Annotated in this window: 52 protein-coding genes, 1 tRNA gene and 2 pseudogenes (1 of these 55 only partly in view); 34 read left to right on the top strand and 21 right to left on the bottom strand. The window is 61.2% G+C overall.

Annotated elements, in window-relative coordinates:
* The 4 genes in view from FGD77_RS21780 to FGD77_RS21765 are tightly spaced (at most 55 nt apart) and all read left to right on the top strand, a layout consistent with a single transcriptional unit that may run on beyond the window.
* Window positions 1-324: the 3' portion of an alpha/beta hydrolase gene (locus FGD77_RS21780; RefSeq protein ID WP_255014002.1), read on the top strand. The gene continues 318 nt to the left of window position 1, outside the view; only the last 324 of its 642 coding nucleotides appear in the window; its start codon lies off the left edge, out of view; it ends in the stop codon at window positions 322-324.
* Entirely contained in the window at window positions 227-706 is a 480-nt protein-coding gene (locus tag FGD77_RS21775) for a hypothetical protein (RefSeq protein WP_255014416.1), read from the top strand. Before FGD77_RS21780 ends, FGD77_RS21775 begins: the two co-directional genes overlap by 98 nt.
* 43 nt (window positions 707-749) lie before the next feature.
* Window positions 750-1,133 carry a hypothetical protein gene (locus FGD77_RS21770; RefSeq protein WP_255014000.1) on the top strand — a complete coding sequence of 128 codons (384 nt, stop codon included), beginning with the start codon at window positions 750-752 and terminating at the stop codon, window positions 1,131-1,133.
* A 55-nt stretch (window positions 1,134-1,188) separates the two neighbouring features.
* The gene (locus tag FGD77_RS21765) at window positions 1,189-1,677 is read left to right on the top strand and encodes a cytochrome c (RefSeq protein WP_255013998.1); all 489 of its coding nucleotides are present in this window, start codon (window positions 1,189-1,191) and stop codon (window positions 1,675-1,677) included.
* 253 nt (window positions 1,678-1,930) lie between these two features.
* On the opposite strand, the gene FGD77_RS21760 is transcribed toward FGD77_RS21765, so the two are convergent.
* The 5 genes from FGD77_RS21760 to FGD77_RS21740 all read right to left on the bottom strand — a co-directional run bounded on the left by FGD77_RS21760 (window position 1,931) and on the right by FGD77_RS21740 (window position 9,048).
* Window positions 1,931-2,356 (bottom strand): hypothetical protein, encoded by a 426-nt coding sequence (locus FGD77_RS21760; protein ID WP_255013995.1) that lies wholly within the window; start codon window positions 2,354-2,356, stop codon window positions 1,931-1,933.
* Window positions 2,353-5,487 carry an efflux RND transporter permease subunit gene (locus FGD77_RS21755; protein ID WP_255013993.1) on the bottom strand — a complete coding sequence of 1,045 codons (3,135 nt, stop codon included), beginning with the start codon at window positions 5,485-5,487 and terminating at the stop codon, window positions 2,353-2,355. The genes FGD77_RS21760 and FGD77_RS21755 overlap by 4 nt, the downstream gene beginning before the upstream one ends.
* Window positions 5,484-6,641: an efflux RND transporter periplasmic adaptor subunit gene (locus FGD77_RS21750; protein ID WP_255013991.1), complete on the bottom strand. Its 1,158-nt coding sequence runs from the start codon at window positions 6,639-6,641 to the stop codon at window positions 5,484-5,486. Before FGD77_RS21750 ends, FGD77_RS21755 begins: the two co-directional genes overlap by 4 nt.
* 425 nt (window positions 6,642-7,066) lie before the next feature.
* A complete protein-coding gene (locus FGD77_RS21745; RefSeq protein WP_255013989.1) occupies window positions 7,067-8,362 on the bottom strand; it encodes an ATP-binding protein in 1,296 nt (431 codons plus the stop codon).
* A 26-nt stretch (window positions 8,363-8,388) separates the two neighbouring features.
* Window positions 8,389-9,048, bottom strand: a complete 660-nt coding sequence (locus tag FGD77_RS21740; protein WP_255013987.1) for a response regulator transcription factor — start codon at window positions 9,046-9,048, stop codon at window positions 8,389-8,391.
* Between the two features lie 145 nt (window positions 9,049-9,193).
* Here FGD77_RS21740 and FGD77_RS21735 point away from each other — a divergent pair, with 145 nt between their 5' ends.
* The 3 genes and pseudogenes from FGD77_RS21735 to FGD77_RS21725 all read left to right on the top strand — a co-directional run.
* Window positions 9,194-9,583 (top strand): PepSY domain-containing protein, encoded by a 390-nt coding sequence (locus tag FGD77_RS21735; protein WP_255013985.1) that lies wholly within the window; start codon window positions 9,194-9,196, stop codon window positions 9,581-9,583.
* A 171-nt stretch (window positions 9,584-9,754) separates the two neighbouring features.
* Window positions 9,755-10,219 carry a DUF2271 domain-containing protein gene (locus FGD77_RS21730; protein ID WP_255013983.1) on the top strand — a complete coding sequence of 155 codons (465 nt, stop codon included), beginning with the start codon at window positions 9,755-9,757 and terminating at the stop codon, window positions 10,217-10,219.
* 22 nt (window positions 10,220-10,241) lie between these two features.
* Window positions 10,242-11,171 (top strand): annotated as a pseudogene (locus FGD77_RS21725) (PepSY-associated TM helix domain-containing protein); the annotation flags it as partial.
* A 230-nt stretch (window positions 11,172-11,401) separates the two neighbouring features.
* Here the strand turns inward: FGD77_RS21725 and FGD77_RS21720 are convergent.
* Entirely contained in the window at window positions 11,402-11,779 is a 378-nt protein-coding gene (locus tag FGD77_RS21720) for a glycosyltransferase (protein WP_255014403.1), read from the bottom strand.
* 304 nt (window positions 11,780-12,083) lie between these two features.
* Here FGD77_RS21720 and FGD77_RS21715 point away from each other — a divergent pair, with 304 nt between their 5' ends.
* Together FGD77_RS21715 and FGD77_RS21710 are read left to right on the top strand one after the other, a co-directional pair.
* A complete protein-coding gene (locus FGD77_RS21715; protein ID WP_255013981.1) occupies window positions 12,084-12,389 on the top strand; it encodes a cupin domain-containing protein in 306 nt (101 codons plus the stop codon).
* Between the two features lie 444 nt (window positions 12,390-12,833).
* A complete protein-coding gene (locus FGD77_RS21710; RefSeq protein ID WP_255013977.1) occupies window positions 12,834-13,604 on the top strand; it encodes a glycoside hydrolase family 25 protein in 771 nt (256 codons plus the stop codon).
* 91 nt (window positions 13,605-13,695) lie between these two features.
* Here the strand turns inward: FGD77_RS21710 and FGD77_RS21705 are convergent, their stop codons facing one another.
* Together FGD77_RS21705 and FGD77_RS21700 are read right to left on the bottom strand one after the other, a co-directional pair.
* A complete protein-coding gene (locus FGD77_RS21705) occupies window positions 13,696-14,412 on the bottom strand; it encodes a hypothetical protein (RefSeq protein WP_255013975.1) in 717 nt (238 codons plus the stop codon).
* A gap of 210 nt (window positions 14,413-14,622) precedes the next feature.
* Window positions 14,623-15,051: a helix-turn-helix domain-containing protein gene (locus FGD77_RS21700; RefSeq protein WP_255013973.1), complete on the bottom strand. Its 429-nt coding sequence runs from the start codon at window positions 15,049-15,051 to the stop codon at window positions 14,623-14,625.
* Between the two features lie 333 nt (window positions 15,052-15,384).
* On the opposite strand from FGD77_RS21700, the pseudogene FGD77_RS21695 reads away from it, so the two are divergent.
* The 3 genes and pseudogenes from FGD77_RS21695 to FGD77_RS21685 all read left to right on the top strand — a co-directional run.
* Window positions 15,385-15,798: pseudogene (locus FGD77_RS21695) on the top strand (ZIP family metal transporter); the annotation flags it as partial.
* 82 nt (window positions 15,799-15,880) lie between these two features.
* Window positions 15,881-16,570 carry a UTRA domain-containing protein gene (locus tag FGD77_RS21690; protein ID WP_255013971.1) on the top strand — a complete coding sequence of 230 codons (690 nt, stop codon included), beginning with the start codon at window positions 15,881-15,883 and terminating at the stop codon, window positions 16,568-16,570.
* 337 nt (window positions 16,571-16,907) lie between these two features.
* Entirely contained in the window at window positions 16,908-19,094 is a 2,187-nt protein-coding gene (locus FGD77_RS21685; protein WP_255014401.1) for a cation-translocating P-type ATPase, read from the top strand.
* A gap of 190 nt (window positions 19,095-19,284) precedes the next feature.
* Here FGD77_RS21685 and FGD77_RS21680 read toward each other — a convergent pair whose 3' ends face one another.
* Both FGD77_RS21680 and FGD77_RS21675 read right to left on the bottom strand, forming a co-directional pair.
* On the bottom strand, window positions 19,285-19,497 hold the full coding sequence (locus FGD77_RS21680; protein ID WP_255013968.1) for a hypothetical protein: 213 nt from the start codon (window positions 19,495-19,497) through the stop codon (window positions 19,285-19,287).
* A 429-nt stretch (window positions 19,498-19,926) separates the two neighbouring features.
* Window positions 19,927-20,385, bottom strand: coding sequence for an Lrp/AsnC family transcriptional regulator (locus FGD77_RS21675; protein WP_255013966.1), 459 nt, complete (start codon window positions 20,383-20,385; stop codon window positions 19,927-19,929).
* 114 nt (window positions 20,386-20,499) lie between these two features.
* Between FGD77_RS21675 and FGD77_RS21670 the strand changes: the two genes are divergently transcribed.
* The 4 genes from FGD77_RS21670 to FGD77_RS21655 all read left to right on the top strand — a co-directional run bounded on the left by FGD77_RS21670 (window position 20,500) and on the right by FGD77_RS21655 (window position 26,079).
* Window positions 20,500-21,705, top strand: a complete 1,206-nt coding sequence (locus FGD77_RS21670) for a methionine gamma-lyase (protein WP_255013964.1) — start codon at window positions 20,500-20,502, stop codon at window positions 21,703-21,705.
* Between the two features lie 10 nt (window positions 21,706-21,715).
* On the top strand, window positions 21,716-24,091 hold the full coding sequence (locus FGD77_RS21665; protein WP_255013962.1) for a 1-deoxy-D-xylulose-5-phosphate synthase N-terminal domain-containing protein: 2,376 nt from the start codon (window positions 21,716-21,718) through the stop codon (window positions 24,089-24,091).
* Between the two features lie 180 nt (window positions 24,092-24,271).
* Entirely contained in the window at window positions 24,272-24,622 is a 351-nt protein-coding gene (locus tag FGD77_RS21660) for a hypothetical protein (protein ID WP_255013960.1), read from the top strand.
* A 104-nt stretch (window positions 24,623-24,726) separates the two neighbouring features.
* The gene (locus FGD77_RS21655) at window positions 24,727-26,079 is read left to right on the top strand and encodes a PepSY domain-containing protein (protein WP_255013958.1); all 1,353 of its coding nucleotides are present in this window, start codon (window positions 24,727-24,729) and stop codon (window positions 26,077-26,079) included.
* A 51-nt stretch (window positions 26,080-26,130) separates the two neighbouring features.
* Here FGD77_RS21655 and FGD77_RS21650 read toward each other — a convergent pair whose 3' ends face one another.
* The 4 genes from FGD77_RS21650 to FGD77_RS21635 form a co-directional block, all read right to left on the bottom strand.
* Entirely contained in the window at window positions 26,131-27,390 is a 1,260-nt protein-coding gene (locus tag FGD77_RS21650) for an aminotransferase class V-fold PLP-dependent enzyme (RefSeq protein ID WP_255013956.1), read from the bottom strand.
* Window positions 27,391-27,680: 290 nt separating this feature from the next.
* Window positions 27,681-29,687: a phosphotransferase gene (locus tag FGD77_RS21645; protein ID WP_255013954.1), complete on the bottom strand. Its 2,007-nt coding sequence runs from the start codon at window positions 29,685-29,687 to the stop codon at window positions 27,681-27,683.
* Entirely contained in the window at window positions 29,684-30,433 is a 750-nt protein-coding gene (locus FGD77_RS21640) for a hypothetical protein (RefSeq protein WP_255013952.1), read from the bottom strand. Before FGD77_RS21640 ends, FGD77_RS21645 begins: the two co-directional genes overlap by 4 nt.
* 7 nt (window positions 30,434-30,440) lie before the next feature.
* Entirely contained in the window at window positions 30,441-31,025 is a 585-nt protein-coding gene (locus FGD77_RS21635; RefSeq protein WP_255013951.1) for a hypothetical protein, read from the bottom strand.
* Window positions 31,026-31,566: 541 nt separating this feature from the next.
* Here FGD77_RS21635 and FGD77_RS21630 point away from each other — a divergent pair.
* From FGD77_RS21630 to FGD77_RS21615, 4 genes are all read left to right on the top strand, one after another.
* Entirely contained in the window at window positions 31,567-33,240 is a 1,674-nt protein-coding gene (locus FGD77_RS21630) for a Na/Pi cotransporter family protein (protein ID WP_255013949.1), read from the top strand.
* Window positions 33,241-33,414: 174 nt separating this feature from the next.
* Entirely contained in the window at window positions 33,415-34,434 is a 1,020-nt protein-coding gene (locus tag FGD77_RS21625; protein ID WP_255013948.1) for a putative 2-aminoethylphosphonate ABC transporter substrate-binding protein, read from the top strand.
* Window positions 34,435-34,526: 92 nt separating this feature from the next.
* Window positions 34,527-35,645, top strand: coding sequence for a putative 2-aminoethylphosphonate ABC transporter ATP-binding protein (locus FGD77_RS21620; RefSeq protein ID WP_255013945.1), 1,119 nt, complete (start codon window positions 34,527-34,529; stop codon window positions 35,643-35,645).
* A 3-nt stretch (window positions 35,646-35,648) separates the two neighbouring features.
* Window positions 35,649-37,676: a putative 2-aminoethylphosphonate ABC transporter permease subunit gene (locus FGD77_RS21615; protein WP_255013941.1), complete on the top strand. Its 2,028-nt coding sequence runs from the start codon at window positions 35,649-35,651 to the stop codon at window positions 37,674-37,676.
* 69 nt (window positions 37,677-37,745) lie between these two features.
* On the opposite strand, the gene FGD77_RS21610 is transcribed toward FGD77_RS21615, so the two are convergent.
* Window positions 37,746-38,615: a LysR substrate-binding domain-containing protein gene (locus FGD77_RS21610; protein WP_255013937.1), complete on the bottom strand. Its 870-nt coding sequence runs from the start codon at window positions 38,613-38,615 to the stop codon at window positions 37,746-37,748.
* Between the two features lie 119 nt (window positions 38,616-38,734).
* On the opposite strand from FGD77_RS21610, the gene FGD77_RS21605 reads away from it, so the two are divergent.
* From FGD77_RS21605 to FGD77_RS21590, 4 genes are read left to right on the top strand one after another with little or no spacing between them, the layout of a single operon-like run.
* Window positions 38,735-39,913 carry a 2-aminoethylphosphonate--pyruvate transaminase gene (locus tag FGD77_RS21605; RefSeq protein WP_255013933.1) on the top strand — a complete coding sequence of 393 codons (1,179 nt, stop codon included), beginning with the start codon at window positions 38,735-38,737 and terminating at the stop codon, window positions 39,911-39,913.
* Between the two features lie 18 nt (window positions 39,914-39,931).
* The gene (gene phnA, locus FGD77_RS21600; protein WP_255013929.1) at window positions 39,932-41,176 is read left to right on the top strand and encodes a phosphonoacetate hydrolase; all 1,245 of its coding nucleotides are present in this window, start codon (window positions 39,932-39,934) and stop codon (window positions 41,174-41,176) included.
* Window positions 41,177-41,192: 16 nt separating this feature from the next.
* A complete protein-coding gene (gene phnY, locus FGD77_RS21595) occupies window positions 41,193-42,641 on the top strand; it encodes a phosphonoacetaldehyde dehydrogenase (RefSeq protein WP_255013926.1) in 1,449 nt (482 codons plus the stop codon).
* Window positions 42,638-43,996, top strand: coding sequence for an aspartate aminotransferase family protein (locus tag FGD77_RS21590; protein WP_255013921.1), 1,359 nt, complete (start codon window positions 42,638-42,640; stop codon window positions 43,994-43,996). The genes phnY and FGD77_RS21590 overlap by 4 nt, the downstream gene beginning before the upstream one ends.
* On the opposite strand, the gene FGD77_RS21585 is transcribed toward FGD77_RS21590, so the two are convergent.
* On the bottom strand, window positions 43,987-44,994 hold the full coding sequence (locus FGD77_RS21585) for a 2-hydroxyacid dehydrogenase (RefSeq protein ID WP_255013917.1): 1,008 nt from the start codon (window positions 44,992-44,994) through the stop codon (window positions 43,987-43,989). The two genes, FGD77_RS21590 and FGD77_RS21585, sit on opposite strands and share 10 nt — an antisense overlap.
* 12 nt (window positions 44,995-45,006) lie before the next feature.
* Window positions 45,007-46,224 carry an FAD-binding oxidoreductase gene (locus FGD77_RS21580; RefSeq protein ID WP_255013912.1) on the bottom strand — a complete coding sequence of 406 codons (1,218 nt, stop codon included), beginning with the start codon at window positions 46,222-46,224 and terminating at the stop codon, window positions 45,007-45,009.
* Between the two features lie 235 nt (window positions 46,225-46,459).
* Between FGD77_RS21580 and FGD77_RS21575 the strand changes: the two genes are divergently transcribed.
* From FGD77_RS21575 to FGD77_RS21530, 10 genes are read left to right on the top strand one after another with little or no spacing between them, the layout of a single operon-like run.
* Entirely contained in the window at window positions 46,460-46,627 is a 168-nt protein-coding gene (locus tag FGD77_RS21575; protein ID WP_255013908.1) for a hypothetical protein, read from the top strand.
* A complete protein-coding gene (gene hemP, locus FGD77_RS21570) occupies window positions 46,624-46,791 on the top strand; it encodes a hemin uptake protein HemP (RefSeq protein WP_255013905.1) in 168 nt (55 codons plus the stop codon). The genes FGD77_RS21575 and hemP overlap by 4 nt, the downstream gene beginning before the upstream one ends.
* Entirely contained in the window at window positions 46,788-47,267 is a 480-nt protein-coding gene (locus FGD77_RS21565) for a hypothetical protein (protein WP_255013903.1), read from the top strand. Before hemP ends, FGD77_RS21565 begins: the two co-directional genes overlap by 4 nt.
* A gap of 15 nt (window positions 47,268-47,282) precedes the next feature.
* Entirely contained in the window at window positions 47,283-48,545 is a 1,263-nt protein-coding gene (locus FGD77_RS21560; RefSeq protein WP_255013901.1) for an imelysin family protein, read from the top strand.
* Window positions 48,546-48,589: 44 nt separating this feature from the next.
* Window positions 48,590-49,609 carry a hypothetical protein gene (locus tag FGD77_RS21555; RefSeq protein ID WP_255013899.1) on the top strand — a complete coding sequence of 340 codons (1,020 nt, stop codon included), beginning with the start codon at window positions 48,590-48,592 and terminating at the stop codon, window positions 49,607-49,609.
* 27 nt (window positions 49,610-49,636) lie between these two features.
* Window positions 49,637-49,903: a bacterioferritin-associated ferredoxin gene (locus tag FGD77_RS21550; RefSeq protein ID WP_255013897.1), complete on the top strand. Its 267-nt coding sequence runs from the start codon at window positions 49,637-49,639 to the stop codon at window positions 49,901-49,903.
* Complete coding sequence (bfr, locus tag FGD77_RS21545) at window positions 49,878-50,363, top strand: bacterioferritin (protein ID WP_255013895.1); 486 nt, start codon at window positions 49,878-49,880, stop codon at window positions 50,361-50,363. Before FGD77_RS21550 ends, bfr begins: the two co-directional genes overlap by 26 nt.
* A 10-nt stretch (window positions 50,364-50,373) precedes the next feature.
* Window positions 50,374-51,861, top strand: coding sequence for a di-heme oxidoredictase family protein (locus FGD77_RS21540; protein ID WP_255013893.1), 1,488 nt, complete (start codon window positions 50,374-50,376; stop codon window positions 51,859-51,861).
* A 3-nt stretch (window positions 51,862-51,864) separates the two neighbouring features.
* Window positions 51,865-52,878, top strand: coding sequence for an imelysin family protein (locus FGD77_RS21535; RefSeq protein WP_255013890.1), 1,014 nt, complete (start codon window positions 51,865-51,867; stop codon window positions 52,876-52,878).
* A gap of 4 nt (window positions 52,879-52,882) precedes the next feature.
* Entirely contained in the window at window positions 52,883-53,950 is a 1,068-nt protein-coding gene (locus FGD77_RS21530) for a DUF1513 domain-containing protein (protein WP_255013886.1), read from the top strand.
* A 316-nt stretch (window positions 53,951-54,266) separates the two neighbouring features.
* Here FGD77_RS21530 and FGD77_RS21525 read toward each other — a convergent pair.
* From FGD77_RS21525 to FGD77_RS21510, 4 genes are all read right to left on the bottom strand, one after another.
* Window positions 54,267-54,343: transfer RNA gene (locus FGD77_RS21525), tRNA-Pro, on the bottom strand.
* 86 nt (window positions 54,344-54,429) lie between these two features.
* Window positions 54,430-55,536, bottom strand: coding sequence for a 3-isopropylmalate dehydrogenase (gene leuB, locus FGD77_RS21520; RefSeq protein WP_255013884.1), 1,107 nt, complete (start codon window positions 55,534-55,536; stop codon window positions 54,430-54,432).
* 110 nt (window positions 55,537-55,646) lie between these two features.
* Window positions 55,647-56,111 (bottom strand): GNAT family N-acetyltransferase, encoded by a 465-nt coding sequence (locus FGD77_RS21515; protein ID WP_255013882.1) that lies wholly within the window; start codon window positions 56,109-56,111, stop codon window positions 55,647-55,649.
* 57 nt (window positions 56,112-56,168) lie between these two features.
* On the bottom strand, window positions 56,169-56,834 hold the full coding sequence (locus FGD77_RS21510) for an OmpA family protein (RefSeq protein ID WP_255013880.1): 666 nt from the start codon (window positions 56,832-56,834) through the stop codon (window positions 56,169-56,171).
* Window positions 56,835-56,940 lie beyond the last annotated feature (106 nt).

Genomic DNA, 56,940 nt, shown 5'->3' with positions numbered 1-56,940 from the left:
GAGCCGGGCGATTTGGGGCTGTTCATCAACGAAAGCCAGCTTTCTTTCCTCGACAGCGTCATGTGGCGGCAGGGATATCTGGATACGTCTCAGATGGCAGGCGCATTCCAGATGCTAAGCTCGAACGATCTGGTCTGGTCGCGGGTGATCCACGACTACCTGATGGGCGAGCGCAAGCCGATGTTCGACCTTATGGCATGGAATGCGGACGCCACAAGGATGCCATATGCGGATGCATTCGGAATACCTGCGCAAGCTTTATCTGAACAACGATCTGGCCGAGGGACGGTTCAACGTCGAAGGACGCCCGATTCATGTCTCTGATATACGGGTGCCGATTTTTGCGGTGGGGACGGTTAAGGATCACGTCGCGCCGTGGCAATCGGTTTTCAAGATTGACGTGTTGAGCGACACCGATGTGACCTTCGTGCTGACCAGCGGTGGTCACAATGCCGGGATCGTATCCGAGCCGGATCATCCGCGCCGGACTTTCCGGATCCGCACCAAGGGCGCGACGAAGCGTCAGGTAGATCCCGAAACCTGGATGCGTGAGACCCCTGAAAGAGACGGATCGTGGTGGGAGGCATGGGCGGAATGGCTGGGCGAACGTGCGGGCAAATCGGTTGCTCCGCCGGACATGGATGATCCTAAGTCCCGCCATCCGGCCCTTGATGACGCGCCCGGAACCTACGTGTTTCAAAAATAGACTGTCGGTATACGTCCGACGTTTGTGAAAAGGACTATTACACATGTATAACAGACGACGGAGCCTCTTGATCGCGGCGGGTGTAGCGGTTCTGTTCGGCCTGCTGACGATATTTTCAGGGGGCCGTGCGCTATTCGGTAGCGCCGAGGCGCGGGCAGCGGTCGGGCATGCTGTTCCCTTCGTGCTGTGGTTCAATTTCCTCGCGGGCTTTGCCTATGTCGCGGCAGGCTTCGGTCTGTTTGTGCGGCAATCCTGGGCGGTACGCTTGTCGATTGGAATCCTCTTCGCAACAATACTGGTCATGGTCGCCTTCGGTGTTCATCTAGTGTTCGGCGGTGCCTTTGAGATGCGCACGGTCGGCGCGATGAGCCTGCGCACAATTGTCTGGGGTGCCATCGTCGGCGTAGCACTTCGCGAGTCAACCTGATCGGAATCCGTTTGCGAACACTGACTGAAATGACGAATAACAAAGGAAATTTGATATGACAGGACTTACCAAAAAGACGTGGTCAACCCGGGCGGCGTCTTCCGCTCTTGCGGCAGTTTTTGCGATAACCAGCGGATGGGCAGCGGCGCAAGATGTCAACCCAGTCTCGCCGGATCTGACGCCCAAGCTGAGGGAATTGCTGCGCAAGGAAATGCTGTCGATCGAGGATGCCAGCCACCAGATCATTTCGTATCTGATCGCGGGTGACGATGCGCGTGTCGCAGAGCTGGCGCAAAAGATCCATGACAGTTTTATTCTACAGCAATCCATGACCCCTGAGGACAAACAGGACCTGATGGCCGCAGTGCCCGAGGACTTTGTCAGCCGAGACCGCGCCTTCCACGAGATCTCTGCCACACTGGCCGAGGCCGCGCGCGATGGTGACCGGGCGCGGCAACATGTGGAGTTTAGTCGGATGATCGAAGCCTGCACGGCTTGTCACGCGCTCTATGCGACGGACCGGTATCCAAAGCTTGTCGAGTAGGTAGGAGATACGCGGCCGCGGGCATGTGCCGCTGATCCGTTAGTGGCGCGCTGATGATTGGGGGGACGAGGAAACCGCGCCGACATCGGCGGGGGCAAACTATCTGATAATCCGGGCCGAGAGGATCGCCCGAAATCTGGAGACGGCAATATTCGAAGGCACGGCGGGGACCTCTGCTTTGGTCGGGTATCAGCGCCAGGGGTGAAAGGCCGCGATTTCGCCTCTGCGGCACGTGATGGATATTGTTTGGCCGTCACTTCATTACCGTCAGCCGCAATCCGTTCGAGGCGCGATAGGTCCCGTCTAGTTGGCTGACGAAGGTCATGCATTCGTTTGCCTTGCGGGGTCCGCTGGATAGTTTCACGCAAAGCTGGTTGTCGCTCAGCCTCCAGTTTCCTGCTCCGGCTCCGATCGGCGACTGCATGGTCACGGTGCCATCCCTGACGTAATGCAATGAAACCGACAGAATTCCCTTTTTGCCCTGAAAGCTGTGCCCGATGATCTGGCTCTCGATCTCTTCTGCCGAAAGCAATTGCTGTGAGTTGGCTTTTATGCAGAGCGCCATCATGATGGCCAGAGCTAGGGTTGCGACTTTCAAACATCGCAACATGCCGTTGCTGTGCATGCCACCCGGCATTGTTTCTGAACTAATAAAGCCGTTTTTGGTTCTATGGGTCATTTTGAAGTCGATCCCTTTTTCCGAGCTTGCATATCCGGTTCTCCACCTTTGACCTTCGCCAATCCCAGATCACCGAGAATTGCGTAGAATGACGGCAACACGATGAGCACGAGGACGGTCGAGGAAAACAGCCCGAATACCACCGAAATCACCAGCGGTTTCAGGGTTTGAGCCTGAGTGCTACCTTCCAGTAAAAGCGGGATGAGCCCCATCATCGTGGTCGAGACCGACATCAGGATAGGGCGAAACCGTTCGCGACTGGCCTGACCGGCAGCGCGCGCCAGTTCCATACCATCGGCGGCATGCCTTTTGATGACCTGAACCAGCAAGATCGCGTTGTTAACCACAATGCCAGCCAGCGACGCGGCACCGATCAAGGAGGGCATCGAGATGTTATAGCCCATGATAAAATGGCCCAGTATCACACCGATGAAAGCGAGCGGGATCGACAGCATCACGATCACCGGTTCCACGTAACTGCGGAACTGGAAAGACAGCACGACATAGATACCCACCAGCCCGATCATGAAACCACGCAGGATCGAGGCGACGGTTTCGGCCGAATTTGCGCTTTGGCCGCCGATTTCAAAACGCAGGCCCGGCACACTGGCCGCCAGTTGCGGCAGGAACCTCGTGTTCAATTCGGCGACAATCGCATCGGCATTCCCGATACGTGTATCGACATCGGCCTGAACGGTCACGGTGCGCTTGCCGTTCACATGCGCGATGCTGGACCAGCCGCGTGCCTCGTTCAGATGTGCTACGGTTGAAAGCGGCACGCTCTTGCCATCGGGCAGGGCGATGGTGAAATCACGCAGGTCGTCGCGGGAATCGCGATCCTCAGAGGATTGCTCCAACTCGATCTCATGGCTTATGTCGCCACTCTGGACCGTTGTAATGACCCGCCCCAAGAAAGCGGCCCCAAGCTGATCTGCAACGTAGCGCGCTGTCAATCCCAGCGATGTTGCCCCCTCGGCAAGGCGCAGGCGAAGCTCGGGTTTTCCGGGGCGCAGATCGTGGATGGCATTGAAGACACCGGCATAGCTTTCGGCCTCGGTTTGGAGCGCATCGGCGGCCTTGGCCAGCATGTCAAGATCCGGACCAGACAGGCGGATTTCGATGGCAATCCCCTGCGGCCCAATGCTTGGTTCGGTCAACAAGATCGCAAGCGCACCCGGCACCGCGCCGATCTCTTTGCGCCAAAGTGTCACGATTTCATCCAGCGTTACAGTGCGGATTTCGGCCCCCAGCAGATCTGCAGTGATCGTGGCAACATGGGGCCCGGATTCGCCCGCCGTGGCATTCTGGTTGAAGCGCAACTGCACAGCTTTCACCAGCGCAGCACCGTCCGGTTGATCCGGCGTCAAAGCGGTGTCGATCCGGGTGAGGGCTGCGATCACGTCGTCCGCGACCTCGCTCGTGCGGGTCAGGGGCGTGCCTTGCGGCATCAGAATACGCGCCTCCAGAACATCGCCATCAATCGCCGGGATTGCCTCGCGTTTGAGATAGCCACCGCCCATTAATCCCACGGTGATAAGCAGCGCAGCGATTGTCATGCCTGTCACCAGATAACGCCGCCGGATCGCCATATCCGCCATGGCACCGATCCGCTGTTCACGGAACTGCTCGAACCGGCGGTCGAAACCGGCGCGAAACCGTGAAGGCGGCTTGTCCGCGCCTTTCAATCCGTGACTCAGATGGTGCGGCAGCACCCAGAATGCCTCGACCACGCTGGCCGCAAGTGCCGCGATCAACACCAGCGGCACGACTTCCAGCACTGCACCCAACTCACCGGCCAGAAAAGCCAGCGGGCCGAAGACCGCGATGGTCGTTGCAAACGACGCCATCACGCCGGGCATGACAGCCAGCGTGCCTTGCACCACGGCATCAAGGCGCGATCCGCCACGGGCGGCGGTTTCGGCAATCGAGTCGGCGATGACGATGGAATCGTCCATCACGATCCCGATCGCCATCAGCAGGGCCACAAGTGTCATCATGTTCAGCGACAGACCTTGCAACGCCATCGCCGCGAATGCGCCCAAAAAGGCCACCGGCAGGCCCATTGCCGCCCAGATCGCGAAACCGGGCCGGAAGAACAGGCTCATGACCGCGACGACTAGAACTAACCCGATTGCCCCGTTCTGCACGAGCATCACCAAACGGTCGCGCACGATGCTGGTCATGTCCTTCACGATTTCCAGCCGCACCGTATCCGGCAGCGCGGCGCGTTCGGTTGAAACCAGCTCCTCGACGTGATCGAAGACTTCCAGCGCGTCAGCATCAAGCGCCTTGTCAACTTGCAGGAAAACGGCACGTTGGCCGTCAAGGAACGCACGTTCCTCCTCGGGTGTGTAACCCTCAGTGCTGGTTGCAATCTGCCCCAGCGACAATTCGGCCCCGTTCGGCTTTGACAGAACCACCAGTTCTGCCAACCCTGCCGCGCTGCGGCGCTCGTCGGTGAAACGCAGGCTGATCTCGCGATCCTCAGTTTCCAGACTGCCCAGAGGGCGGTCAACGCTCTGCGCGTCGATTTGCGCGGCAAGGCCTGAGACCGTCAGCCCGTGCTGCTCCATCACCGCACGGGGAACCGTGATGCGGAATTGCCGCGTTCCAAATCCCGACATCGTAACTTTTGCCACACCGGGCAGGGCCGACAGGCTGTCCTGTAACTCCGCTGCATAGCGCTCCAGATGTGCGGGCGGCAGATCGCCTGCAATTGCTACCGACGTGACAGGATCGGTGCGGTGCAATTCGCGTACGATGGCCGGATCGGCACTACCCGGAAAGTCGTCGACTGCGGTGACCTCGGTGCGCAGGTCATTGATGAAACGGGCGCTGTCGCCTGCGGCACCCATCGTTGCCACGGCGCGGGCAACGCTGTTCTGCGCGGTGCATTCGAGTTCATCCAGCCCTTCGACGCTTTCGACCGCATCCCAGACGCGCCGACATATCGCGTCCTCGACCTCTTCGGCTGTGGCGCCGCGATATTTCACGCTGATTTCCGCCTCTACTGGGCGGAAGTCTGGAAAAGTCTCGCGCTTGAGCATTGGAGCCGCCATCGCGCCAGCGGCGAGGATCAGGACAAGCAAAAGGTTGGCCGCAGTGGGGTGTCCGGCGAACCAGCGGATCATTTGTTGGCCTCCACCGGACGCACGATCATGCCGGGGATCGCAGGCACCAGATCGTCAAGAATGACCTCTTCACCGGGCGCGATACCCTTCGCGATGATGGCCTGCCCACTTTGGCGCCATGAAACCGAGACTTCGCGCAGGACCAGACGCCCGTCTGCATCGCGCAGATAGACAATGTTTCCTTCGTGAACAGCGCTCTGCGGTATCGTCACGCTTGCAGAAATCACCGGACCGTCGAGCGTAACCTCGACATACATGTTCGGCACCAACGGCAGGCGCATCGGCGGATTGGCCCCAGCATACGGATCGTCCACAGTGACAACCGCAGGCACCGAACGGGCTTGCGGGTCCAGTGCGCTTTCCACGCGGACAAGACGCCCTGGCCATGTTTGGGATGTGTCCGAGACAAGCCGCACTTCGGCGGATATTCCTTGGAAACTTATGGGCAAGACCGCAGATTCTGCTGGCTCGTCAGGGCTGGCACCCCCCAGCAGACGCCGGAACGATACCACCGGAATTTGCGCAATGATCTCGGCTTGGCCAATATCGTCCGCCGTCACCAATGACTGACCCGCAACGACGAACTGATGCCGCTCAACATGAACCGTCCCAACGCGCAGATCGAACGGAACAACAATATCGGTTTTTGCCAGATCACGAGTAGCACGGGCCAGAACGCTCTTCGTGCGCGACATTTGCGCGTCGAGCCGGTTGCGACGGCTGGGGATCAGTCCCAGGGCGTTTTGCAACTCGGTCACGACACGGCGAACCTGCAATGTGGCACGTTCCTGCCCGTCGACTGTTGACTGCGAAGCGACACCGCGCGCGACCAGATCCCGAATGCGCGTCAGTTCGGTTTCGGTCAGGTCCAACCGTGATTGCTCCAGCGCCAGCAATCGCCGGGTGTTGGCTTCGTCGGTGTCAAGCTGAGCGATATCAGCCTCTAGTGCGGCCAAGTCGGCCTCAGCCTGTGCAACTGCCAGATCATAAACTGTCGCGTCGATTTTCAGGGCCACGGTGCCTGCGCCAAGTACATTGCCGGTGTCGAGTTCGGGATGACGCCAAATGATGGTCCCTGAGATTTCTGAGATTGCTTCCCAGCTGCGTGCAGCGCGGACATTGCCATATCCCCGAACGATCGTCCGAACAGGCATCACTTCTGCTATGATTGTGCGTGCAACAACGCTGCGCTCATGTTCATCTACTCGGGCAGGCGGCTCGGCCGTCGAAATGAGCCAGACGGCGACGGCAACACCGACTGCGACAGGCGGGAGTAAACGAAATCCGCGGTGAATTCTCAACGGTCACCTCTTTGTTTTTGCCCGTCCAAGTGCCGAAACTAGCCAGCCTGGACGATGCCAGTATGGTCCACAATCATGTGCGTCGAAGGGCTGCCGCACTGATTTTGAAAAACAGACGCGGTATCGTTTCGACGTTCCGGGCGTGATTTTCATAGCGTATTCATTTGGAGATCTCAAAAGGTAGTGATCAATTACTATCAGAAAGATTTTTGATTGCAATAACTGCGTACAGAACATCTCGGGATTCTATCTGCGGCAGGGGAAATTCTAATGCGTGTTTAGCCCGGCAGGTGAAACACCGCCTCGAACCCTTCGGGCCAGCCCTGCGCCGGGGAATATAAGTTTAGCTTTGCTTGCGCCCCAACGGCAATCGCCTGAACGATGGAAAGACCCAGTCCACTGCCGCTTGCGCTTGTCTGCCCACGCTCAAACCGCGCTGTTAGCTGCTTCAGGATTTCGGGGGCAATCGGCGGGCCATCATTGATCACGCGCAGCGTCCCATCATTGTTCAGTTGCAGTTCAACGGGAGTTTGAGCAATGCTGTGACGCAGGGCATTTTCGATCAGGTTTCGAACAACGATTGCGAAAGCGTCTGGGTCAAGGTCTGACAAGACAGGTTCATCCGTGACTTTTCTTACAATACGCGCTGGTCCCGTCGCCTTGTCGAATTCAGACAGCACCATGCTGAGAACAGGGCGCAGATCCGACTTGGTTTCACAGCGTAACCGCCCGCCTTCGGCGCGTGCCAGTTGCAAGAGTTTTTCGGAAAGCCGGGTCAGGCGTTTGAGCGCGACCTCAATCGCCGTCGCCCGCTGCGCGGCATTGGTATCGCCCGTTTCAGCCATCAGCCGTTGGGTCTGTGCGAGCGCGGCTGCGACCGGAGTGCGCAATTCATGCGCAGCGTTGGAAGTAAAACTGCGCTCGGCGGCAAGCGCATGCCCAAGCCGGTCCAGCACGTCATTGACCGCTTCTGCCACCGGCTTGATTTCATCCGGAAGGCTTTCCTCGTCGACCGCCGAAAGATCGCGGGTGCCACGGCTGGTCAATGCCCCGCTGAAGCGACGGACGGGCCGCAGGCTGCGCCGGACGATCCAGAACACGCCAAACAGGCCAAATGGAATGATGACAATCAGCGGCAGGGCAAGCCCGGCCAGGACCTCCCGCGCCACCTCGGCCCGGTGGTTGAGTGGTTCGGCGATCGCGATGGTGATCGTGCCTTGCAGCGCTGCGTCATAGTAAAGTCGGTGCGTGGCGGTTTGCCGGAACCCCATTCCCTCGAACGCCGGAAAATTCGCGTCTTCTGCTGCGTGCGAGCGCAGCAGGACGCGCCCCTGATCGTCGCGTACAACATAAGTAAAGAACTCTTCATGCTCGCGAAGGGTGGCGATGCGCTGGTCGACCCCCTCTTCCTCGCGGCTGATGATATCCAGAACCACCAAAGGCAGGATGCGCTGTGCGGTTTCCTCCAACGTGGAATCGAACACCTCGTCCATTTCGCTTCGTAGCAAGGTCGCCGTCACCCATGCTGTGGTCAGCCAGAGCACCGTAAGTCCCAACCCAAGCGCTAGCGCCAACCGACCCTGCAAGGAACTAGGCATTCTCATGGGGCACCCAGCCGATAGCCCAGGCCGCGTACCGTTTCGATCCGCGCGCGCCCCAATTTCTTGCGCAGATGGCTAACATGAACCTCAATCGTGTTGCTTTCGATTTCGGTGCTAAAAGAATAGAGCCGCTCTTCCAGTTGCGCCTTTGATAAAAGCTGTCCGGGACGCTGCACGAAAGCCTCGAACAGTACCCATTCGCGGGCTGTCAACGCCACCGGCTTCCCACCACGACAGACAGACCGCGCAGCAAGGTCGATCTCCAGATCGCCCAGAGTGACCAACGGGTTCGGGTTGCCGGAATAGCGCCTCGCAACCGCGCCAACCCGTGCCGATAGCTCGGACAGATCGAAGGGTTTGATCATGTAATCGTCGGCCCCTGCGTTCAGTCCCTCAATCCGGTCGCTGATCTGGTCGAGTGCGGTCAGGATGATCACTGGCGTCACATCGCCCCGTTTGCGAAGCGCGCGCAAAAACGGCTGACCGCGCCCGTCAGGCAGCATCAGATCAAGAAGGATCAGGTCATAGGCGGCGACATCCAGATACTCGCTTGCTGCATCCAGCCGCGTGGCCCAGTCGATGGAATGCCCGTCAGCGGCAATCTGGTCGCGCACCGCAGCACCCAACACCGTATCATCCTCGATCAGCAGCACACGCATATCCGTCTTTTCCTGTTCCGTTTGTGAGCCCTCTATCACCGACAAAACTGACGTGCACCTGAAGCACAAAGCTGGCCCACTTCAGGTACGCGTCAGGTCAGTGCGCGACAAAGGGTCATCAACTCAGGTTTCAGGAGATGGAACAATGAAGAAATATCTGATCGCCACAACTCTACTTCTGGGCCTTGGTGCGACAGGTGTCGCCCTTGCCGATGACGATGATTGTCGCGTGCCGATGGCGGATTGGCAACCGCGCGAGGCGGTGCAGCAAATGGCCGAAGCCCAAGGATGGGCCGTGCGCCGGATCAAAACCGATGACGGTTGCTATGAAATCAAAGGCCGCGATGCGAGCGGTCGCGAAATCGAGGTGAAGGTTGATCCTGCGACATTGGCAATCGTCGAGTTTGAATATGAAGATGACGACGACGACGACGATGATTACGGTCAACGCAACAACGCCGCTCCGACCGGAACTGTCGAGCCACCTGCAAACGGGTTGTTCACGCCCGGCACAGCGCCCGTTGTTCAGCAATAGCTTTTGCAAAACGCAATGCTGACCAACCCCGCCGCCACCCCAAGCGCGGCGGGGTTTTTCTTTTTAGGGCCAACCTGACGCCAAGCTGAAGCATTAACGTGCGTTGCGTCAGGAAAGCATCAGCTTGATCCAACACAAGAAACCGAACGCAACCCGCAATGGAGACTCCCAATGAAAACCCTTCTGTCTGCCTTGGCGCTGACGACCGCTCTTACAGGTCCGGCGCTTGCCCGCCCCGTCACCCTGACTGCCAACATGAATCAGTATGGCGGCGATGGCGCTTACCTTGCGCTTTATGTCACTGATGCAAATGGCACCTATATGGGCAGCCTTTGGATGGCGGGTGGCAAGTCGAAATACTACGAACATCTGAGCGACTGGTATCGTGCGACAGGCGGTAACACAGCAGAGATCAACGGTATCACCGGTGCCAGCGTTGGAGCAGGGCGAGAGCTGAAAATCACACTCGATCTTGCGGATACGCTGTTTGACGCAGGCTATGAGTTGCATATCGACGCCTCGGTAGAAGACATGCGCGACAGCCCGTCCGAAGTGGTCGTGCCGCTGACCACAACGGGCGCGGGCAAGCCGACAAGCGGTCGCCGCTACATCCGCGATTTCACCTTCGACATGTAATCCGTACCAAAGGAGCCTTGCCATGCTGCGCGCCCTGCACAAATTTCCCGGCCTGATCGCGGCTCTGCTGATCGTCGCCATGACGCTCAGCGGGGCGGTGCTGAGCGTTCTTCCCGCACTGGAGGCTGTGCAGGCCCCCGCACAACCTGACCGGAGCCTGACCGTCGCCACATTGGCGGATCGCATTGCCATCGCTTACCCTGGCGTTGAACAGATCCGCCGCGCACCATCCGGGCGGATAACCGCATTTTATTTTGACGCTGGACAACCCGGTGCACTGATTATCGACCCCGCGACAGGTGTTGGTGTCGCGGATTACGAACCATCTGCCTTTCAACGCTGGATGACCAACTTGCACCGTTCGCTGTTTCTGGACGACGCAGGGCGGTTGGCCGCCGCGGCGGGGGCGGCTTCGCTTCTGGTGCTGTCGATCTCGGGTCTGATGCTGACAGCACGGCGGACAGGGGGGTGGCGGCGTTTCTTCTCACGTCTGCGTGGTCCACTGATGGAACGGCTGCATGTCGAAGTTGCACGGGTGACAGTCGTCGGGCTTCTTCTATCTTCAGCCACCGCGCTGTTTATGACCGCCAGCACTTTTGATCTGCTCCCACAGGGCAGCACCCCTGCGTTTCCCTCCGAAGTCAGTGGCCAGACCGGCGCCGCCCCCGGCACGATGGCTTTGCTGCGCGATACGCCGGTAGACTCCTTGCGCGAATTGACCTTTCCCTATCCCGACGACCCCACCGATGTGTTCATGCTGAAAACAAACACGGGCGAGGGATATCTCGATCAGGGAACAGGGGAGATGTTGATCTGGGCCGATGCAGGCACATGGCAACGCTTCAACGAGACGATATACATGTTGCACACGGGACAAGGCATGGCCTGGTTGGGGGTCATCCTCGGGCTGATGGCACTTGGTGCGCCGTTCATGGCTGTGACTGGCGTCATCCTCTGGGTGCAAGCCCGCCGCGCGAGGCCCCGGATCACAGGCAATGTCGCGGCAGGACAGTCCGACACGATCCTGCTGGTTGGCAGCGAAGGGGGTAGCACATGGGGCTTTGCTGCGACACTGCATGATGCATTGACGCGGGCGGGACATAAGGTTTACGCCGCTCCGATGTCGCAATTTGCACCGCACCGATATAGCTGCGCCGAGCGGGTAATCGTGCTAGCTGCCACTTATGGCGAGGGCACTGCGCCTGCCTCGGCCAAAGGATTCCTTGACCGGCTGGCAGCTTTGCCAAACGCCCCCGACATGCCTCTAGCCGTGCTGGGGTTGCCGACGCGCGCGGCCTGCGCGCGCTGCGCGTTGTCGTGGCCGTCCCAGCAATACGGCATCACCAGCGACGGCACCCCGTGATAGAGCGCTTCGCAGAAACTGTTGTTGCCGCCGTGATGGATGACCAGCGCAGCCTGCCCGATCACCGAAGGCTGGGGGAACCAGCTGCCCAGATACACATTGTCCGGTACGCGGTCATACGCCTCGATCATGGCGCCGACATTGACCAGGAATCGCGCTTCGATTGTTTCGAACACGGCGATCATCCGTTTGATCATCTGCGTATCAACCGCCCCGAGAGATCCGAAGCTGACATAGACCATGGGACCTTCGCTCACCGGAAGGCGTGGCAGCTCGAACTGGCTTTCGGTGCGCACGCATCCTTCGAGAAAGACAAATCTGTCCTGCGGCAGCGGCACCTCGCGGCGGTAGCGTATGGCACGAGGGGCCAGCATCAGGTTCAGCATCGGTGACGGCTCAAGAAAGATCGGAGGCGGCAGAGCGGGCAGGCCGCGTTTCTTCCGAAAGTTGTTGTAGCGGCGATGAACGCTGCTGGTCGCGCCTTCATATGCTTCGTTAAAGGTGGCAATTTCGTCCGTGCTCTCCGGGGCAAGTCCTGAAAGGTATGAAAGCCGCAGCTGGCGTCATTTTGAAAACACGGGAAAAGGCGCAATAGCGGGCATCTGGCAGGCCGGCCCGCACAAGGAGCGGTGCAAATGCGACTATGACGAATTGTGCCATATCCTGGATGGCGATGTGCGCCTGACGGATAGCTCTGGTCAGGCGCGCGAGTTCGGCGCGGGGGACAGCTTTGTCGTGGCGGCAGGTTTTGACGGCATCTGGGAGAACCTTACGACTGTGCGAAAGGTGTTCTTCATCCTGTCCTGACAGCGACGTGCATGGTCATACTGGCTGCATGGGTCACTCGAATATTGTTCCCTAAATCCGAGATAGCCGGTACTCTGCGTCAGGGAGTTCACTATGGCAAAGGGGGCGCCTGTGCGTCAAAGTTTCGGGAGTGGACCGCCGGGCGAATCTGACTGTGCGCTGATGCCCATCTCCCTGTGCTGATAGCTGCCGTCAAAAATGACGACCCACGATCCGGCACATAATACGAACATTCGCGATCCGCTCTTGCTAGTTTTCGATGCAAACGCTCACTTTTTCCGGGACTGCCGCTATCGACCAGCAATAATGCTGCACACAGGACGACTGGCAGCAGTGCGAATGCTGCGACGCGGCGCCAGTCAGAGGCGTAGGCGGCAGATATCCTAGTGGCGCCCCGGCGCGTTTCCCTGCATATTAGATATGTCCCCCGCAGGAGCCGCGCCGATGACCCGCCCTTTTCTGTTTCTCACCTTCTTGATGCTTGCCGCCTGCGCGTCAGCACCCCCGCTCGACAACGGTGGCGGCACAAGTGGATTTGGCGAACGGGCGCCTGTCGAGTGGCAGCATGGCCACGCGCCGCACCGGTACGATATTCACGGCATCGATGTTGCGCGGTTTCAGGACAGCGTCAATTGGCAGGCGGCGCGTGACGCAGGCGTACAGTTCGCCTTTATCAAAGCGACCGAGGGCGGCGACATGCTTGATCCGCGATTTGGCGATCATTGGCGTGGCGCGCGCAGTGTGTCCATTCCTCGCGGCGCATATCACTTCTTTTATTTCTGTACCTCTGCCGCAGATCAGGCTCGCTGGTTTGTCCGCAATGTCCCGCGTGAAGCAGGAGCTCTGCCACCGATACTGGACATGGAGTGGAACCCATTCTCGCCCACCTGTCGCAAGCGGCCCCCTAGTGAAATCGTTCGACGCGAGGCGAAGGTTTTTCTCGACATGCTGGAACGCCATTACGGGCAGCGCCCGATTATCTATACGACGCCCGAATTCTATCGCGAGAACCAAATGCGACAGATGCAAAGCGAAGAGTTCTGGCTCCGCTCGACCGCGAAACACCCGCGCGAGGTCTATCCGAGCCAGCACTGGAGCTTTTGGCAATATACCGGCACCGGCACCGTGCCGGGTATCAATGGTAACGTGGATCTGAACGCATTTTCGGGCGGGCGGCCGGAATGGAAACGCTGGCTGGCAGTCAGACGCCAGTAACCCAGGGTCTGGACGCAATTGACCCAACATCTGATTTCGAAGTTATGGACCATTGACAGGAAGTTGCGGTTCAGTTTTTCCTACCTGATTGTCAGCCTGCGCATGTCCTGAGGTCCGGCAAAAGAACCGTTCCACAAGGTTTCGCTGGACGTATGACGCCGAGAAAATTGCTGATGCAGACCAATTTGGACCTCAGCAGCTTGGCTGTTATTTTCGGACAGGCGATGTGACACCAACCTTCACATGGCCGGATGGATTCCATGTGGCGTTCTAGATCATCCGGGTGTCTGCCGACCTGCCCACGTATGCGGAGCAAGCCTCGCGATCCGTGGGCAGGGCGATCCACTCCACCAGGCAATCGCGCAGCACGAAGCGGGTGCCGATGATGAGCTTCGGCAGGTGCAGGTCGTGAGTAACGATCAAGTCCCGAGGTTGACCGCTTTCCTGCCGCGAATATGAACTGGTCGACGCGCTCGACGTTGATTGCCTTGCCAAATTGAAGCGCGCTACCGCGCACCTCTTGGGCGTGAAGTCGGACAATCAGACGTTTTCCTGCGGCCAGATTGTTGGAGTACCACGCGGCGTTGGCAAGGCGGCGGGCGCCGATACGCTCCAGCGCGTCGGCGATTTCCTTGCGGAAGATCTTGTTGGCTTCAGGCGTGGCGGCACCGGCAATCTTGTCGCCGATAATTGTTACTTCGATCTGCATTCCTTCTTGGCGCAGGGTTTCGACCCAAGCAATAAGATGGTTAATTCCCCACTGCGCCGCGATCTTGTCGGCATAACCTAGAGCCCGATGATATCGCATATTCAGCTAATCCGCGCCTCAGGCTGAAGGGGCGAGAGTTTCCAGTGGTTTTCTTAGGTGCCTTTTCCCAGATGCCAGTTGCTAAGTTCTGGCACAGCTCGCCCTCCGCGGTTCGGCTTTCCCGCTCATGCCCCAAGCCTGTTCTTGTTGAACCAACCAACCCGATTGAGCTATCCGACCTGCGGTGCCTGAGGTTCTCGCAGTGAAATCTCAGGCGCCGATCCTCTCATGGTCCGTCAGGCATTCGGAATGGTCCCGGAGCACTTCGAGCACCCGGCAATCTGATGATCTGCCGCCGCTGCACTCTTGAACCATTCGCTTCAATTCAGTGCGCAGGGCGTCAAGCCGGGCGATCCGCTGCTCCACCTGCTTGAGTTGTCGCCGGGCAATCGAGTCTGCCTCGTGGCATGGGCGGTTCGGATGGTCCCCAAGATCCAGAAGTTCTCTTATGGCGTCGAGCGGAAAGCCCAGCTGACGCCCGTGGCGAATGAAAGATAGGCGGTCCAGTTCGGTATCTCCATAACGTCGCTGGCCGCCCTCTGTCCTGCCTGGCTCTGGCATGAGGCCGATTTGCTCATAGTAACGAATTGTCTGTACCTTTGTGCCAGTTTTCTTCCCCAAATTGCCGATCGTCAGCATAGAAATCTCCATAATACCTATAGTCTATGTAGATTTTGGTGGGCTGCGCTGCAAGGGCTGCGTGCTACTGACAGAACCGTTACACACTGGTTTTCTTGAATAAATGTCTTCAACCTCTAGTGGATGGAGGAGCGGTCTGAGCTTGGAATTACAAGCAGGTATTTCAAATTGCATCTGACGATCTTACAGGGGCTTCGCTGAGCGTCGGCGGGAATTGCCACACTCGTTTTTATACGGGGGCTGCGCGAGAAGAATTCTCGCAGCGCCCGCACCAAACAGAGCGAACCAACCTTCCGCGCGGCGTTCGGGCTTGCGGATCACACCGGGATGGGCGCGGTTGCGCTTATGAGCGAGCGCCTGCCACACGAACACTTTACGTCAGGGCGCGAGGGGCCGGAGGCTGCATCGCTAAGGCGCGTTTGGTTCTTCATCATCGCGATCACCATCCACAACTTCCCCGAAGGTCTTGCCGTGGCTGTCTCGTTACTTGGCGAGGGCTATCCGAAATTCCGCGCCTGGGGTATAGCCGCGCTGACCGGTCTGGTTGAGCCGATCGGGGGCCTCATTGGGGCCGGCGTTATCTTCCTGTCGCAGCTGCTCCTTCCTTGGGGACTCGCATTCGCGGCTGGTGCGATGCTCTACGTGATCAGTCACGAAATCATCTCCGAGACCCATCGTAGCGGGCATCAGAATCGGGTGACGCTTGGCCTCGCCATCGGTCTTGTCTTGATGCTTTTTCCCAGCTAGCGACAGATGCGTCTGGCAGTCTTGGTTCGGCATTAAATACAGGCTATAAGTGAATAAATGCAGTCTTAATGAAGGCGTGATCATGAAAGCCACCTACAAGGATGTAAAATCCGACATCCTGTCCAGGATCACCAAGGGCGATTGGGGCCCCGGCAGCCTTGTTCCCAATGAGATCGAGTTGGCCGGGATCTATGGCTGCGCCCGGGCGACGGTGAACCGCGCGATGCGCGAACTGGCCGATGATGGCATTATCGAACGCCGCCGCAAGGCCGGTACACGCGTGCGGGCCAGTCCGATCCGGCAGGCGCGGTTCGACATCCCGCTGGTGCGCAGCGAGATTGAGGACAAGGGCGCCGAATACCGCTATTCCCTTGCCAAATGCACGGTGCAGGAGGCGCCAGACTGGCTGCGTGCGCGGCTCAAGCTCCCGGCAGGGAGCAAGGGGCTGCATCTGATCTGCATGCATTACGCGGATGGCGACCCGTATCAGCACGAAGACAGGTGGATCAATCTGACCGCGCTTCCACAGGCGCAAGACGCTGATTTTTCGCAAACAGGTCCGAACGAATGGCTGGTTTCGACCATTCCGTTCTCGGATGCCGAGATCAGCTTTTCAGCGGGTTTGGCAGACCCGCCAATGGCTGGCTATCTGGCCAGCAAAGTCGGCGACCCGGTTTTCACGATCGAGCGGTCCACATGGTGGGAAGGGCGGGCGATCACCTATGTAAAACTGACTTATCGGCCCGGCCACCGCATGACGACGCGCTACTGAGCGATGCGGCGAAACACCCAGCCCGGCGGGAGGTGCTGCCTGTCGCGCTGCTGAACTGGGCGCCCGGGGCGATCTTGTTTCCAACACACGATTGCGCAGAATGCGTCGATTCCCTCTTGCAGCTCTAGTGACTGTAGGGATTATCCAAGGCGGGCATTCAACAACCCAAGGCCCGATCATGTCATCCGAATCGTCCCAAGACCCCAGGTACACCCACGCAGCCCCGCGCGCGCAGGAGCGACATGCAGGCGGTTGCTGTGCAGGCGCAGCGCCTCCCGCGCCCGGCCCCACCAACGGGCGCAGTTTTCAGGTCAGCGGTCTGGACTGCGCCGAGGAGATTTCCATTCTGAACAAGGTCATCGGGCCAGCGGTGGGCGGCGCCGAGCATTTGGCCTTCGACGTCATCAACGGGCGTATGACGGTTCTCGACAGCGCGGCGAGCGTCGCGGACAATCAAATCCTCAAGCTGGTCGCGAGCACAGGCATGAGCGCGAAACCATGGGATGCGGACAATGCGGCCGCGGATCAGGCAGCCCATCTCACCCGTCAGAAGCGGTTCACCGCCCTCAGCGGCGGGTTCTGGGCGGCAGGCTTTCTGTGGCATATCGTCGAGACGGGCATGGGCGGTGCGCTTGACCTCTTTGCGGGACATGGCGAAGCGCCAATGCCCCTGCTCGAGGTCAGTCTCTTTGCGCTTGCGATACTGTGTGGCGTCTGGCTGGTCGCCCCCAAGGCGTGGTCTTCGGCGCGCAGGCTCTCGCCGGACATGAATCTCTTGATGGTTGTCGCCGTTGCCGGGGCGATCGGCTTGGGCGAGTTTTTCGAGGCTGCCACCGTCGCCTTCTTCTTCTCGCTTTCGCTCTATCTCGAAAGCTGGAGCGTTGGGCGGGCGCGCAATGCCGTTTCGGCGCTTCTGGATCTCGCACCGCCAACTGCGCGTGTGATCCGGCCTGATGGCAGCGAAGCGACCGTGCCCGCTGAACAGGTTGCCGTTGGCGACCGCTTCGTGGCGCGCGGCGGGGATCGAATCGCGCTGGACGGCGAGGTGACGGACGGTGTCGGCGCCGTCGATCAGGCGCCGATCACCGGCGAAAGCGCACTGGTCCCCAAGGAACCGGGCGACGAGGTCTATGCCGGGACGATCAATGGCGAGGGCACGCTGACGGTGCGCGCCACCAAGGCGGCTGCGGACACGGTTCTGGCCAAGATCATCCGAATGGTCGGCGACGCACATTCCCGCCGTGCCGAGGTCGAGCAGTGGGTCGCGAAGTTCGCACGCATCTACACGCCCGCTGTCATGGCACTGGCCATCGTCATCGCGCTGGTGCCGTCCCTCATCACCGGCGCCTGGGGGTTCTGGTTCTACAATGCGCTCGTGCTTCTGGTCATCGCCTGCCCCTGCGCGCTGGTGATCTCGACGCCCGTTTCCATCGTGGCCGCGCTCGCTTCGTCCGCGCGCGCGGGCGTGCTCATCAAGGGCGGAGCCTATGTCGAAGCTCCGGGGCGGACGACGGCGCTGGCGATGGACAAGACCGGCACCATCACGATGGGAGAACCCGAGGTGGCGGCGGTCCATCCCCTTTGCGGCGCGTCAGAGGTGGATTTGCTGACGCTTGCGGCGTCACTTGAAGCGCGGTCGTCGCATCCGCTGGCGCGCGCCATTCTGGCGAGGGCCGAGCGGGATGGCGCGCCCGTCGCGCCCGCTCAGGATACACGGACAGTGCCCGGTCGCGGACTGGAGGGTCAATCAGGGACGCGCGCGATCTGGCTGGGGTCCGAACGGTTCGCCGAGGAGAAGGGGTTCAGCGGCGTCATCCCCGCCGACCTGCGCGACCGGATCCAAGGCGCTGGCAGCACGCTGGTCGCCATCGGTGACGAGGAGGGTCTGCACGGCGTGCTGGAGCTGCGCGACCGCATCCGACCGGACGCCCGGTCCATAGTCGCGCAACTCCATGCGCAGGGCGTCAAGACCATCGTCATGCTGACCGGCGACAACGAACGCACCGCCAGGGCCGTGGCGGCGGAGGTTGGGATCGACATCGTCCGGGCCGGGCTTCTGCCGGAGGACAAGGTGGCCGCCATCGAGGAACTGGTGGCGACACATGACGTGGTTGCGATGATCGGCGACGGCGTCAACGACGCCCCGGCGATGGCACGCGCCCATTACGGCATCGCAATGGGCGCGGTCGGCTCGGACGCGGCCATCGAAACTGCGGACATCGCCCTGATGACCGATGACATCGCAAAGGTGCCTTGGCTGATCGGACACTCACGGCGCACCATGGCGATCATTCGCCAGAACATCGGTATCTCGCTCGCGACGAAAGTGTTGTTTGTCGGCCTGACCGCCCTCGGCATGGCGTCGATGTGGGGGGCCATAGCGGCGGACGTTGGGGTGTCGCTCGTCGTCGTTGCCAATGCGCTGAGGCTTCTGAACGCGGCCGATCGCAATCCGCAACCGCCCGGAGACACCGAGGACGTCGGCAGGCGCATGGCAACGGGTGCCTTGGCGCACGAAGAGTAAGACACGAGGAGTAACAGGGGTGGCCGGGACACTGGCCGCCTTCCCCACGCGCGCTACCTACGCTGACCGTCCTTGTCAGGTTCGGATCCGATAGCGGCACCCGCAGAACGATTGCAGGCGATGCAAGCCGAGTCCCATCGACCATGTCGCCAGACGCAGTGGCACAAGCATCACATCCCAAAATCTTGCATTAGGCGTCGGCGCCAAAGCGGCAGCCAGCGTCATCTAGCATGCCAAAGCTGACGCTGGCATTGCGATGAAATACGGGATCGACGCCCGGTATAGCGCCCGGTGCGCCTGCAAGCGTGCCAGCATTGGCGATGGCAAGCGCCTTCGTCACCTGATCAAGCACGAAGGCCGCCACCGAGGCGCAGCCTCCAATGGTGGCGGAAGTGTTCCACATTTACACTCCTCTCAGCCCAGCCAGACATCGAGGAAATCTAAGCAGCCAAATAGATCCCCTGTTCGTGTCGACATATACCTGAGTCATTATGGTCTGGGTGTAAGGGGCTTTGCGTGGATGAAAGTGGTATAGAAGAACGCAATCCTGACCATTCTTCTGAAACGGCTGATGGTTGGGTTCCTGACCCTGTTCGTCGTGACGATCATTATTTCCGGTACAATCGAGTTGCTGCACGGAGATAGTGCAGCCGGGGTATTGGGCCGGACCACCGCCAAAGATAGCTTAGGTGCCAGTCGGGAGAAATACGATCTGAACGCCCGCTTCATGAGCGCATCTTTTCATGGCGGGGCAGTGTGGGGCTCTTTCACCGTTCGCGGGACTGCGATAAATGTCCGCTCTGGTGTCACTTCCAACCGGCCGACTCTGGCGTCAGCCAAGCATTGGAAAGACGCTTGTTTTCTTGACCACCCCGTAGACAAAGCTGCTGTCGATTGATCCGATACTACCGATTGGGTGCAGGCGTTTGCGAACGAAATCCTCATAATCCGCCAGATCCGCGACGACGACTCGCAAGAGATAATCCGACGGGCCGGTCATGACAAAACACTCCAGCACCTGGTCCACACGGCTGATCTGCTGCTCAAATTGCTGGACAGTTTTCTCGGTATGGCCGGTCAGGCTAATCCTCACGATTACCAAGACAGGCAAGCCGTAGGCTTCGGCATCGATGTCGGCGCTGTATCCTTTCAGCGCGCCGCTCTGCTCAAGCAGCTTCACCCTGCGAAGGCATGGGGACGGTGATAGATTTACCTCAGCGGCGAGGTCCTGATTGGTCATGCGGCCATTTCGTTGCAAGGCCCTGATGATTTGGCGATCTTTTTGATCCATAATGGCGATCCATTGGCATACTATGCCAATACTATAGAGTGTTGCGGCATAAACGGCAATATTTCCCTGCCGAAACTGGTCTATCCTTCTGGTCAAACACCTATGGAGCCACAGATGCGCAATTTTCCCGTCAGCTTTTCGACTTTGGCAATCCACCATGGCTATGACCCGATGCAAAACGAGGGCGCTTTGACGCCGCCATTGCATTTGACGTCGACTTTTGCGTTTGAAACCGCCGAAGCGGGAGGCGAAATGTTCGCGGGTGAACAGCCGGGGTACATCTATTCGCGTATTTCCAACCCGACCTGCGACTTGCTTGAGCGCCGCATCGCCGTTTTGGAAGGGGCCGAAGCAGGGCTTGCGCTGGCATCGGGCATGGCGGCAATCACGGCGACGATGTGGACCATTCTGGGGCCGGGTGATGAGGTCATCCTGGACAAAACGCTTTATGGCTGCACCTTTTCGTTCATGCAGCACGGGTTGGCGAAATTCGGGGTCAGGATCACCCATGTTGACCTGACCAATCCGGAAAACCTGAGCGCCGCGATGTCGCAGAAGACCAAAATCGTCTATTTTGAAACGCCTGCAAACCCCAACATGCGGTTGGTCGATATTCAGGCAATTTCCGATATCGCCCATGAACATGGCGCCTATGTCGTCGTTGATAATACATATGCCACGCCATACCTGACCCAGCCAATCAAACATGGTGCTGACATTGTGCTGCATTCGGCGACGAAATATCTGGGCGGGCATGGCGATGTCGTCGCCGGTCTATTGGTTGGACCGGCGGACCTTGTGAGCGAAATTCGTCTTCAGGGCATGAAGGATATGACGGGCGCCGTCATGGCGCCGTTCAATGCGATGCTTGTGCTGCGCGGGATCAAGACGCTCGAGCTTAGGATGGACCGCCATTGCAGTAGTGCGGCCACGGTGGCCAAAATGCTGGAACAGTCGCCTGGCGTGCGACAGGTCTGGTACCCGGGCCTGCAAAGTTTTGAGCAACATGATCTGGCCAAGCGGCAGATGACCCAGTTTGGCGGCATGATTGCCTTTGAGCTGACCGGCGGGATGCAAGCGGGCATCGACATGATGAACAGATTGCAGCTGATCACGCGCGCGGTGTCATTGGGCGACGCCGAAACATTGGTACAACACCCCGCCAGCATGACCCATTCGACCTATACCAAGGAAGAGCGCGCCGCGCATGGCATCAGCGAGGGATTGGTGCGATTGTCGATTGGCCTAGAAGGAATTGATGATGTGATTGCCGATTTGGCGCAAGCTCTGCCTCGGCCTCCTGCCCGCAACGCCGCCTGAGGGAAAGCGCATGACACCGTATCTTAAAACCATTGAACAACGTTTGCTGTGGCTGTCCCATTGGATGATCCACAACGCCAATCACATTCGCCCAAAGGCGGACGGGATCAAGGTCGGGGGGCATCAGGCCTCTTCGGCGTCGATGGTGTCGATTATGACGGCACTCTATTTCCAGACATTGCGGCCCGAAGACCGTGTCGCGGTAAAGCCCCACGCATCCCCGATATTTCATGCGATCCAGTATTTGATGGGCCATCAGACACGCGAAAAGATGGAGAATTTTCGCGGCTATGGCGGCGTTCAAAGCTATCCGTCCCGCACCAAGGACGTTGATGACGTTGATTTTTCTACCGGGTCGGTTGGGCTGGGCGTTGCGGTAACATCATTCGCCTCGATCGTGCAGGACTATGTCCACGCCAAGGCTTGGGGCGGTGAGCGAAAAATGGGGCGTATGATCGCCTTGGTCGGCGACGCAGAACTGGATGAGGGGAACATCTACGAGGCCCTGCAAGAGGGCTGGAAAAATGATCTGCGCAATTGCTGGTGGATCATCGACTACAACCGCCAATCTTTGGACGGCGTCGTACGCGAAGGGTTGTTCAAGCGCGTTGAGCAGATTTTTGATGCGTTCGGTTGGGACGTTGTGCGCGTCAAATATGGCCACCTGCAGCGCGCAGCCTTTGAAGAAGCGGGCGGGGAAAAATTGCGCCAGTGGATCGATGATTGCCCCAATCAGCTGTATTCCGCGCTGACCTTCATGGGCGGTGCGGTTTGGCGCGAACGTCTGATGGAGGCTCTGGGCGATCAAGGTGACGTCACCGCCCTGATCGAGCGGCGCAGCGACGTGGATCTTGCGGAACTGATGGAGAATTTGGGTGGCAATTGCGTGCAGACGATGGCCGACACCTTTGCCGCGATCGACCATGACCGCCCGGTCTGCTTCCTTGCCTACACAATCAAGGGCTGGGGAACGCCGATCGCGGGCCACAAGGACAACCACGGCGGTTTGATGAACAAGACCCAGATGGCGCAATGGCAGGAACATATGGGCGTTGCGCCGGGTCAGGAATGGGACAGGTTTGCAACCATTGCCGATCCAGCTGTCTTTGAAACACAGCTGGCAAAGACACCGTTTTTTGCCGATGGTCGCCGCCGCTATCATGACGATGTGATTGATGTTCCCGCGATTACCCTGGCGTCTGATCGCGAAATCTCTACCCAGATGGCGTTCGGGAAAATACTCGATGATTTGTCCAAGGGTGACAGCCAACTGGCCGAACGGATCGTCACGACCTCGCCCGATGTCACCGGCACGACCAACCTTGGCCCATGGGTGAATCGTCGCAAGCTGTTTGCGCGCGCGTATCAAGAGGACACATTCAAGGCCGAAAAGATCCCGTCCACCTCAAAGTGGGAATTTGCCCCCGAAGGTCAGCATATCGAGCTGGGCATCGCAGAGATGAACCTGTTCCTGCTATTGGCGGCTGCCGGGCTGTCGCATTCGATTTTCGGCAAACGCCTGATCCCGATCGGCACGGTCTATGATCCATTCGTGTCCCGTGGCCTGGATGCGCTAAATTACGCCTGTTATCAGGATGCGCGCTTTATAATCGTTGGCACGCCGTCCGGGGTTACGCTGGCCCCAGAAGGTGGCGCGCATCAATCCATCGCCTCCCCCCTGATCGGGATGTCTCAGGATGGTCTTGCCGCGTTTGAACCGGCCTTTGCTGATGAATTGGCCGTCATCATGGAATGGGCGTTCAGCTATTTGCAAAAGGACGGCGAAAGCGTCCCGGACGAACGGACATGGCTGCGCGACGAGACCGGCGGTTCCGTCTATTTGCGGCTGACCACGAATCCGATCGAACAGCCGGGGACGCGGGTGGACGACGCCTTTCGCCAGGGGGCCATCGACGGGGCGTATTGGATGCGCAAACCGGGACCGAACTGCGAGGTTGTCATCGCGTATCAAGGCGCCGTTGCGCAGGAGGCGATCAAGGCGGCGGGCCTTATCGGGCAGGGGTGCCGCGATGTTGGTGTTCTGGCCGTGACATCTGCCGACCGCCTGAACGCAGGCTGGACTGCCGCCCAAAGAGCCCGCGCCGCAGGGGACGCCTGCGCCGCGTCACATATCGAAACCCTGTTGCGGGACCTGCCCCGCGGTTGTGCACTGATCACCGTCATCGACGGCCATCCGGCAACGCTTTCGTGGCTTGGCGGGGTTTGGGGACATCGGACGATCTCGCATGGGGTCGAACATTTCGGTCAAACTGGAACCATTACTGATCTCTACCGGCATTTCCGTCTCGATGCCCAAGCGCTGGTGCAATCGGCAAGCGAACTATCGCAGGGTCCGAAAATCCCTTACTTCACGAGCGATGGATAGAAATAGTCGACTTTGGCCGCGGGGCAGTCCCGGCACTGCGCACTCGGTCCTCGTCCGCCGGGGAAGGTCAGCCGTGAGCAATGGTATCACGTCCGCGTTGGGCTGAGCCACCGCTTCGGATGGGCGGATCAGCCAATTTGCGCTCTTTCGCGTCAGGCCTTTTCGTGGCATTCAGTCGCCATGAAAATCCGGCCCGCAGCCACTCTCCTTGCCTGCCTCATGGCGATTCTTGTCGCCGTGACCGGCATGACGTCGGCTGGAATGCTGGCGCCGAACCGGGCAGATCTGGCGCTTGCCGCGTCCGAGTCGGCCCATGGCGGGCTTGGTGGGGATCTGTGCGGTGAAGGTCGGGCGCATGATCACCGCTGTCCGCTCTGTCATGGCCTGCCCGAAGCCCCTGCAATCGGACACAGCGGGGTTGCCGTTCTGCTGACACCGCATGACGGCGTGCGGCGGCTGGGCGATCTTTACCGCGCCGCACAGGCGCGCGAACTCAACCATTCTCCACGGGCGCCCCCGGTTCTCGCCTGACGGCCCTGCGCCGTCACGCATTTGAACCGGCCTTTGGCGGCACGCCCGCCAGGCATCCCTTTGTCTTTCGTCCGCAACAGCGGCGACCCATGTGGAATGGACCCATGACCAAGCAAACCCTAAATGCGCCCAGCCCGGCGCTCTATCGCGCCATTTGGCGTTGGCATTTTATCGCAGGACTCGTCGTCCTGCCCTTTGTTCTCATCCTCGCGGTGACGGGCGGGATCTACCTGTTCAAGGACGAAATCAACGACGCCGCATACAGCCGACTACGCTTCGTAGAGCCGGCGGCGACTGCCCCGCTTTTGTCTTCGCAAATCACCGCCGAAGCGCTGGACGCGCACCCCGGTACATTGAAGGCCTATACACCCGCCGCAGCATCAGACCGTAGCGCCGAGGTTGATATTCTGGGCGCGGACGGGCTGAAGACCACGCTCTACGTCGACCCCTACACCGGCGAGGTGCTTGGCAGCCTCTGGGATGCCGGCGCACCGGGCAGTCCTGCCATGTATGTCGTGCGCAAACTTCACTCGCTTGAATATGTGGGCTGGATCGGTAACCGGCTGATCGAGATGGCTGCCGGGTGGATGGTGCTGTTGGTTGCCACGGGCATCTACCTCTGGTGGCCGCGCGGGCGAAAGGTGGGCACCGTGTCGATCAAGGCCAGCCGCGGGCGTCCGTGGTGGCGGGATCTGCACGCGGTCACGGGGCTCTACACTGGTGGCTTCATCGTCTTTCTTGCGATGACCGGGTTGCCGTGGTCCTCGGTCTGGGGCGGAAAGTTCTACGAATATTCCTATGCGCTGGGCATCGGGATGACGGATGGGTATTGGTCGAAACTACCGGTCTCGACCCAACCTGTGTCAGATGCCGTGGACCGCGCCCCGTGGATCATGGAGAATCAGCCGATGCCGCTGTCCGGGGCGGCTGATGGCGTCCCTCAGAAGCTGGATACCGTCGTGGCAAAGGTCGAGGATCTCGGCATCGTGCCGGGTTACGCGATCTCCATGCCGAACGGACCGGAGGGCGTCTTTACCGCTTCGGTCTATCCTGACGACATCACCTATGAGCGGGTGATCCATCTGGACCAATACTCCGGCGAGGTGCTGTTTGACGCCGACCTCGCTGATCTTGGCATGCTGGGGCGCTGGGCGGAATGGGGCATCAGTGTTCATATGGGGCAGGAGTGGGGGCTGCTGAATCAGATTGTCCTGCTGCTGGCCTGCGCGGCGATGGTGATGCTGTGCTGCTCTGCGGCGGTCATGTGGTGGAAACGCCGCCCGTCTGGCGCGCTTGGTGTGCCGCCGGTGCCGACGGACTGGCGGATTCCGCGCACGCTGCTGCTTATGGCCGTGGCAGCCGGAATCTTCTTTCCGTTGGTGGGGCTGTCGATGCTGGTGCTTGCCGCTATCGAGATCGTGTTGCATCTGTCAGGCCGCCGCCTGCGCACGGCGTAAAGACACGGGCGCCCGGCTGTCACCGGGCGCCCACTACGGGAGGGTTGTCCGTCAGCCGTCCCTGCCGATTTCGCGCAGCGCCGCCAGCAACTGCGCCACTTCCTGTTCGGTGTTGTAATGGCACAGCGAAATACGGATGCAATCGGGCAGGCCAAGCGGGTCCAGCACGTTGCCGCTATAGTGATCCGCCTTGCGGGTGTGGGTGCGGATGCCCTGATTGTTCAACAGCGTCACGACCTCGGCAGAAGGCGTGCCCGCTACCACGATCGAAACCAGCCCTTCGCGTGCCGGGTTGTCCGCCCCGGCCAGGATCGTCACATGCGCCATCTCGCGTAGTCCCGGCAGGTTGCCGGTGCCGTTGATCATCGCATCGGTCAGATGGGTTTCATAGCTTCGGATCGCGCGGCCTGCGGTATTGATCCGGGCGCGCGGATCGGTTTCGGTCGAAACCTCGCCGCCCAGCCAATCGAAATAGCGGACCACATCCGAGATCGTGGCATAGGCGCCGGTGTCGCGGGTACCCAGCTCCCATCCGGTGGTCGGGGCATTGATCAGCATGTCATGGGGCAGCGCGCTCAGCCGGTCTGAAATCCACGCGATGCCAAAGCCGTGTCGCGAGAACATCTTGTAGGGTGAAATCGCGTAGCCATCCACGTCATAGGCGTCCAGATCCATCTGGCCGTGGGCCGCGTGCTGGATACCATCGACGATGATCAGACACTCTGGCGCCACCGCGCGGATCGCGGCGGAAATCGCCGCCACGTCCATGCCGATACCAGTGACGGGCGAGGCATGCAGGATCGTGGCCACGGCCACATCCGGTGTCATCAGCCGCGTGTAATCCGCCGCCGTGACCCGCCCGGTCGCATCATCATGCGGCACGTTCACATAGGTCAGCCCGGCGATATCGGCCCAGCGGCGCGCTGCACTGCGGCTGGCCGGGTGCTCGATCGAACTGCCCAGCACCCGGGCACCTTTGGGCGCGTTCACACAGGCGGTACGGATCATCCGGAACAGCAGTTCGGTGCCGCTTTCCCCGGCGAAAAATTGCCCCGACGAGGCGTTCATCAAAACCGCCAGATCGGCCTTGGCGGTGTTGATGGTGTCAACCAAGGCATGGGCGGCGGGGTTATCGCGCCCCTGATTGTCGGGAATGGCCGCATATTTGGCCGATGTGTCGACCACGGATTTCAACGTCAGCGCGCCCCCCGCATTTTCAAAGAAGATACGCGGCCCCTGAAACGGACAGGTGTCCACATGGGCAAATCGGTCGCGGATCGCGGCAATCAGATCGGGTCGCTGTTGGATCATCTTCAGGTCCTGTAATTGAGATTTATCACGCACGGATGATGCATGTCATAAGTTCAGGTTTGCCATGGTTCAAAGCGTTTCGCCTTAAACTTGAGGCACTCATTTAAGGCGAAACGCGTGTAATGCTAGCATGTCGCGGGCGTTTCGAGAAAAGCAGTGATTCAGGTTTTTCGCGAAACGCTTTAGCAACGGTGGATGCGGGCGCGGGGCCTCCGCGCGCTGCCTTCCATTCGGAAGCGGAACGAACGGCGAAATCCACGCCCCTGCGATCTGCCCGGTGGGCCGAGAGCCTAGAAAAACTTCAAACGATCATTCAGCGCGAACAGATCGGGAAGGCCGGTCAGAAGCGGCGCTTCGGCACGACTTGGGGCGCCACATTCGATCGACAGAAGAATCGATTCCGGACTCAAGGAAGCCGTGTTGGCGTCACGCAGTGCCGCTTTGACCCAATGCATATCGCCCGTAAGCTGATGCAAGCGCAGGCACGCAAAACCGTGGTGGATCGGGTTTTGTGGCACCTCAGCTGCAAGAGCGCGGTCTAAATATGTCTCGTCCTGATAGATGTCATAGGCCAGTGACCAGAGCCATATTGAGCCACCTCTCAATCGATCCAGCTGCTCTCTTGTATCGGACGATTGCGCTAGAACACTGGATCTCTGAAGCTCAAGTTTTGCATGTAGAACGCTTTCATCTCCCTCGGTTCTTGCAGCCGGGCTGCCAAGGCTGGCTTTGGTAAATGTCAGCATCGTATCCGCGTCGATGGGGCGGTCTGTGGCCCGGCCCCGAACTAGATGCGCAATATGCATCAACATTCGCGGATTCCACGTCCTGCGGTCACGTAATTCGGCCGTGAGTGTGGCCACCGCTTCGGCCTGGTCGCACCAGTCGGACCTTGCCCCGGCGACCTGCGCCGCGACGAACGCCGCCTCCCATCCAGGGGCTGCGCGCGCGCACGAGATGCTGGCCAGTGCCGCTAGGTCGGCATCGGCGCCGACGATGGCGGCGCGCAAACAGAGCCAGGCCATCACATGTGGCACGCAGCCGTCCAGGACGACACCGGTGCGCAAAATTTCGAAGGTGTCAGCTGGCACGCTTGCGGGCGCATTGCGGGGCGAAGCGCCGGCTGTCCTGAAAGCGCGCGAAAAGGCCGCCGTGTCCGGATAGCGATCAGCCGGATCCTTGGCCAATCCACGTCGCAGGACTGCTTCGATGCGTGGCCAAGAGTCAACTCCCTGTGCGGCGAAGGGCAAGGGCCTGTCTTTGACGATACTTTTCAGTATCTTGGTGCTTTCTGCCGCACCATGCATCGGATACACACCGGCGATCAGCAGATAGGCCAAGGTGCCCAACGCGAATTGCTCGCCAAGCGCAGTTGCGCCCGGTGGAAAGCTCTCATGAAGAATTGCCTGCGCCATCTGGGGGTCGTAAAAATAGGGAATACCGGTCCGCGTCAGGTCTATCGCCGGTGAGTCGGCCGAGAGCGTCGCCTGACCAAAGTCCAGGATTGTGATCTGATCGCGCGCATCGGCGATCAGATTGCCGGGATGAATATCGCCATGTGCGATACCACGTGCATGGAGCGCGGCGTATGCGTCCAGCAGCCCGGCGACCAGCCGAAACAGTCGGCTTTTGTCGCCCGATGCCCGTGCTGTCTGTGATGCGACAGAAATCGGCACCCCGCTCCGCCACTCCAGCGCCAGCCATTCCCGCCCCTTGCTTTGCCCCTGCTTCAGAAGCCGTGGGCTGCTCTGCCCGTCGAGCAGTGCCAGAAACCCCGCCTCCTTGCGCAGGGCTTCGCCGGCGCGTCCGTCCCGTGCCAGTTTCAGCGCGACTGCCGCGCCTGTCTCTGTGCGGCCGTAGAAAACCTCGCTGTCGTTCAGCGATCTGACCAACCGCTCGATCCTGATGCCGCAAAAGGTCTGACCGGACCTGAGGCTGGGAACCAGCGTTTGTGCGTCGGCCTCGGTTCCGGCGAGCAGGATGCGGCCCCCGATCAGGGTCGAAATCCCGTCAAATACCATGTCCAGAATCTCAAGCGGATCTTGCTCTTGCGCCCGACTGAACCGCATCACGGCTTCGGTCACGAGGCTTTCGACACGGAATTCTTCCAGAAGGGCGGCCATCGGCGCCGGGACCAGACGCGTTGTGGCGCGAAATCCGGGTCTTGTGATCACGACGGCGGTTTCATCAACGGCACCCAATTTGGCCCGAAGCGACGGGGATAAATCGCACACAGGTAGTAGTTCTGCGTCAGCTGGCAGGATGAACCGCGTCTTGGACAGGTCCAGGCCGTTCATTGCGTGGCCAAGAACGTGTCAGGGCCTACGGTCCAGGTGGTTGGGTCAACACCGATTTCAGCCATCCTGCCCCAAACCGATTCAATGCGGCTCTGGCCGAAACCGAGGGGGACGACCAACGCCTCGGCAAGGCGATGGGTCACCCAGGACCGCCAACTGACCGCAACGCTTCCCACTGGTGGATCGATGCCCCAAGAAAGCATCCCGTCAGGCCCAAGGGCGGTGGTAAATGGCACACCCTGAGCCGGAGATCGGCCAAGTCTCTTGCGCAAAATTGCCGCGACTGTATGCAAATGGTCCACATCGTCAAAGTGGGCGACGATCTTGTCCGGGCGCAACAGCCCGTCCAGTCCACGCCCCACCTTGAAAGCACGCACCTGCATTGCATCAAAGACCTCGGCAAGGACCGGGAAAACAGCAGCCAAGGCTTCTGGCTTGGGACTTATGTAAAGCTTGCAGGTCGCCCCGGTGCCAAGGGGCGCCGTCACGCGCGAAAACCCAAGCCAGCCGGGATAGGTCGCGACCTCGTAGTGGTGTTCCAGCATCCCTCTTGCCCTGCCACCTTGGGATAATTCAAGCACCGCCATCGGATGGTCGCCCGACCCAAACGCCATTTCCTGCATGACCCCGCGCGGCGCCGTGCCATACCGGTACAGCCAGCGCGCTATCTTCGGCACGTCGCTTGGCGGCAGAGCGGTCGCCAAGGTCAGCGCGCGCAGCGACAGGTTCGCAATCTGTCCCGGCATCCCGATTTCACCCGAGCGATTTCAGGGCTTTTTCCAGATTCTCGCGAACAATTCCGACCTCGTCTCTGTTCGGGCTTCTGGCCCGTACCGCCGAATCGACAAATTTCATCGTTTCGGTCAGTTGCTGGCGCAGACGCGGAAGCTCCGTCACCTGATGGACGTCACGGCCGATGTTCACAACGGGCGTGATCGGTGTCGGGATCGTTTCCAGCGACGTTCCTCCGCAATTGGGGTCGGGATATCCGACCGACCCTTTTCCCGCCGACGCATATGCAGCACTTGCGACCACGGCCGCGCCAATTTCGAAAATGGCCGTCTGAATTGCAGAATTGGCGTCGGGGGCGCCCTTAACGAAAGCGCGACCGATTGATTTCAGACCCTGGCCTGACGCAAGCGCCTGCTGAATGGTGGCCCGGACCGTTTCGATCGTCCCCATGTTCACCAAGACGCTGGCGACCGGTGAAATCGGCGTGGGTGGGGTTTCGTCATCCGGCCCCGGCAGCCAGGTGTTTCCACGGCTGCCTCCGCCAATGCTGATGACGAGGTCTTCGATGATAAAATCGGATCGAGTGAAAGATGTCTTGGCTTGCATGTCATAGCCCCCTTGTGATTGCGGGCACCAGATCAAGCGCCCGACACGCTGCGGGAAATAGGCCAAAGAACAGTTCGTGACCTTTGGCCACGTTAACGACTCGTGACGTTATTATAGCACAACTTAGGGCTGCACGTCTTGTGAATTATTTGACGCTTTCTCGCGACAGGCGAGGCTGGCGTACGAATTCGGAAAAGAATTAATCATTTGAATTTAGAGTGTTAAGCGGGGTGTATGAAGGGGGGTGTTGCATTGTTCCGGTATGTTCAGGCGTCCCGTTTCAGCCCCGATACGCGAGCAGATATTCCCGAGAACACGCTGGTGGGCCGACGCGGGCCTAGATCAGTTTCTCGGCCGCGTACCCATCAACGATGGCCGGTCGAACCTGTTCGGCGTTGATAGAAAGCTGCGCCTGGTTCGCAGGGGTGGCGCCTAAATATCGCTGGGATATCGTGCATATATGTGGTTTCTACCGCGTTCGGAGGGCCTGACCACCATGAAATCGAGTTCAAATCACAGTAGTAAGAGGCATAGCTAGGCGATGGCGATCCTCACTTTTCTGCTGAACCTGTCCGGCGCGATCATGCTGCTGCTATTTGCCGTTCGCATGGTCCGCACGGGGATCGAGCGTAGCGTTGGCGCGTCGTTTCAGCGCTGGCTGACCGAAAGCACCAGCCTGATCGGATCGGGCGCGACGGGCATCATGCTGGCGCTTATCCTGCAAAGCTCGGCTGCGGTGGCGCTGCTGACCTCGGGTTTTGCGGCGGCGGGATATCTGGCGTTTCCGGCGGGGCTGGCGGTGGTGCTGGGGGGCGATCTGGGGTCGGCGCTGATCATCCAAGTGCTGTCATTCCGGCTGGATTGGCTGATTCCGCTGCTGCTGACCGTCGGCGGGTTCCTGTTCGTGAAAACCGAAGGCAGGCGTTGGCGGCAGGCGGGACGGATCCTGATGGGAATCGCCTTCATACTGATATCATTGCAACTTTTGCGCCAGACGATGGAACCGATCAAGGATAGCGCATTCCTGCCGGCCATTGCCCAATACCTTGCGCGCGATTTCATCACCGCGTTTCTGGTTGGCGCCGCGCTGGCCTTTATCATGCATTCCAGCGTGGCGGCGGTCCTGATGTGCGTTACGCTGGTGCATATTGACGCGATCCCCTTTGCCGCCGGTCTGTCGCTGGTTCTGGGGGCGAATTTGGGCAGTGCGGCGATTCCCGTTTATCTCACGCGCGGCATGGATCTGGAGGGGCGGCGCATCCCTATCGCCAACATGATGCTGCGCGGCACTTGGGCGCTGGCGGCGTTGCTGGTGATCAACCTCGGGTTCGATCCGTCGCATCTGCTGATCGTGTCGCCCGGTCAGTCGCTGATCTACGCGCATATCGCGTTCAACCTGTCGCTGTTGATCGTCGCGCTGCCGCTGTGCCGCCCTTTGGGATACCTCATGCTGGCGATGCTGCCCAGCCGTGTGCATGCGGCGCCCGATCGCCACGACGAAATCAGCGTTCTGGATCACGGCGCGCTGGAGGCGCCGCAAATGGCGATCGCCAGCCTCAAGCGCGAGCTTTTGCGCATGATGGGGCTGGTCGAGCGGATGTTCGAGCCGATTCAGTCCCTTTACGACTCCGGCGACAAGGTCGGCATGCGCGCGGTCAAGCTGCAGGACAAGGCGGTCAATGCCGCGCTGCTGGACATCCGCCGATACGTCGCTGCCATCCCCATCGAGGCCTACTCCAAGGGCGAGGCCAAGACAGTGCGCAGCCTGATGGAATACGCCATCCGGCTGGAGGCGGCGGGCGATCTTCTGGCCGGGCAGTTCCTGCGTACCGCTGCCGAAAAATCCGATCAGCAAATCACGCTTTCGGCCGAGGGCTGGGCCGAGCTGGTCCATATGTTCGAGGCCGTGCGCGCCAATTTCCGGCTGGCCGGAAATGTACTGATCTCTGACGATCTGGAAAGCGCGCGCCTGCTGGTCATGGAGAAAACCGAGATCAAGCAGGAAGAGCGGCGCAGCCGCAAGCGACACCTGCAACGTCTGTCGGACGGGCGCGCGGACAGCTTTCAATCCAGTGATGTGCATCTGGAAACGTTGCGCGCGCTGCGCGATCTGAACGGCCATATTTCCGCCGTGGCCTATCCGATCCTGTACCGCAACGGCCAATTGCTGGAGACGCGGCTGATCCGCAACATTCAGGACGAAGCAGAAGACTGACAGCCTGTTGGGGACGCAGCGGGCCGACATATGATAGATTTTTCCTATGATGTGATAGGGTAAATCAATTTCATTTGTGGGCCGGATCTGTCACAGTCCTGTTGCAATGCCGCCATAATACGAGCGTGCAGCAAATCAGCCGGGTCAGCGCCCGACGCAACAGAGGAGACTGCCATGAATTTCAAGGTGAAAGGCGCGCTTGGCGCGTTGACCGGAATGCTGATGGCCACCACCGCCATCGCCCAGACCGAACTGACCGTCTATACCGCCGTCGAGGCCGAGGATCTGGCCCGCTACGCCGAACGCTTTAACGAGGTGAATCCAGACATCACGATCAACTGGGTCCGGGATTCGACCGGCGTCGTCACGGCCAAACTGTTGGCCGAACGGGATAACCCGCAGGCCGACGTGGTCTGGGGCCTTGCCGCGACGTCGCTGTTGCTGCTGAAATCCGAAGGCCTGCTGGAGCCTTACGCGCCTGTCGGTATCGAGAAGCTGAACCCGAAATTCGTCGACAAGGACACACCGCCTGCATGGGTCGGGATGGACGCATGGGTCGCCGCCGTCTGCTTCAACACGGTCGAGGCCGAAAAGCAGGGTCTGGCAAAGCCCACCTCGTGGAAGGATCTGACCGATCCACAATACGCGGACAAGATTATCATGCCGAACCCCAATTCGTCGGGCACAGGCTTCCTTGATGTGTCGAGCTGGCTACAGATGTTCGGCGAAGATGACGGCTGGGCCTACATGGACGCGCTGCACAATAATATCGCGCGCTACACCCACTCGGGCTCCAAGCCGTGCAAGCTGGCCGCGTCCGGCGAGATCCCGATCGGCATTTCCTTTGCCTTCAGGGGCGCGAAATCCAAGGCCGACGGTGCGCCGATCGACATCATCGTGCCGTCCGAAGGCGTCGGCTGGGATATGGAGGCGACGGCCATCGTTGCGGGCACCGACGATCTGGAAGCCGCGCAGAAGCTGGTAGATTTCACCGTCACCGAGCGCGCGATGGAGATGTACAACGTCGGCTATGCCGTGGTTGCCATTCCCGGCATCGCACAACCGGTCGAATTCTTCCCCGAAGGGCTGGAGGAGGCGATGATCGATAATGATTTCGAATTTGCGGCCAACAATCGGGCGGGCATCCTCGCAGAGTGGCAGAAGCGCTACGACGGCAAATCCGAAGCCGAATAGGCAGATAGCGAAGGGCGGCATCGGTCGCCCTTCGTCTCTCCTGGCCCAGAAATACTTTCAAAAACCTATCCCAAGATAAGGACGATCCCGACGTGCCCGAGGTGATGGCTGCAGCCCCTGCGTATTTGAAGATCGAGAATCTGTGGAAAGCCTTTGATGACTTTCTGGCGCTCAGCGACGTGTCGCTGGACATTTCAGAAGGCGAATTCATCTGCTTTCTTGGCCCGTCCGGCTGCGGCAAGACCACGCTTTTGCGCGCCATTGCGGGGCTGGATCTGCAAACGCGCGGCTCTGTCCATCAGGCTGGTGCGGACGTGTCGAACCTGCCGCCGTCGCAGCGCGATTTCGGTATTGTGTTCCAGTCCTACGCGCTGTTCCCGAACCTGACGATCGAGAAGAACATCGCCTTCGGTCTGGAAAATACCGGCCGCAAGAAGCCCGAGATCGCCGCGCGGGTCAGTGAGCTTCTGGAGCTTGTCGGGCTGGAGGAGCAACGCAAGAAATATCCCGCGCAATTGTCGGGCGGGCAGCAGCAGCGCATTGCGCTGGCGCGTGCCATCGCCACCAACCCCGGCCTTTTGCTGCTGGACGAGCCTTTGTCGGCGCTGGATGCCAAGGTGCGCGTGCATCTGCGCCACGAGATAAAAGAGCTTCAGCGCAAGCTGGGCGTGACCACCGTCATGGTGACACACGATCAGGAAGAGGCGCTGTCGATGGCCGACCGGATCGTCGTCATCAATCATGGCAGGGTCGAACAGATCGGCACGCCGACCGAAATCTATCGATATCCCAGCACCTTGTTCGTTGCCGGGTTCATCGGCGACATGAACCATTTCGACGCGGTCGCCACAGGGCCAGAGCGCGTCACCTGCGGGCAGGCGCAACTGGAATGTGCGCCGCATGCCATAGGGCAGGGCGCCCGCGCGGTCATGGCGATCCGCCCCGAGGATGTGATCCCCCACGGTGCCGAAGCGGACGCCTCGGGCGAGGTCGAGACGCAGGCCAACACGCTGGATGTCGAGGTGACAGATATGGAATTTCTCGGCTCTTATTGGCGGTGCCATCTGGCCAGCGACCATTTCGGGCAGGGCACGCTGATCGCGAATTTTTCGATGAACGCCGTGCGTCGGCTGGAGCTGAGCGAAGGCAAGCGCATGATGATCGAACTGCCGAAAAGCCGCGTCATGGTCTTTGACGCGACCGGGGGCTGAACGATGGTGGAGTCAACCCCGATGCACGCCCGATCGAAAATGCCTGTCGGCGGTGCGATCCGCGGCAAGCTGAGCCGCGATGACATAATGATGCGCGCAGGCATGATAGTGATCGCGCTTTACCTGGTCGTGACGCTGGTGATGCCGCTTTATGTCATGTTCTCGAAATCCTTCTCGACCTATCGGTTTGATCTGTCCGTGTTCGAATTTCAGGTCTCGGACGAGGCCGGAACCTTTGACGGCAGCGTGTTGAACGGTGCCGTGCTGAACGAACAGATGGCGGCGTTTACGCCGGACGATCTGAATACCAATGCCGATGGCCGTCTGGGCGTGACCAAGCTTTTCCCCGATTTCAGCTTTCGCAGCCCGGTGGAGTACCAGATCCGCAGTATCGCCGAGGATGGTCGCTATCTGGTCGGATCGAGGCTGCATACCGGGACCGAGTGGCAGCAGCTGGACAGCAACACGTTTCGCCGCGTCACGCTGAGACCCGTGAAATCGCGCGGAATTTCCAACTTTGTCGAATATTTCTCGACCCCTGTGCTGTCGAACTCGATCAAGAATTCGCTGCTGATCGCGGTCATCAGTACCGTTGTCACTGTCGGTCTGGCGTTTTGGTTCGCCTATGCGCTGAACCGCAGTTGCATGCGGTTCAAGGGCGTGTTTCGCCTGATTGCGATGATGCCGATTCTGGTGCCGTCGCTTTTGCCGGGGATCGCGCTGGTGTATCTGTTCGGCAATCAGGGGATGCTGAAGGAACTGCTGTTCGGCGCCACGATCTATGGGCCGATCGGCATCGTGATCGGGTCGGTCTTCTTTACCTTTCCGCATGCGTTCATCATCATATCGACCGCGCTGGCGATTTCAGATGCGCGGCTTTTCGAGGCAGCGACGTCGCTGCGCGCGTCGCCATGGCGGACCTTCTGGACCGTCACCATCCCCGGCGCGCGCTACGGCCTGATTTCGGCGGCGTTCGTCGTGTTCAACCTCGTCATCACCGATTTCGGCCTGCCCAAGGTGATCGGCGGGCAGTTCAACGTGCTGGCGGTCGACATCTACAAACAGGTCATCGGCCAGCAGAATTTCGAGATGGGCGCGGTGGTGTCCGTGGTTCTGGTGATCCCGGCGATCCTTGCCTTTGCCATCGACCGCATGGTGCAGTCGAAACAGGTCTCCTCGCTGTCGGCCAGATCGGTGCCGTTTCAGCCAAAGCCGAACCGCCGCATGGACCGGCTGTTTCTGCTGTATTGCACGCTGATCGCCATCTTTATCGTAGGAATTATTGCGATCTGCCAGTTCGCGGCGCTGGTCAAGTTCTGGCCCTATGACCTCAGCCTCAGTCTCAGGAATTTTCGCTTTGACCGGATGGATGGCGGCGGGTGGGGGGCCTATTACAACTCGATCAAGCTGGGATTGCTGACGGCTGTGATCGGCACGGCGGTGGTGTTCTTTGGTGCCTATCTGGTCGAGAAATCCAAGGGGTTCAAAACCGGGCGGGCGATCTTTCAGGGTTTCGCGATGCTGCCGATGGCCATTCCGGGGATGGTGCTGGGCCTTGCTTACATCTTTTTCTTCAACAACCCCGACAACCCGCTGAACATGATCTACGGGACGATGGTGATCCTGGTGGTGTCGACGGTGACGCATTTCTACACCGTCTCGCATTTGACGGCCGTGACCGCGTTGAAACAGATGGACGGCGAATTCGAGGCGGTGTCGGCGTCGCTCAAACAGCCTACGATGAAGCTGTTCGCGCGGGTCACCGTGCCGGTGTGCCTGCCTGCGATCCTGGATATTTCGATTTACCTCTTCGTCAACGCGATGACGACGGTGTCGGCTGTCGTGTTCCTGTATTCGCACGACACTGCGCTGGCTTCTATCGCGGTGCTGAACATGGACGATGCGGGCGATATTGCCCCGGCGGCGGCGATGGGGATGATGATCTTTTACACCAATGCAGGCGCGCGGATCCTTCACCTGATCGCATCGCGCGGTATTCTGGGGCGCACGCAGGCCTGGCGCACGCGCTAAAGCGTTTCGCGAAAAACCTGAAGCACAGCTTTTCGCGAAACGCAGTGCAACATATAGGCAATGCACATGTCAGGCAGGCGCCCCGGCGCGGGCAAACTCCATGAAAGCGCGGATCACCCGCACCTCGCGGCGCTGGCCCAGATGCACGATTGTCTCGCGCATGCGCAGATCGACCCCGTTCAGCGGAATCTGGACAATGCGCGGATCGTGCCCGAATTCCGCCAGCGAGACGAACCCGATCCCGGCGCCCGAGGCGACGATTTCGCGCACGGCCTCGCGTCCCTCGGCGGCGATGGCGGGGGTCAGGACCAGCCCATGCCGGGCGGCTGCATCGTCCAGGCTGGCGCGGGTTTTCGATCCGGCCTCGCGCAGGATCAGCGGAAATTGCGCGGCCTCGTGCAGTGTCAGCCCGGCGGCGGGATCGCCCAGCAGGCCGCGCGCGGCAAAGGCGATGATGGGTGCCTCGCCCAGATCCAGCATTGTCATGTCCGGCCCCGAGGGCGCTTCGCCGATCACGCCGATTTCGGCGTTGTAGCTGCGCAGTTCGGCCAGGATTTCCTCGGTGTTACCGCTGCGCAGGGACACGGTGACGCCGGGATAGCGCTGGCGAAACTGGCCCAGCAGGTCGATCACGTGATGTGCACTGTCGGCGATGATGCGCAGTTCGCCCTCTACTGCCGCGCGGGTTTCGGTCATGTAATCCGCGATGCGCTGCTCGACCTCGAACAGCTGCTTGGTCAGCAGAAACAGATGCTCGCCCGTTTCAGTCAGACGCACGCGTTTGCGCTCGCGGTGGAACAACAGCACGTCATGCGCCTGCTCCAGCTTGCGCACCTGTTCGGAAATGGCGGGCTGGGTCAGGAACAGCGCCTCGGCTGCGCGGGAAAACCCGCCAAGGGCCGCGACGTGATGAAAGGCGCGCAGTTGGCTGTGACGCATGGCGGCTCCTTTGCAGGCGCATAAGTTGTGCCTATGGATTGATTGATTAATGCAATTTTACATATGGAATGGCTTGCGGCAATCGTGTCTGTGACCCGCCGTTTCTGGAGTTGCATAACATGAGCGTCCCCATCGATCCCCCCCATCTGGGCGAACCTTATCTTCTCACCCCCGGGCCGCTAACCACGTCGCTCGCCACCAAACAGGCGATGCTGCGCGATTGGGGCAGCTGGGACGATGATTTTCGCGCCATGACGCTTGAAATGCGGACCCGCCTGCTGGACATGCTGGGCGAAGGGCAGGATGATTTTGACTGCGTGCCGATACAGGGCAGCGGCACCTTTGCGGTCGAGGCGATGCTGGCATCGTTCATCCCGAGGGATGGCAAGGCGCTGGTGTTGGCCAATGGCGCCTATGGCAAGCGCTCGGTGCAGACGCTGGAGTATCTGGGCCGCGATCATGTGGTGCTGGACAAGGGTGATTACCTGCCCCCGCGCGGCGAAGAGGTGGCGCAGATCCTCGCTGACGACCCCGCGATCACCCATGTGATCGCCATCCATTGCGAGACGTCCAGCGGCATCCTGAACCCGGTCGAGGAAATCTCGCAAGTGACATATGCGGCGGGGCGCAAGCTGCTGGTTGATTCGATGTCGGCCTTTGGCGCGGTCGACTTGCAGCCCTCGAAAATCCGGTTCGAGGCGCTGGTATCCTCGGCCAACAAATGTATCGAGGGCGTGCCCGGCTTTGGATTTGTCATCGCGCGCAAGGCGGAACTGGAGGCGGCGCAGGGGCGCAGCCATTCGCTCAGCCTGGATGTGCATGCGCAATGGGCGCATATGAACAAGACCGGGCAGTGGCGGTTCACCCCGCCGACCCATGTCGTCGCCGCGTTCCTTGTGGCGCTGCGCGCGCACGAGGAAGAGGGCGGCGTTCACGGCCGCGGCGCGCGTTACACACGCAACCGCGACGTGATGGTCGAGGGGATGCGCGGCCTCGGCTTTGAGACGCTGCTCAAGGATCGCTGGCTGTCGCCGATCATCGTCACGTTCTTTTGTCCTGCGGATGAAAAATTCGACTTCGATCGTTTTTACCAGCTGATGAAGGACAAGGGATTCATCATCTACCCCGGCAAGCTGACCATCGTCGACAGCTTCCGCGTTGGCTGTATCGGTCAGATGGACGAACATGTGATGCGCGAGGTGGTCGAAGCCGCCGGTGCATCGCTCAAGGAAATGGGCGTCATGGACGCCACCCCGCCGGCCATCGCGCTGGCAGAACGCGCCAAGCTGGCCGCCTGAAATCTAAGGACTGAACATATGCCGATCAAATCCCCCGTTACCGCCAATGACCGCGAATACCCCGCGCCCAAGGTCTGTGCGATCGCCATTTGTCTGGACGGCTGCGAGCCGGAATATCTGGAAAAGGCGATCGCGGACGGGCTGATGCCGAACCTTGCGCGGATGAAGGAAACCGGCACCGACCGGCTGGCCCATTCGGTGATCCCGTCCTTCACCAACCCCAACAACCTCAGCATCGCGACGGGCCGCCCGCCCATCGTCCACGGGATCTGCGGCAATTACCTTTATGATCCCGACACCGGCGAAGAGGTGATGATGAACGACGTGCGTTTCCTTCGCGCGCCGACGGTATTCTCGAAATTCCACAAGGCCGGGGCGCGCGTCGCTATCGTCACCGCCAAGGACAAGCTGCGCGCGCTTCTGGGCGCGGGACTGACGTTTGACGACGACCGTGCCAAATGCTTCTCCGCCGAGAAGTCAGATAGCTCCACACAGGCCGAGCATGGGCAGGACGCCGCCAGCAAATGGCTGGGCATGGCGCAGCCCAAAGTCTATTCGGCCGAACTGTCGGAATTCGTATTCGCCGCGGGCGTAAAGCTGCTGCGCGACTGGAAGCCGGACGTGATGTACCTGACCACGACCGATTACGTGCAGCACAAATATGCCCCCGATGATGCCGAGGCCAAATCCTTCTACAAGATGTTCGACAAGTATCTGGGCGAGCTGGACGACATGGGCGCCGCCATCGTCGTCACCGCAGATCACGGCATGAAGCCCAAGCATGACGCAAATGGCGATCCGCAGGTCATCTACGTTCAGGATCTGATGGACGAGTGGCTGGGGGAGGCCGCCGCGCGCGTCATCCTGCCGATCACCGACCCCTACGTCGTCCACCACGGCGCGCTGGGTGGTTTCGCCACGGCCTATCTTCCCAAGGGCGCCGACCGCGCAGACATCATCGCCAAGCTGAAAAAGCATGACGAACTGCTGGAGGTCATCGGCAAGGAAGAGGCGGTGAAACGCTTTGAACTGCCCGCCGACCGCATCGGCGACATCGTCATGATCTCGACCGAGAACATGACCATCGGCACCTCCGAACATCGCCACGACCTTGCCGCCCTGAACGAGCCGCTGCGCAGCCATGGCGGCCTGACCGAGCAGGTCGTGCCCTTCATCGTCAACCGCAAGATTGATCTGCCCAGCAAGCCGGAATTACGCAACTTCGACGCGTTCCACGTCGCCGCCACAGCCGCGGCGCTTTGACATGGAGGATCTGCCGATGACCCGGATCGAGCCACGCCATGAGGGCATGCGCATCGGCGGCGAGGTGGTTTTTACCGACGCCGTGATCGAGGTAACCTATCCCTACACCGGTGAGGTCGTGGGCACCGTCCCCGCGGGCACCGCCGACCATGCGCGCCGCGCCTTCGGGATCGCGGCGAATTACAAGCCCAAGCTTAGCCGCTACGAGCGCAGCGAGATCCTCAAGCGCGCGGGCGAGCTGATCGGCGAGCGGCGCGAGTATCTGGCCAAATGGCTGGTGCTGGAACTGGGCATCTGCCACCAGCACGCCATCTACGAGACGAAACGCGCGCAGGATGTCTACAACTTTGCGGCCTCGCAGGCGCTGATCGATGATGGCGAAATCTTCTCGTGCGATCTGACCCATAACGGCAAGCCGCGCAAAATCTTTACCATGCGGGAACCTGTGCGCGCGATTTCGGCGATCACCCCCTTCAACCACCCGCTGAACATGGTCAGCCACAAGATCGCCCCGGCGATCGCCACGAACAACTGCGTCGTGTGCAAGCCGACCGAGCTGACCCCGCTGACCGCCATCGCGCTGGCAGACATCCTCTACGAGGCCGGTCTGCCGCCCGAGATGTTCCAGATCGTCACCGGCTGGCCCGGCGATATCGGCGATGAGATGATCACCAACCCGAATATCGACATCATCACCTTCACCGGCGGCGTGCCGGTGGGCAAGATGATCGCGGCCAAGGCGGGCTACAAACGGCAGGCGCTGGAGCTGGGCGGGAACGACCCGCTGATCATCTGCAACGATCTGAGCGACGCGGATCTGGAGAAGGCGGCAACCATCGCGGTGGCCGGCGCCACCGGCAATTCCGGCCAGCGCTGCACCGCGATCAAGCGTATCCTGGTGCAGGAGTCCGTGGCCGACAGGTTTGTCCCGCTGGTGCTGGAAAAGGCCAGGGCGATCAAGTTTGGCGATCCGATGGACCCCGAAACGCAGCTGGGCTGCGTCGTGCATGCCAGGGCCGCCGAGATATTTGAAAACCGGGTTCTGGATGCCGAGAAACTGGGCGCAAAAATCCTCTATCACCCCGCGCGTCAGGGTGCGCTGCTGCCGCCCATCGTGGTCGATCATGTACCCCATGACAGCGAACTGGTGATGGACGAAACCTTCGGCCCGATCATTCCCATCGTGCGCGTGCCAGATGATGATGCCGAGGTGATGAGAATCTCGAACTCCACCCCCTTCGGTCTGTCGTCGGGCGTGTGTACCAACGATCTCAACCGCGCGATTGCCTATATCAACGGGCTGGACGTGGGCACCTGCAACATCTGGGAACAGCCCGGCTACCGGATCGAAATGTCGCCCTTCGGCGGCATCAAGGACAGCGGCAACGCCGTCAAGGAAGGCGTGATCGAGGCGATGAAATTCTTTACCAACGTCAAGACATACTCCCTGCCGTGGCCGGGATGACCCAGATCGTTCACACCGAGGGCGAATCCAACACCTCGCGCGCGCGTAAGGATTGGCTGAAGAAATCCATCGGGCCGAATTCCGCGCCGCTTTTGCAGCGGGATTCGGATGCGTTTCTGCATCAGTCGCTCAGCAGCCCTTGCGTGTCGACCATCGCACGCGCCGAAGGGATCTGGATCGAGGATATGGATGGCCGCCGCTTCATGGATTTCCATGGCAATTCGGTGCATCACATCGGCTATGGTCACCCGCGCCTGAAGGCCGCGATTGCCGCGCAGATGGATGCGCTGCCATTCGCCCCGCGCCGTTTCACCAACGAACCCGCCGTCGCGCTGGCCGAGAAGCTGGCCGGCATCGCGCCCGGCGATCTGGGCAAGACGCTGTTCACCACCGGCGGATCGGACGCCAACGAGGTGGCGCTGAAGATCGCGCGCGCCGCGACGGGCCGGTTCAAGACGGTCAGCTTCTGGGATGCCTTCCACGGTGCCGGCATGGGCGCGGCCAGCGTCGGCGGCGAGGCGACGTTTCGCAGCCATATCGCCGGCCCGCTGATCCCGGGCGCCGAGCATGTCGCGCCCTTCGCCTGCTATCGCTGTCCCTATAACCACTCCGGGCCGGACGTCTGCGGACTCGCCTGCGCCAAGATGGTCGATTACGTTCTGGAGCGTGAAGGCGACGTCGCCGCCGTCATCGCCGAGCCGATGCGCGCCGTTCCCTACGTGCCGCCGCCCGGTTTCTGGAGGGCCGTGCGCGAGTCCTGTGACCGGCATGGCGCGCTGCTGATCTTCGACGAAATACCGACGGGTCTGGGCAAGACGGGCCGCATGTTCGCGTTCGAGCATGACGATGTGATCCCCGACATTGTCACGATGGGCAAGGCACTGGGCGGGGGCATCCTGCCCATTGCCGCCTGCGTTGCGCGCCGCGATCTGGACGTCTGCGGCGATTTCGCCATCGGGCATTACACGCACGAAAAAAACCCGGTGACGGCCCGCGCCGCGCTGACCACGCTGGAAATCATCGAGGACGAAAACCTTGTCGAGCGCTCGGCAGAGCTGGGCGATTATGCGATGACCCTGCTACGCGACCGGCTGGACGGCTGCGCCATCGTCGGCGATATTCGCGGGCGCGGGTTGATGTTCGGGGTGGAGATCGTACAGGAGCGCGAGGGCAAGACCCCGGGCAACGCGCTGGCCGAGGGGATTTATTACGCCTGCCTCGATGCGGGCCTCAGCTTCAAGATCAGCCAAGGCTGCGTGTTGACCCTGTCGCCGCCGCTGACGATTGCGCGCGGCGATCTGGACCGCGCGTTGGAGATTGTCGTGGGTGCCATTCTGGCCGCTTCTCAGAGGTAGCGCGCGCCTGTCTGCCGTTGCAGGCGCGGGTCGGCGGATTTGACCAGCACGGGCCGCCCTTCCAGCAGCTCGTTGCAGCGCTCCAGCGTCTCGCGCTCCAGCCGCTCCATCGCCTCGGCTGTGTAGAATGTCAGGTGCGGTGACAAGATGACATTATCCATGTCGTAAAGCGGGCTGATCATATGGCCCTCGCGGCGCAGCGGCTCGTCGCTGAACACGTCCAGACCAGCGCCTGCAATCCAGCCCTCCTGCAACGCGCGCACCAGTGCCGCCTCATCCACGATGGCGCCACGCGAGACGTTAATCAGATGCGCATGGGGCTGCATCGCGCGCAGTTCGGCCTCGCCGATCAGGTGGTGGGTGCCTGCGTTCAGCACGCTGTGAATACTGACCACGTCGCTTTGGGTCAGCAGGTCGTGCAGGGTGTCGCAGTGGCGCACGCCCGCCGCCTCCATGTCGCCGGGCGGGGTGTGGGGGCTGTAGGCGATCACATTTGCGCGGAATCCCTGGCCGCACATGCGCGCCATGCTGCGCCCGATCTTGCCGAAGCCGACGATGCCCACGGTCTTGCCCGCGATGTCGTGGCCCAGCCAGGCGGGCTCGGGCCACGCCCAGCCTGCGCTGCGCATTTCCCGGGCCAGCGGGATCAGCTTCTTCGGTAATGCGATCATCAGGGCAAAGGCGCCCTCGGCCACCGTTTCCTCGGCATATTCGGGGATGTTGACGACGGTGATGCCACGCGCCTTGGCTGCCGGGATGTCGATGGCGTCGATGCCGACACCGTATTTGACGATGCCGCGCAGCTTTGGCGCCGCGTCGATCACGCGGGCAGTGACGGGAGCGTAGCACATCAGCAAAAGCTCCGCCTCCGCGACAGCAGCGATCAGGGTCTGTTCGTCCACGCCATCGGGCAGGGTGATCAGATCATGCCCTGCCTTGCGCAGCGCCGCATCGACGATGGGTGTCTGGAGTTCGGCGTCGGTGCGGACGATCTTCATGCGGGATACCCTTCAGATGATGGCAGTTTCGACATATGGCTCGCCTGCCGCGATCCTGCCAAAGTGGAACGGTGTCAGATCCAGCGTGCGATATGCACCATGCGTCAGCCATTCGGCGGTGCCGCGCCCCATGGCGGGCGCCTGTTGCAGGCCGTGGCCGGAAAATCCGTTGAGGAACAAGAAGTTCGTTAACTCCGGGTGCGGGCCGGTGATGGCGTTGTGGTCGAACGTATTCATCGCGTAATGCCCGGCCCATTCGCGCAGCACCTTGATCGCCTCGAATTGCGGGATGCGGGTGGCGATGGCGGGCCAGACGTGGTCCATCCAGATGTCATGGTCCATTTCGAAATCGTCCGGGTCGACGGCGGGGTCGATATCGCAGTGCGCGCCGGCCATGTAGGTGTCGCGGCTGTCCTGCCGGATATGCACGCCGGAGGGATCGACCGTCAGCGGCAGTTCGCGGTCCAGCGGTTGTGCGGCCGAGAATGTCCAAGTGTAGCGTTTGCGCGGTTCGACGGGGATATCGATACCGGCGATTGCCGCCGTGCGCGCGGCGCGCGGGCCGGACGCATTGACCAGCTGACCGCAGGCGATGGTATCGCCCGATGCCAGCGTGACGCTGTCAACCCGGCTCCGGCTGTGGTTGATCGCTATCACCTCGCCTTCCAGAAAGGTCACACCCCGCTCGCGCGCCGAGCGGCGCCACCAGTCAAACACGGCCATGTAATCCCAATAGCCTTCGTCCTTGGTGTTGATGCTGCCCAGCGTGATATCGTCCAGCGCGTAGAACGGGTATTCGGCGGCGATCTGATCGGGGGTCAGCAGCCGCGTTCCGGCGCCCTCGGCGATCTGCACCGCATGGCTGGCGCGCAGGGCATCGGCGCCTGCATCGGTATCGGCCAGATACATGTAGCCGTAATTCTGGATCTTCAGCTGCGGCACCCGGTCGTCGCCGCCCATGTAGTGGCGCAGGTTCTGGATGAAATCCGCGCCAAACTGCGAGATGCGCACATTCAGGGCGCTGCTGAACTGCTGACGGATGCACGAATTGGTGTGCCCGGTCGAGCATTTCGCGTAGGTCGGATCGCGGTCGATCACCAGAATGCGCCCGTCGAAATCCGCCTCCTGGGTCAGGAACCACGCGGTCGCCGCGCCCATCATGGCGCCGCCGATGATGACGACGTCATAGCTGTCATGCGCGGGCGTCGAGACATAGCTGTTGGGGGGCATATGGGCGGCTCCTTGGCGTAGGGTGGTGACGCCGACCATCGCCATGCATTTCGAAAAAGGCAAGCGTCTGCGGCGCAGGCAGATCAGGATCAAAAGTAAAAAAATGTTTCCGACCAAATAAGTCGGATTGACATAGCCTATCAATTCACTCAGGAATAGAAACTTACCAGCCACCCCGCGATGTGGCGCGATAGCGCATGGGGAAGCCGACGGATGTTCACAGATAGGACGCGCGATGCGGCCCAAGACATTGCCCGACCAGCCACAGACCGCTCCAAGCGGAACCGTGCGCCCCTGCGCCGCCGAGACCGCCCAGAGATGGCAGGACGTCGGCGGTATTGAGGGGTTCAGCCTGGAATGGATGCTGGATCGTGCGCGTGCCCCCCAGGAGGCTATGACATGACGCTTCAGCCCAAAACAATCGAGATCGGCCATATCGCCAGTGATCTGCCCACATATGACGCGCAGCAACTGGTGATGAATGGTGATCAGGCGCGTATCGTGCTGGACGACAAGGTTTATACCCTGCGCATCACCCGCGCGGGCAAGCTGATCCTGACGAAATGAGCGCGCAACCCACATCCCGCGGCGGCGCGCCTGTCGGGCAACTGGCCCATATGGAGGGGTTGGAGGCCGCGTCGGTGCTATACCTGCGCCTGTGGTGTGATGGCGCGCGCAGCCGGCAGGCCGTGCGCGATGATTTCGCCGCCGCGCTGGGCCCCGATCATGGCACCGCCGCGTCTGATGCGTGGGAAACGCTGATGGAGCTATGCGCGGATCACTGCCGCCGCCCATTGATGCGCCATGCCGTCACCTGCAAATGCCTTGGCGCCGATGAATCATGCTTCGCCAATTTCATTGCCGCCGCCGCCGAGGGCGCGCGCGAGGATGCGCTGCTGATGGCAACGCTGATCGTGCGCGCCGACATGGCGCCGGTGTTCGCCTCACTTGCCTGCGAATGTGGGCTGGCCCTGAAATGCATGGCGCTGGCCGCGCCCCGTGACTTGGCACGGCGCGCCGCTGTGCCGAAAACGCTTCACTAAAGGATCGATCTGCTTATGACCCGTCTCTTTCTCAGCACGACCGCGCTTGGGCTTGCCCTGACGCTGCCCGCCTTTGCCGCGACCAAATCCGAGGTGCTGACCACCTATGCGGACATCGCCGCTGCCGGGTACGAGGACAGCGCAGCCGCCGCGCGCACACTGAAAGAGGCGGTGACAGCGCTGATTGATGCGCCGTCGGCAGAGGCGCTTCAGGCAGCGCGCGCTGCATGGCTCGCCGCGCGCGTGCCGTATCAGCAGACCGAGGTGTTCCGTTTCGGCAATCCCATCGTCGACGATTGGGAGGGCAAGGTGAACGCGTGGCCGCTGGACGAGGGGCTGATCGATTATGTCGATGCGGCCTATGGCGGCGCCTCGGACGAGAACGACCTGAAGGCGTTGAACGTGATTGCCAACCCCAAATTCACCCTGTCGGGCCAAGAGATCGACGCAGGCCAGATCACACCCGACCTGCTGTCGGATACCCTGCACGAGGCGGGCGGTGTCGAGGCGAACGTCGCGACCGGCTATCACGCGATCGAATTCCTGCTGTGGGGGCAGGACCTGAACGGCACCGATGCAGGCACGGGCGAGCGGCCCTGGACCGACTATGGCTCGGGCGAGGACTGCACTAACGACAATTGTGATCGCCGCGCTGATTACCTGAGCGCCGCGACCGATCTGCTGATTTCGGATCTGGACTGGATGGCCGGGCAATGGACCGAGGGCGGCGCCGCGCGCGAGGCCGTCACCAGAGACGAGAATGCCGGCATTTCCGCCATCCTGACCGGCATGGGCAGCCTCAGCTACGGCGAACAGGCGGGCGAGCGGATGCGGCTGGGCCTGATGCTGAATGATCCCGAGGAAGAGCATGACTGCTTCTCGGACAATACGCATAACAGCCATTACTATGACGGTCTGGGGATCCAGAACGTTTATCTGGGCGCATATATCCGCATCGATGGCAGCATGGTCAGCGGGCCGTCGCTGTCCGAACTGGTGGCTGAAACCGATGCCGCGCTGGATGGCGAGATGCAGACCAAGCTGTCGACCACCATGCGCGCACTGGGCCGGATCAAGACCGCAGCCGAGGCCGGCACGGCCTATGACCAGATGCTGGCGCGCGGCAACGCGGCGGGCGAGGCGCTGGTCATGGGCGGTGTCGACGGGCTGGTCGATCAGACCCGCACGATCGAGCGGATCGTGACCGTGCTGGGCGTGGATGCCATCGCGTTCGAGGGGTCCGACAGTCTGGATGATCCCGATGCCGTGTTTCAGTAGGGCAACCTGACCAGATGATGCAAAGACAGAAGAAAGACGAATTCATGACCAAACTGGCCCCCATTGCAGGTGCACTGGTGCTGTTATCGGCCTCGCCTGCGCTGGCATGGGAATACGGCCCGTTTGCGGCGGAATTCTCGGTCGAGATCGAGAATGACACCGTGGTCGATTCTAGCGATCCAGCCATCGAGTTCAGCGATACCTACGCCACCATCGAGGCGGCGATCACCATGGCCCTCGGCGCGTCGTCGTCGCTGAACCTTGCGCTGACCTTCGAGCCGATCATCGACGCCACCGGCGACCGCGTGTTCGAGGATCACGGGCTGTATGCCGAGGAGTTCTTCTTTGCGCATGATTTCGGCGCCGGTGAGATCATTCTGGGCAAGTTCAACCCGGCCTTCGGCATCGCATGGGACGAGGCGCCCGGCATCTTTGGTGCCGATTTCGCCGAGGATTACCAGCTGACTGAACAGATCGGCGGCGCGGTGCTGATCCCCTTTGCCATCGGCGCGTCCGAGAATGTCGTGTCGGTCGCCCTGTTCAACGCTGACCGCTCGGTCCTGAGCAAGTCGCTGGGCCGCAGGCGTGGGCCGGGCAGCCTGCTGGACGGCGGTGTCGGCAACACCAGCGGGCCGGACAGTATCACCATCACGATGGCTGGCGAACTGGGCGCGACGACTTATAGCGCGGGTGTGCAAAACCTTGCACGCGGCGCGGGCGATACACATGACCAAAGGGGCGCGGTGGTGGGCGCTACGCATACCTACGATCTGGGGCGCCCTGTCGAGCTGCTGGCGGAGATGGCCTATTTCACCGATTTCGCCGGCACATCCACAGCGGCCAAATATGGTTCTGTCGGCCTTGCCGCGCCGTTCGGTCCCGTCACTGTGTCGGGCGTTTATGCCAGCCGTAAGCTGGACGGCGCGCGCATCGACCATCTGGCGACCGTGACCGGCGAAATGGAACTGGCGACGAATGTCTTTGCGTCGCTTGGCTACCGCTATGGCCGCGAGGGAGCGGACAAGACCCACACGATCGGCACCGTCATCGCCTACGAATTCTAAGCCGGGCCTGCGCCAAGGAGAAGTGTCATGATCATCTGTCATTGCCAGAGCATCACCAATCACGACATAGACGCCGCGATCAACTGGATGAGGGCCGCGGACCCGACGGCGCTCATCACGCCCGGCAAGGTGTACCGCGCCTTGGGTAAATCGGCAGATTGCGGGGGATGCATGCCGCTCTTCCTTTCAACCATGCGCAAAAATGATAAGATGGAAGTTCCCATGACACTTCGCGGCCTTCGGGTCCGAGCAACACAGGACATCCAAGATGAACGGCGACAAGAAAGCAATTGAATATCTCAACACGGCCCTGCGCGCCGAGCTGACAGCCGTCAGCCAATACTGGCTGCACTACCGCCTGCAAGAGGATTGGGGCCTTGGCCACATGGCCAAGAAGAGCCGCGAGGAAAGCATCGAAGAGATGCAGCACGCCGACAAGCTGATCGCGCGCATCCTGTTCCTGGGAGGTCATCCGAACCTGCAAAAGCTGGATTCGCTGCGCATCGGGCAGACGCCCAAGGAAACGCTGGAATGCGATCTGGAGGCCGAACATGAGGCGCGCACACTATACGCCGAGGCGCGCAAACATTGCGAGGAAGTGGGCGATTACGTTTCGAAAAACCTCTTTGAGGAGTTGATGGCCGACGAAGAGGGGCATATCGACTTTCTCGAAACGCAGCTCGATCTGGTCGAGAAATTGGGCGAAGAGAAATATGCGCAGCTTAACGCATCGAAAATGGACGAGGCGGAGTAAACTCTGCGCAATGGCACTGATGCTGGCCGGCCGCGTCATGGCCGGCCCGCTGGACGAGCCGCATCTGGATATCCTCCCCCGCACGGGGGAGGAGGCGGGCAGGGTGGCAACGGTCACGCGGCCCGCCACCGACTTTGACAAACCCGAAAAATTTGAAGAGCGTCCCGCTGGCGCCGCCACCGTGCGCGTACGCGATACGGCAGACGCGTTTTCCGACGCCTCCGGCAACATCACGTTTGAGGACGAGCTTAAATTCAAGGTCGGCAACGGCCTTTTTCGCAAGATTTGGGTCTCCTCGCCCTCGTCCACGCTGGCCTCCGACGGGCTGGGGCCGCTTTACAATGCGCGGTCCTGCCAGCGCTGCCATATCAAGGACGGGCGCGGCCACCCGCCCGATGGGCCGGATGACGATTCGGTGTCGATGTTCCTACGTGTGTCGATCCCCGACGAGGCCGCCCAGATCACCGAGATCGCGCAATATCTGGGTACCGCGCCCGACCCGACCTATGGCACGCAATTGCAGGATCATGCGCTGCCGGGTATCCCCGCCGAATACCGGATGCAGATCGACTATGCGGAAACCCCGGTTGAACTGTCAGGCGGGCAGATGGCCAGCCTGCGCAGCCCCACCTACACCGCCGCCGATCTGGGCTATGGTCCGCTGCATCCCCAGGCGATGCTCAGCCCGCGCGTGGCGCCGCAGATGATCGGGCTGGGTCTGCTTGAGGCGATCCCGGCCGCCGACATTCTGGACTGGGCCGACCCCGACGATGCCGACGGCGATGGCATTTCGGGGCGGGCCAATATCGTCTGGTCCGCCGAATTCGACATGCCGATGCTGGGCCGTTTCGGGCTGAAGGCCGGCGCCCCCACAGTGCGCGAGCAAAGCGCCGGCGCCTTTGCGGGCGATATCGGCATTTCCAACCCGCTGTTTGGCGACCCGTTCGGTGAATGCACTACCATTCAGGATGCCTGCCAGAGCGCGCCACACGGCGACGGCGATGACCGCGCATTCGAGATCGACGCCGAGGGGCTGGATCTGGTGACGTTCTACAGCCGCAATCTGGGCGTGCCCGCGCGCCGCGATATGGACAATCCCGAGGTGCTGCGCGGCAAGCAGGTGTTTCACCATACCGGCTGTGCCTCCTGCCATCGCCCGAAATTCGTCACACACCGGCTGAAGGATCAGCCCGAGCAGAGCTTTCAGCTGATCTGGCCGCATACCGACATGCTGCTGCACGACATGGGCGAGGGGCTGGCCGATAACCGCCCCGAGGCGCGCGCGAATGGGCGTGAATGGCGCACTGCGCCGTTGTGGGGGATCGGCCTGACCGAACGTGTCAGCGGTCACACCTATTTCCTGCATGACGGGCGGGCGCGGTCGCTATTGGAGGCCGTGTTGTGGCATGGCGGCGAGGCGCAGAGCGCGCGCGATACCGTCGCCGCCATGCCGCCCGATGACCGCGCTGCCCTGATCGCCTATTTGGAAAGCCTGTAACCTATGCGCCTGACCGCTGTTTGCCTCGCCCTTTTTCTGCCTGCCGCCGCCGGGGCGCAAAGCGCCGATGATGTGGTGGGCCGCGCCGTTGGGGATCACATGCTGCCCCGCTATGTTGCCTTGGCCGAAACCGGCGGCGCGCTGGCAAAGGCTGCTCAGAGCGATTGTGCCCCCGACGCCCCGGCGTTGCGCGCTGCCTACCACACCGCCTTTGATGCGTGGATTTCTGTCAGCCACCTGCGGTTCGGTCCCAGCGAAACCGGGGACCGCGCCTTTGCGCTGGCCTTTTGGCCCGACACGCGCGGGCTGACACCGCGCAGCCTGCACGGGTTGATCGCGGACGCCGATCCGGTGGCGGACAGCGCGGATGCCTACTCCGATGTCTCCATCGCCGCGCGGGGCTATTATGCGCTGGAATTCATGCTGTATGATGCGGGCACACAGGCGCTGGGCGATGCCGCGTACCGCTGCCAGCTGGTGCAGGTGATGGCCGCCGATATCGCCGCACTGTCGCAGGATATTCTGGCCGATTGGCAGGGCGGCTACGGCGACACCATGCAAAACACCGGCGCCGACAGCCCCTACCGCACGCCAGATGAGGCCGTGCAGGAGCTGTTCAAGGCGCTGACATACGGCCTTCAGTTCACCGCCGATACGCGGCTGGGCCGCCCCTTGGGCACGTTCGACGCGCCGCATCCAAAACGGGCCGAGGCGTGGCGATCGGGCCGCCCCCTGCGCAACGTGGTGCTTTCGCTCGAGACGCTGGCCGATCTGGCCGCCATTCTGGCGCAGCGCGATCCGGCGCTGGCCGCGACACTGCAAGACGCCTTTCAGGTCGCCCTGAGTGATGCCGCGGCGCTGGATGATCCGCTCTTTGCCGGGGTTGCAGACCCGAATGGGCGGCTGCGGGTGGAATCGCTGCAACAATCCATTGGCCATATTCGTGAGGTCGTCAGGGACGATCTGGGGCCGGAACTGGGCGTCGTGTCCGGGTTCAATGCGATGGACGGGGACTGATCGGATGGCCAGCAGGCGGGGCTTCATCGCCGGGCTTCTGGCAACGGGGCTTGCCCCCGCCGCGACATGGGCCGATGCGGGCGCGCCCGCGTGGCTGTCGGCGGCGGGGCTGGCGGATGGGCGCTTTGTGCTGTGCGGGATCGGGCCGGACATGGACCTGGGGTTTCGCATCGCGCTGCCGGGCAGGGGCCACGCCGCTGCCGCGCATCCCACCCGCCCCGAGGCTGTCGCGTTCGCGCGCCGCCCCGGAACCTTTGCCGTCGTCATCGACTGCGCCGCCGGGCGCGAGACCGCGCAGCTGAGCGCGCCCGAGGGGCGGCATTTCTACGGCCACGGCGCGTTTTCGCTGGATGGCCGCTGGCTTTACACGACCGAGAACGATTACGAGGCCGCGCGCGGTATCATTGGCATCTGGGACGCGGCGCATGGCTACACCCGCGCGGGCGAATTCGGCAGCGGCGGCATTGGTCCGCACGAGATACGGCGCATGCCCGGCAGTGACGTTCTGGTCGTGGCCAATGGCGGGATCGAAACGCATCCCGCGTCGGGCCGGACCAAGCTGAACATTCCCGTCATGCAGCCGAACCTTACCTATATCGTCGATGGGAATGTGGCCGAAACGGCGACTCTGCCGCCCCGCATGCACAAGGGGTCGATCCGCCACATTGCCCTGTCTCGCGCGGGCGAGGTTGCCTTTGGCCTGCAATGGCAGGGCGGGCAGGAGGGTCAGGCGCTGGTGGGATTGCACGAACGCGGTGCAGAGGTTCGGCTGTGTTCTGCACCCGATGCTGAATTGCGCGCGATGCAGGGCTATATCGGTAGTGTGGCCTTTGCCGCCGGGCAGCGCGAGGTGGCCGTGACATCGCCGCGCGGCGGGCTGGTGCAAACCTATGATGTGGCCGACGCGAAGCACAAATCCAGCAGCGAAATTGCGGATGCCTGTGGCGTGGCTGCTTGCCGGGGCGGGCTATTGGTGGCGTCCGGCACCGGGGATCTGTGGCGCCTTGGCGCGGATGCGCGGCGTGCGCAACATCCGGCGCTGATGTGGGACAATCATCTGGTCGCGCTTTAGGCGCTCACCCCTTGGCGCCCTGATGCGCGAGCATGCAGGTTGCGCGTCTTCTGATCCAGCTGCGCATCGGCCCAGCCATACGCAGATGAGCGCCCCCCAAGGCATCGGGACGGTGGCCCCGGCGTGATCCTCGGGCGTGAGGTTATGCGCGGACCAGCGGGCTTGTTCGATGGGTGGGGCCGTGCCGTCTGCGCCTCTTCGGTCAGCGCGTAGAACGGTCTCTTTTCGGCGCTCCTGTTCGTATGACCTACAGAACGACGATACCGCGCCGGGCAGGCAGGTTTCGCAAGATGAACCAAAAGAGATTTTGAAGAACTGGTCGGGCTGAGAGGATTCGAACCTCCGACCCCCTGCTCCCGAAGCAGGTGCGCTACCAGGCTGCGCTACAGCCCGACCGTGGCGCGAGCGATAGACGAGGGGCGCGGCGTTTGCAATCCCTCAAATGCGCGGCGCCCGGCAGATCGGGCGCCGCGAGTGGCCTAAAGGCTGGCGTCGAGTGCGGCAATGATCGCATCGCCCATCTGCGCGGTGGTCAGCGGTGTGCCGCCTTCGGGTCCCATCAGATCGGGGGTGCGGGCGCCGTCGGCCAGCACGGTTTCGACCGCGCGCTCCAGCCGGTCTGCCTCATCGCCATGATCGAAGGAATAGCGCAGCGCCATGGCAAAGCTGAGGATGCAGGCGATCGGATTCGCCTTGCCCTGACCGGCGATATCGGGCGCCGAGCCGTGGACGGGCTCGTACAGGGCCTTGGGCCGACCATTTGCCATCGGCGCGCCGAGGCTGGCCGAGGGGAGCATGCCCAGACTGCCGGTCAGCATCGCCGCCGCATCCGACAGCAGATCGCCAAAGAGGTTGTCGGTCACGATCACATCGAACTGCTTGGGGTTGCGGCAGAGCTGCATCGCGCCGGCGTCGGCATACATGTGCGACAGCTCGACATCGGCATAGCTTTCGGCGTGGACCGCCGTGACGACTTCGCGCCACAGGATGCCCGATTCCATGACGTTGGCCTTCTCCATCGAGCAGACCTTATTGCCCCGGCGGCGGGCCAGTTCGAACGCGGCGCGCGCGACGCGGTCAATCTCGGACGTGGTGTAGCGCTGGGTGTTGATGCCGACACGTTCGCCATTTTCCTCGAAAATGCCGCGCGGCTCGCCGAAATAGATGCCGGAGGTCAGCTCGCGCACGATCATGATGTCGAGCCCGGCAACGACCTCTTTTTTCAACGACGAGAAATCCGCCAGCGCATCAAAGCATTGCGCCGGACGCAGATTGGCGAACAGATCCATCTCCTTGCGCAGGCGCAGCAGGCCGCGCTCGGGTTTGTCGCAGAAATCCAGATCATCGTATTTCGGCCCGCCAACGGCGCCCAGAAGAACCGCGTCGACCTCCTGGGCCTTGGCCATCGTGTCGTCGTGCAGGGGCGTGCCGTGTTTGTCATAGGCGCAGCCACCGACCAGATCGGTGGTGACGTCAAAGGGCATATCGCGCTTGGCGCCATACCAGTCAATGATCTTGGTCACTTCGGCCATGACTTCGGGGCCGATCCCGTCACCGGGCAGGATAAGAAGCGAAGGGTTGCTCATGTGGGGCGTCCTCTTGGGATGATGCGCTGCTGGACATTCGGGTAGCGCGCTGGCGGGCAATGGTCAAGAAAGGCCAAGGCCCGCGCCGCGCCATCGCACCCGGCCCGCGCCTAGGGCAGCGTCTTGGTCATGGCATAGTTATGCAGGGTAACGCCGCGTCGCTGAACCTGCTGACGCCCGATATCGGCAAAACCGCGGCGCAGGAAAAACCGTCGCGCGGCTTCGCTGGCGTTGACTGTGAGCTGCACGTGGCCCGCGCGCATCGCATCAGATTCGAGGGCTTTGTACAGCGCCGATCCCGTCCCTTGGCCCGCTGGATCGCAGTAAAAACAGTCGATATATCCGCCTTGCGTCAACTCGACAAAGCCCACAGGTGCGCCGTGTTGATCCTGCGCGACCCATAGGTTGCGCCCGTCCGATACCCGCGCCAGAAACGCGTCGGAGGGCATGGCGCGCGGGCTCCACGCGCTGCGTTGGGCACGAGTGTAGTCGCCGTTGGCATGGATGGCCGCGTGCATCACGCGCGCCAGAGCGGCGGCGTCTTCGGGTCTGAAATATCTGATGGAGACGGTCACGGCGATGCTGCCAGAAGTGGATGCAAGGCGGCGCAATGGCCGCCCTGCATCAGAGTCTTAGCGCGCGTTCGGCAGGATCACGATTTCGACCCGGCGGTTCTGCGCCTTGCCCTGGGGCGTCAGGTTTGACGCGATGGGCTGGTTTTCGCCGCGACCATAAGTGTTGATGCGGTTGGATCCGACGCCGCCATCCATCAGCACGCCCGCAACCGCATTCGCGCGGCGCTCTGACAGTTGCTGGTTGTAGCTGGCCGAGCCCGTATTATCGGTGTGTCCAACAACCTGTACGGTGCTGCCCGGATAGTTTTGCAGGCTGTCCGCGACCGTCAGCAGATCGCCGCGCAGCGCGTTGTTCACGCGCGCACTGTCGACGGCGAACAGGATGTCCTGCGGCAAGGTCACGATCAGGCGGTCGCCGGTGTTGTTGATCTGGACGCGGTCGTTTTCCAGATCGCGGCGCAGTTCGGCCTCCTGCTTGTCCAGAGCGTTGCCGATGGCCGCGCCGCCCAATGCGCCGATGGCGCCGCCGATCAGCGCGCCTTTGCCCGATTTTTTGCTGGTCGCAGCGCCCGTGACCGCCCCGGCGATGCCGCCGATCAGCGCGCCCTGCTGCGTCTTGTTCGTGGGGCCGCCAAAACCGCCCATGTTCTGCGCATCGCAGGCGGCGGTCAGTGTCAGCGCGGCGCCCGCGGCGATCAGGATAGGTGTCTTTGCTCGGATCATGGTAAAGTAAGCCTCGTGTTTGGGTGCCCGGATCAGCCCGGACTTGGGCGCGATTATAGGGATGCACGGGGCGATGCCCAACACGGAAAAACAATTGAACCGGCAG

Origin of the sequence: Roseovarius sp. M141 (assembly GCF_024355225.1) — a bacterium.
Taxonomy (GTDB): Bacteria; Pseudomonadota; Alphaproteobacteria; order Rhodobacterales; family Rhodobacteraceae; genus Roseovarius.
Note: the sequence above shows the minus strand (reverse complement) of the source record. Positions and strands in the feature narration are given on the sequence as shown.

Excerpts from the sequence above, each read along its gene's own strand:
- FGD77_RS21775 (WP_255014416.1), top strand. The coding sequence starts at position 227 with ATGCGGATGCATTCGGAATACCTGCGCAAGCTTTATCTGAACAACGAT.
- FGD77_RS21770 (WP_255014000.1), top strand. The coding sequence starts at position 750 with ATGTATAACAGACGACGGAGCCTCTTGATCGCGGCGGGTGTAGCGGTT.
- FGD77_RS21765 (WP_255013998.1), top strand. The coding sequence starts at position 1,189 with ATGACAGGACTTACCAAAAAGACGTGGTCAACCCGGGCGGCGTCTTCC.
- FGD77_RS21760 (WP_255013995.1), bottom strand. The coding sequence starts at position 2,356 with ATGACCCATAGAACCAAAAACGGCTTTATTAGTTCAGAAACAATGCCG.
- FGD77_RS21755 (WP_255013993.1), bottom strand. The coding sequence starts at position 5,487 with ATGATCCGCTGGTTCGCCGGACACCCCACTGCGGCCAACCTTTTGCTT.
- FGD77_RS21750 (WP_255013991.1), bottom strand. The coding sequence starts at position 6,641 with ATGCCTGTTCGGACGATCGTTCGGGGATATGGCAATGTCCGCGCTGCA.
- FGD77_RS21740 (WP_255013987.1), bottom strand. The coding sequence starts at position 9,048 with ATGCGTGTGCTGCTGATCGAGGATGATACGGTGTTGGGTGCTGCGGTG.
- FGD77_RS21735 (WP_255013985.1), top strand. The coding sequence starts at position 9,194 with ATGAAGAAATATCTGATCGCCACAACTCTACTTCTGGGCCTTGGTGCG.
- FGD77_RS21730 (WP_255013983.1), top strand. The coding sequence starts at position 9,755 with ATGAAAACCCTTCTGTCTGCCTTGGCGCTGACGACCGCTCTTACAGGT.
- FGD77_RS21720 (WP_255014403.1), bottom strand. The coding sequence starts at position 11,779 with ATGATCAAACGGATGATCGCCGTGTTCGAAACAATCGAAGCGCGATTC.
- FGD77_RS21710 (WP_255013977.1), top strand. The coding sequence starts at position 12,834 with ATGACCCGCCCTTTTCTGTTTCTCACCTTCTTGATGCTTGCCGCCTGC.
- FGD77_RS21705 (WP_255013975.1), bottom strand. The coding sequence starts at position 14,412 with ATGCGATATCATCGGGCTCTAGGTTATGCCGACAAGATCGCGGCGCAG.
- FGD77_RS21700 (WP_255013973.1), bottom strand. The coding sequence starts at position 15,051 with ATGCTGACGATCGGCAATTTGGGGAAGAAAACTGGCACAAAGGTACAG.
- FGD77_RS21690 (WP_255013971.1), top strand. The coding sequence starts at position 15,881 with ATGAAAGCCACCTACAAGGATGTAAAATCCGACATCCTGTCCAGGATC.
- FGD77_RS21680 (WP_255013968.1), bottom strand. The coding sequence starts at position 19,497 with ATGTGGAACACTTCCGCCACCATTGGAGGCTGCGCCTCGGTGGCGGCC.
- FGD77_RS21675 (WP_255013966.1), bottom strand. The coding sequence starts at position 20,385 with ATGGATCAAAAAGATCGCCAAATCATCAGGGCCTTGCAACGAAATGGC.
- FGD77_RS21670 (WP_255013964.1), top strand. The coding sequence starts at position 20,500 with ATGCGCAATTTTCCCGTCAGCTTTTCGACTTTGGCAATCCACCATGGC.
- FGD77_RS21665 (WP_255013962.1), top strand. The coding sequence starts at position 21,716 with ATGACACCGTATCTTAAAACCATTGAACAACGTTTGCTGTGGCTGTCC.
- FGD77_RS21660 (WP_255013960.1), top strand. The coding sequence starts at position 24,272 with ATGAAAATCCGGCCCGCAGCCACTCTCCTTGCCTGCCTCATGGCGATT.
- FGD77_RS21655 (WP_255013958.1), top strand. The coding sequence starts at position 24,727 with ATGACCAAGCAAACCCTAAATGCGCCCAGCCCGGCGCTCTATCGCGCC.
- FGD77_RS21650 (WP_255013956.1), bottom strand. The coding sequence starts at position 27,390 with ATGATCCAACAGCGACCCGATCTGATTGCCGCGATCCGCGACCGATTT.
- FGD77_RS21645 (WP_255013954.1), bottom strand. The coding sequence starts at position 29,687 with ATGAACGGCCTGGACCTGTCCAAGACGCGGTTCATCCTGCCAGCTGAC.
- FGD77_RS21640 (WP_255013952.1), bottom strand. The coding sequence starts at position 30,433 with ATGCCGGGACAGATTGCGAACCTGTCGCTGCGCGCGCTGACCTTGGCG.
- FGD77_RS21635 (WP_255013951.1), bottom strand. The coding sequence starts at position 31,025 with ATGCAAGCCAAGACATCTTTCACTCGATCCGATTTTATCATCGAAGAC.
- FGD77_RS21630 (WP_255013949.1), top strand. The coding sequence starts at position 31,567 with ATGGCGATCCTCACTTTTCTGCTGAACCTGTCCGGCGCGATCATGCTG.
- FGD77_RS21625 (WP_255013948.1), top strand. The coding sequence starts at position 33,415 with ATGAATTTCAAGGTGAAAGGCGCGCTTGGCGCGTTGACCGGAATGCTG.
- FGD77_RS21615 (WP_255013941.1), top strand. The coding sequence starts at position 35,649 with ATGGTGGAGTCAACCCCGATGCACGCCCGATCGAAAATGCCTGTCGGC.
- FGD77_RS21610 (WP_255013937.1), bottom strand. The coding sequence starts at position 38,615 with ATGCGTCACAGCCAACTGCGCGCCTTTCATCACGTCGCGGCCCTTGGC.
- FGD77_RS21605 (WP_255013933.1), top strand. The coding sequence starts at position 38,735 with ATGAGCGTCCCCATCGATCCCCCCCATCTGGGCGAACCTTATCTTCTC.
- phnA (WP_255013929.1), top strand. The coding sequence starts at position 39,932 with ATGCCGATCAAATCCCCCGTTACCGCCAATGACCGCGAATACCCCGCG.
- phnY (WP_255013926.1), top strand. The coding sequence starts at position 41,193 with ATGACCCGGATCGAGCCACGCCATGAGGGCATGCGCATCGGCGGCGAG.
- FGD77_RS21590 (WP_255013921.1), top strand. The coding sequence starts at position 42,638 with ATGACCCAGATCGTTCACACCGAGGGCGAATCCAACACCTCGCGCGCG.
- FGD77_RS21585 (WP_255013917.1), bottom strand. The coding sequence starts at position 44,994 with ATGAAGATCGTCCGCACCGACGCCGAACTCCAGACACCCATCGTCGAT.
- FGD77_RS21580 (WP_255013912.1), bottom strand. The coding sequence starts at position 46,224 with ATGCCCCCCAACAGCTATGTCTCGACGCCCGCGCATGACAGCTATGAC.
- FGD77_RS21575 (WP_255013908.1), top strand. The coding sequence starts at position 46,460 with ATGCGGCCCAAGACATTGCCCGACCAGCCACAGACCGCTCCAAGCGGA.
- hemP (WP_255013905.1), top strand. The coding sequence starts at position 46,624 with ATGACGCTTCAGCCCAAAACAATCGAGATCGGCCATATCGCCAGTGAT.
- FGD77_RS21565 (WP_255013903.1), top strand. The coding sequence starts at position 46,788 with ATGAGCGCGCAACCCACATCCCGCGGCGGCGCGCCTGTCGGGCAACTG.
- FGD77_RS21560 (WP_255013901.1), top strand. The coding sequence starts at position 47,283 with ATGACCCGTCTCTTTCTCAGCACGACCGCGCTTGGGCTTGCCCTGACG.
- FGD77_RS21555 (WP_255013899.1), top strand. The coding sequence starts at position 48,590 with ATGACCAAACTGGCCCCCATTGCAGGTGCACTGGTGCTGTTATCGGCC.
- FGD77_RS21550 (WP_255013897.1), top strand. The coding sequence starts at position 49,637 with ATGATCATCTGTCATTGCCAGAGCATCACCAATCACGACATAGACGCC.
- bfr (WP_255013895.1), top strand. The coding sequence starts at position 49,878 with ATGAACGGCGACAAGAAAGCAATTGAATATCTCAACACGGCCCTGCGC.
- FGD77_RS21540 (WP_255013893.1), top strand. The coding sequence starts at position 50,374 with ATGGCACTGATGCTGGCCGGCCGCGTCATGGCCGGCCCGCTGGACGAG.
- FGD77_RS21535 (WP_255013890.1), top strand. The coding sequence starts at position 51,865 with ATGCGCCTGACCGCTGTTTGCCTCGCCCTTTTTCTGCCTGCCGCCGCC.
- FGD77_RS21530 (WP_255013886.1), top strand. The coding sequence starts at position 52,883 with ATGGCCAGCAGGCGGGGCTTCATCGCCGGGCTTCTGGCAACGGGGCTT.
- leuB (WP_255013884.1), bottom strand. The coding sequence starts at position 55,536 with ATGAGCAACCCTTCGCTTCTTATCCTGCCCGGTGACGGGATCGGCCCC.
- FGD77_RS21510 (WP_255013880.1), bottom strand. The coding sequence starts at position 56,834 with ATGATCCGAGCAAAGACACCTATCCTGATCGCCGCGGGCGCCGCGCTG.